Here is a 57377-nt window from a genome sequence, read left to right as displayed (position 1 = left end):
GGCCATGCCAAAGCGCATAAAAGGCCGCCGAATGTGGCCACGCCCTTGCCGCCCTTGAAGCCCAGATAAACGGGATAGAGATGGCCAAGAAAGGCCGCGGCCCCCGCCAGCGGGGCAACATCGGGGGCCAATTTCAAAGCGATCAGATAAGCCAAGGCTCCTTTGCCACCATCCAGAAGCAATGTGGCCAATGCAATGGGCTTGTTTCCGGTGCGCAAAACATTGGTGGCGCCGATATTGCCCGATCCGATTTTGCGCACATCGCCCAATCCGGCCGCTTTGGAAAGCACCAGACCAAAAGGGATAGATCCCAGCAAATAGCCCAGAACAAGGGCCAATAGGCTGTGGACTGTCGGATCGCTCATGGCTTGCCTCCCATAAAAACGGTTTCGCCGGCGATCACCGTGCGTGAAAGCGTGCCTTGAACCGGTTGGCCCTCAAACGGGGTATTTTGGGTTTCCGATAAAAAGTCTTCGGGATTGATGCGCCAAGGACGGTTGAGATCGAACAGGATGAAATCGGCACGGGCACCGGGGGCCAATGTTCCTGCATCCAGCCCTAAAATACGTGCGGGATTGGTGCTCAACATGGCCAGAATCTGCATCAGGTCCACATCATAGCCATGATAAAGCGACAGGCTCAAGGCCAGCAGGGTTTGGTATCCCACCGCCCCATGCGCTGCTTCGGCAAAGGGCAGGCGCTTGTTTTCCTGATCCTGCGGATCATGGGCCGAGCAGATCACATCGATCAGCCCTTCGCGGATTGCTTCAACGATGGCCGCACGGTCTGCTTCCGAGCGTAAGGGCGGCGACAGCTTGGCAAAGGTGCGGTAATCGGCAACGGCGGTTTCATTGAGAATGAAATGCTGTGGCGACACTCCGCAACTCATGGGCAATTCCCGCGCTTTATTCCGCCGGATCGCATCCAGACTTGCGGCGGTGGAAATCTGCGCATGGTGCAGTCGCCCGCCAGTCAGCTCCACAAGGCGTGCATCGCGTTCGATCATCATCACTTCGGCGACGGCAGGAATGCCCGCAAGTCCCAAACGGGTGGCGGTTTCGCCTTCGGTCATCACGCCGTTTTTCGCCAAAGACGGATCTTGTGCATGCTGTATGATGGGGCGGTTGAACAGGCGGGCATATTCCAAAAGGCGGCGCATCATTTGCGAATCGGCAATGGCCCGTCGCCCGTCCCCGAATCCGACAGCGCCGGCCTCGCTCATCAGGCCCAGTTCCGCCATGGAGCTTCCTTGCAAGCCTTTCGTTGCCGCGCCCAGCGGATGTACCATGACACCATTGCTGCCACTGTGCGCCACTTGGGCGATTTTTGCGGCATCATCAAGCGGGACCGATTGGTCGGGTATCAAGACAAGGCGGGTGATCCCTCCGGCAGCGGCGGCGTTAAAATCCGGCTGGAAGCTGTGCATATCCACAAGGCCCGGTGCCAGAATTTGGCCTTTGCAATCGATGATCTCGGTTTCGGGCGGGATAGGAAGATCGGCACCAATGGCGTCGATATAACCATCCACCACCAAAAGCGATCCGGTTTCGTCGCGGCCACAGGACGGGTCCATCAGGCGGGCATTCACATAGGCGGTGCGACTCATCGGGCGTCCCCTTCATCGCAACCACCGCGCAGATGGCGGGTGAGCACATCCATGCACCCCATGCGCACCGCCACGCCCATTTCCACCTGTTCCTCGATGGCGGAATGTTGGAGATCGTCAGCGACCGATGTGGCGATTTCCACGCCCCGGTTCATGGGGCCGGGATGCATCACCAAAACATCGGGCTTGGCGACTTTCAGCTTGGTTTTTGTCAGGCCGTAGAAATGGAAAAACTCTCGCTCGCTGGGAACGAAGGCCCCTTGCATACGCTCTTTTTGCAAGCGCAGCATCATCACCACATCGCAATCGTGCAGGCCTTCGCTCATTTGATTATGCACTTCGACACCCAAGCGTTCGCAGGCTTGCGGGATCAGCGTTGGCGGGGCCACCACGCGCACCCGCGCCCCCATGGCATTAAGCAGATGGATATTGGAACGGGCCACGCGGGAATGGGTGATATCGCCACAAATGGCAATGGTCAGCCCGTGTATGCGGCCTTTGCGGCGGCGAATGGTGAGCGCATCCAAAAGCGCTTGCGTAGGGTGTTCGTGGCGGCCGTCTCCGGCATTGATGACCGCACAATTGACCTTTTGCGACAATAGCGACACCGCTCCGGACTGAGCATGGCGGACCACCAGAACATCGGGCCGCATGGCGTTCAGTGTTTGGGCCGTATCCAGCAGGGTTTCCCCTTTTTTGATGGAAGACGCGCCCACTGAAAAAGACACGGTGTCCATCCCCAATCGCTTTCCGGCGATTTCAAAAGACATCAAAGTGCGGGTGGACGATTCGAAAAACAGATTGATCTGCGTTAATCCGCGTAAAGGCGTATGCTGATGCTGGCGCTTTCTTTGGGCGTCGGCATAACCTTGGGCAATATCCAGAAGATATTGAATCTGTTCCGGGGCCAGCCCTTCAATTCCAAGAAGATGGCGGTGGGGGAACGGGTCGCCGCCGGGCGGATCGATCATCGCCCGAAGATATGGCTCGCGCTCAGGCTTTGGTTCATGTGTCATTTTGCGTCCTGATCCTCGCCGGAGGCTTATAAAAGCGCATGCGTTCAAGAGCAAGAGCCGTTGAAGATGAACATCAGATAACGCGCAGCTTCAGAACCGGTTCAGCGCCGGTCCGCCATTGTGTGTCTCATGGAGATCGCCGAGAACAACAGGAGACGGGCAATGACACATTCAGCAAGCATCCGGGGTGTTTTCAAAAAAAGCGTTTTTGTGGCCGGGCTTTTCGCTTTTCCGGCTTTGGTAGGGCTGCAAGCAAGCACAGCATATGCGGGGCCAAGCCAAAGCCATAGCGAACGGGTAAGCATAAAGGGCGGACAAGCCGGTTATCACCGCACGGCTTATAAAGAGCGCTCTTCCGCCTATTCTTATAGCAAGGCGCAGCACAAGGCGGAAAAGCGGGCTTATAAAGCGAAGAAAAAGGCCCATAAGAAAGCCAGGAAATATAGCAAGAACCGGCGCAACCACCCTGTGCATGCGGGGCGGGGGCATAAAGATCCGCATGGGGCAAAATATGACCAACGGCGTTCGTCTGCCCGTGGGTATTATGTCTCGGCTCCTCATCACGGGCGGCATGTGGCGCATGCCCATGGCCACAAGCAACGGATCTATGATGCTTATCGAGGCGCGTGGTTTTATCGCACCGTACCGTGCAACCATTATCGTTGAGCGATGAAATGCGATGCCGTTGCAGGTGTAAAGGCCCGCAACGGTTTTCTTGTTTGGGTGTAAATTTCCCTCAGTTAAGGTCTTGACGCAGGCCCCAGGACTTCACTATATGAGCGCGCCTGTTCGGTAACGCCCTCAAGGGGGCGCGTTGGCTGTGCCATCATGTGCAAGCCGATGCAGATCGGGGCGGAGTAGCTCAGCTGGTTAGAGCACCGGAATCATAATCCGGGTGTCGGGGGTTCAAGTCCCTCCTCCGCTACCAACAATCACTGTTTGACCCGGGCCGGCCATTTCACGTCATTAATGCTGGTTTGAAGTAAGCTTGGGTTGAAGCTGCGCTAGCTTCTGCGGTTAATTCTTTGTCTGCTTTTCTTTTTGCTGCTTGCGGATGTGCATGGGGTGGCGCGTTGGGGCTGCCGGATGGGCTTTTTCCAAATTTTATCAACGGTTGAAAATCGTATTTTTATGCCGGATGATACGCGCTTCCTCGCTCTGGCGTGAATTTTGGAAAAAGGCCTGGCTGATGAAAGCATCCGATCTTCATGTGAAATGTCTGGAGCGGGAAGGGATCGAACTGATTTTCGGTGTCCCCGGCGAGGAAAATGCCGATTTTATGATGAGCCTGCGCAATAGCTCGATCCGCTTTGTGCTCACCCGCCATGAACAGGGCGCGGCATTCATGGCAGAGGTTTATGGGCGGCTGACAGGCAATCCTGCTGGCTGCTTGGGGACATTGGGCCCGGGTGCCACCAATCTGATCACGGGCGTTGCAGATGGCAATATGGACCGTGCGCCTATGCTGGTGCTGACAGGGCAGGCCGCCACCACCCGCCAGCATAAGGAAAGCCATCAGGTGATGGATGTGGTGGATATGTATGAACCGGTGACCAAATGGGCCGTGTCGGTGCAGCATCCCGATAATATTCCCGAAATGGTGCGTAAGGCGGTGCGCATGGCGCGCGGCGAAAAGCCCGGTGCGGTGCTTATCGAACTGGCCGAGGATATGGCCAAGCGTGAGGCGGGCGAGGGTTGCAAGCCCATGGAGCCGCGCCGGTTCCGCCGTCCGGCCCCCGATGACAAGATCATGGACAATGCGTGGAGACTGATCCGCGCCGCCAAGCACCCCATCATCATTGCGGGGAATGGTACCATCCGCAAACGCGCCTCCAAGCAGTTGCGTCAGTTTTGCGAGGCCACCGGCATTGGCGTGCTCTCTACGTTTATGGCCAAGGGCGCGGTGGATCGGGATGCAGAGCACTGCCTGTTCACCATTGGCTTGCAGCAAAAGGATTATCCTTCCTTTGCCATTGAAGAGGCGGATCTGGTGATTACGCTGGGTTATGATCTGGTGGAATATCCGCCGCGCTTATGGAACCCCGATGGGGACAAATGTATTGTCCATCTGGATTTCCTGCCTGCCGAGATCGATATCCATTATCATCCGCGTGTGGAATGTGTGGGCGATCTGGCCCATGCCTTGTGGATGCTCAATGAGCGGGTTGCCCGCGATGGTCCCGGCGATCATGATTTCAGCTTGCAGCGCCATATGCGGGCCAAAATGCTCGATGATTTCGCCGTTCATAAAGATGATGATACCGAAGGCTGTATTCGCCCGCAAAAAGCCCTGTGGGATGTGCGGGAAGCCTTGGGCCCCAATGATCTTTTGCTATCGGGTGTGGGGGCGCACAAAATGTGGATCGGCCGTTACTACCAGTGCAATGAACCCAATAGCTGCATTATTCCCAATGGCTTTTGTTCTATGGGTCTGCCTTTGCCCGGGGCCATTGCCGCCTCCCTGATCCAAAAAGACCGCAAGGTGCTCGGCATCGCAGGGGACGGTGATTTCATGATGAATGTGCAGGAAATGGAAACCGCGCGGCGGCTGGATTGCGATCTGACCATGCTGGTGTGGGAAGATGGTGGCTATGGGCTGATTTCATGGAAACAGGAAAACGAATTTGGCACGCATACGGACCTTTCCTTCAACAATCCGGATTGGATGACCTTGGCCAATGCTTTTGGCTGGCAAGGGCAATATGTGAAAAATGCGCGCGATCTGCGTCCGGCGCTGGATAAAGCCTTGGCGCATAAGGGGCCGTCTTTGGTGGTGATGCCGGTGGATTACCGCGAAAACAGGCTTTTGACAAAACGGCTGGGCGAGATTGAAATCACCATATAGGAGCGTGTCATGTTGAAAGACAGCTACCCCCTTTATCTCGCCAATGAGCCCGTAATGACGGATGAGTCTCTGGAGGTTCTGGATAAATACTCCGGCAAGATGGCAACGAAAGTGGCGCTGGCTGGCCCCAGAGAAATCGAGGCGGCGATCCAGGCCGCCCATGATGCCGCCCCCGCCATGGCTGCCCTTAAAAGCTATCAGCGCCGTGCTGTTCTGGAGCATTGTGTGGCGCGCTTTCGGGAGCGGGCGGAAGAACTGGCCGAGGCATTGTGTATCGAGGCGGGGAAACCCATCAAGGATTCCAGAGGCGAAGTGGTGCGCCTTATTGAAACCTTCCGGGTGGCCGCAGCCGAAGCCGAACGCATTGAAGGGCGGGTTTTGTCCCTTGATAATCACGAGCGGGCGGCGGCCTATTTCGGTATGACCAAACGGGTGCCTATCGGTCCTGTTTCCCTGATTACGCCATTCAATTTCCCTCTCAATCTCACCGCCCATAAAGTGGCTCCAGCCATTGCGGCGGGCTGTCCCTTCGTGTTGAAACCGGCTGAGAAAACCCCCATCGGTGCGCTGATTATCGGTGAAATTCTGGCCGAAACGGATCTTCCGAAGGGGGCGTTTTCGGTGCTCACCTGTATGGTGGAAAATGCCGGCCCGTTCACGAAGGATGATCGCTTGAAGCTGTTGAGCTTTACAGGGTCCGACAAGGTGGGGTGGATGCTGAAAGGGCAGGCGGGCAAGAAGAAAGTGGTGCTGGAACTGGGTGGCAATGCCGCCTGTATCGTTGATGAAACGGCGGATATTGCCGATGCCGCCGAGCGCATTGTTTTTGGTGCTTATTATCAATCGGGGCAAAGCTGTATCAGCGTGCAGCGTATCCTTGCCCACAAAGATATCTATGCGGATTTGCGCCAGGCACTGGTTTCCAAGGTGAAGAATCTGGTGGCGGGCGATCCGCGGGATGAAAAAACCTTTATCGGTCCGGTGATTTCCAAAGGAGATGGCGAGCGGCTGAAATCATGGATTGATGCGGCGGTAAAAGGCGGGGCTAAAATATTGGCGGGCGGTAAGCGCGACGGTGTGATGGTAGATGCGACCTTGCTGGAAAGCCTGCCCAAAGACTGTGATCTATATCGCAAGGAAGCCTTTGGTCCGGTGGCGGCTATGGAAGAATTTGCGGATTTTGACGAGGCTTTGACCCGCGCCAATGACAGCCCTTATGGCCTGCAGGCGGGTGTGTTTACCCGCGATATTTTGCGCGCCCATCGGGCTTGGGACCGTCTGGAAGTGGGGGGTGTGATCATCAATGATGTGCCGTCATGGCGGGTGGACCATATGCCCTATGGCGGGGTGAAGGACAGCGGCATTGGCCGTGAAGGGTTGACTTGGGCCATCGAGGATATGACGGAAGTGCGCTTGATGGTGCTGCGCCGCACCGACGAGGATTAAGGCGTGTCCCTTAACAACACGGTGCGAAGCTGTTTGCATCGGCCATCGACCACCAACGGGCATAAGGTGTGTCCTTTGGTGCATGGAGAAGGCTGTTGGGCGCGATAAAATCGTAAATCTTATCGGCGGAATTCACGAGATTTTCACTGACCCGTACCCGCAAATGATGCGGGCGAAGCTGGGACGGATGATCCAGCCCGGCGGAGGCTACATAATGGGCAAGGGCATGGATGGTGTTCTTGTGGAATTGATAGCAACGCGGGCCTTTGTCGGCGACCACAAGTCCGGCCTGTCGCCAGTGATTTTGTGTTGCAATGCCGGTGGGGCAGCGGTCGGTGTGGCATTTTCGGGTTTGGACACAACCCAAAGAGAACATGAAGCCTCTGGCGGCATTGCACCAATCGGCCCCAAGGGCGAGATTGGCCGCCATCATATGCCCATTGGTGATTTTTCCGGCAACGCCGATGCGGATTTTATCGCGCAAGCCAGTGCCGATCAGGGTATTGACCACGAAAACCAGCCCCTCGCGCAAGGGGGTGCCCACATGGTCCGATAATTCTATGGGGGCGGCGCCGGTTCCGCCTTCTGCCCCATCCACAACGATAAAATCCGGGGCGATGCCGGTTTCCAACATGGCTTTGGTGAGCGCCAGAAACTCCCAGCGATGTCCCAGACACAGCTTGAATCCCACCGGCTTCCCACCCGATAAATCCCGCAATTGGGCCAGCCAGTGCATCATGCTTTTGGGGGTATCGAATGCTGTGTGGCTGGGCGGCGAAATCACTTCTTTCCAAGGCTCCACCCCGCGTGTCTGGGCGATTTCCGGCGTGACCTTGGGGCCGGGCAGCACGCCGCCATGGCCGGGCTTGGCCCCTTGGTTCAGCTTTACCTCGATCATCTTTACCTGATCGTTTTGCGCCTTTTCTGCAAAGGCATGCGGATCGAAATGACCGTCTTTGGTGCGGCAACCAAAATAGCCGGTGCCGATTTCCCACACCAGATCGCCCCCGTGCTTCTGGTGATAAGGGGAGAGCCCGCCTTCGCCGGTATCGTGGTAAAACTCGCCCATTTTCGCGCCAAGATTAAGCGCTTCGATTGCATGGGCCCCCAAAGATCCGAAGCTCATGGCCGAGATATTGAGAAGTGAGGCGCTATAGGGTTTTTTACAAGCCTCTCCGCCGATATTCACGCGGAAACAGTCCGGATCGGGATGCTTTGCATTGATGGCGTGATTGATCCATTCATAGCTCGGTGAATAGAGGTCCATCTTGGTGCCAAAAGCCTGCAGCGCTTCGATATTTTTTGAGCGTTGATAAACCAGCGCCCGTTCGTCATGGCTGAAAGGGCGGCCTTCATCATCGGCGATGAACAGATATTCCCGCAGATAAGGCGCAGCCATTCAAAGAACCAACGGATATGGGCGCTGACAGGATAAAGCCGCAAAAGGGAATGATCCTTTGCAGCAGATCCCAAAGCCCCAAAAGCATCAAAGGCCCCAATGCGACCAACGGCCATAGCCAATGGGGCGAGAGCAGCCATCCCAAAACAGCGCAGGCTATAGCGCCCAGAAAAATCAGCGCCAAGGGAAGATACCGCATGATGTTCAGCCTTTCCGATCCATTGCCCCTTTGTGTAGGGAACAATCAGGACACCGGAAAGGCAAGCCCTTCTTGGGGCGGGGTTTTTATTCCGCGTCGAAATCGGTGAATGTTTTGCCTTCTTGCGCCAGTTTTTGAAGCAAGGGGGCGGGCGTCCACCAGCGTGTGCCCACCGTTTCTCCAAACTGTTTGATCCTGTCGCAAATCTTGTCAAGGCCGCGCTGGCTGGCATAAAACATCGGGCCGCCACGCCAACGGGGAAAGCCATAGCCATAAAGATAGGTCACATCGATATCCGATGCGCGCATGGCGATGCGGTCTTCCAAGAGACGCGCCCCTTCATTCACCAAAGACAAGATGCAGCGATCAACGATTTCCTCATCGGATATGGTCCGCCGTGTGATGCCTGCCTTTTGTGCCTCTTCTTCAGTAATCTTATCGATAGCCGGATCGGGGAGAGGGGTGCGATTGCCTGCTTCATAACGATAGATTCCGGCACCGGTTTTCTGGCCCTTCCGGTCCATTTCCACCAGCCGGTTCATCACCCGGTAAGCATTGGGATCAAAGCGGCTTGCGGGGAATTGTTTGCGCAGCATATAGCCAATATCCATCCCCGCCATGTCGATCATCTGTAATGGCCCCATGGGATAGCCGAAATCGCGAATGGCTTTATCAATCTGCTGTGGGGTCGCGCCTTCCAGCATCAACAGCCCCGCTTCACGCAAATAACCTTCCAGCATCCGGTTGCCGATAAAGCCGTGGCACACACGGGCGATCACCGCGATCTTGCGGATTTTCTTGGCCAGAACCATGGCCGTTGCCAGCACGTCCGGAGCGGTTTTTTTGGCCTCCACCACTTCCAGAAGTTTCATGATATTGGCCGGTGAAAAGAAATGCAGGCCTAAAATATCGGCCGGACGACCGGTGACGGAAGCGATGTCATCCACATTCAGATAGCTGGTATTGGTGGTCAGTATCGCGCCCTTTTTCGCCACCTTGTCAAGGTCGCGGAAAATGGATTTTTTCACCTCCATCTTTTCAAACACCGCTTCGATGATGATGTCGGCTTCTGAAAGGGCGGCCATATCCGTTGTGATGGAAAACAGCGCCCCTTGTGTGGTGTGGGCGGCCTTATCAATGCGTCCGCGCGCCAGATTTTCATCAAGGCTTTTATGGATGCTGTTCTGGGCGCGTTTCAACGCATCTGCATCCCGCTCGATCATGGTGACATAAAGGCCTGCGCCAAGACATGCCAAAGCAATACCGCAACCCATGGTGCCGCCGCCGATAATGCCAATCTGGTTGAAAGGGCGCGGCGTGGCGTTTTGGGCGTGCTTTGGCAAGCGGGCGGCCTTGCGTTCGGCGAAAAAGGCATGTTGCAGGGCCTTGGATTGTGGGCTTGCCATACAGGCACCAAGGATTGCCCGTTCTTTGGCCGCGCCATCTTCAAAGGGCAGGGTCAGTGCCGCTTCCAACGCATCAATGGCCTTTTGCGGCGCTAGCACGCCGCGCATTTTCCTGGTGGCGTCTGCCCGCGCCTTGGCCAACAGATCCGCTTCCGATCCGTTTTGGGGCACCTCCATCTGCGACAGGCGGCGCGGCGCTGTGCCGTCTGTTATGATCTTGTCCGCATAAGCGATGGCGGCCCGGGGCAAGGCATCGGCGTCGCCTTTCACCAGATCGTCCACAAGGCCCGCCTGATGGGCTTTTGGGGCCGTGATGGGCTTGCCAGAAACAATCATTTCCAAGGCCAATGGCAAGCCCACAAGGCGGGGCAGGCGTTGGGTGCCTTGGGCGCCGGGAATGATGCCCAAGGTTACTTCTGGCAGCCCGAGTTTTGCACCTTCATGGGCAATGCGGAAATGACAGGCCAGAGCCAGTTCCAGCCCGCCGCCCAATGCGGTGCCGTGAATGGCGGCAATCACGGGCTTATGGCTTTGCTCCAAGGCGTTGATGACCTGAGGAAAGCCGGGGGATTTTGGGGCTTTCCCGAATTCGGTGATGTCGGCACCGGCCATGAAGGTGCGGCCTTTGGCGATCAGAACAATGGCGGCGATATGACCATCGGCATTGGCAGCGTTTATCTGTGTGATAATGCCTTCACGCACCGCTTGGGAGATGGCATTGACCGGCGGATGATCCACTGCGATGACGCCGATACGGCCTTGTTTATGCAGTGATACGGTTGACATGACAGTCTCCAATCTTTCAGGCAAGCAAAGAACGATTGTCCTTGAGCGCCGACATCAAAGCGTCGAAATCCGCATGGGAATTATAAAAATGTGGCGACACCCGCAGATTGCCGTCCCGGCACGAGGTGATCACATTGCGTTCGGCCAATGCCGCCACCAGCTTATGGTCGTTGGTGGATTTTACGGCGATCATCGCTCCGTGTCGATCGGGGCTTTCCGGGGTCATCAGCGTGCCGCCCATGGCTTTGATCTCGTCGATGAATCGTGATGTCAATTCCCGCACATGGCTTTGGATATTGCCGACACCTGCTTCAAGGATCATGTGCAACCCCGCTTGGGCCGCATAAAGCGCCGGAATGGGCGGGGTGCCGCTTTCAAAGCGCCGGGCATTATGGGCGGGGATATGATGATGCATGTCCATGGCGTGCACATCTTCCTGCGCAAACCAGCCGGTGGCATAGGGGTTGAGCGTTTTTAGATGATCTTTGCGCACATATAAAAAGCCGACACCTGCGCTGGATAGCAGATATTTTAACACGCCCGAGATCAGGATATCCACATTCAGCGCCCGCACATCGATGGGGATGGCCCCTGCAGCCTGAGAGGAATCGAGGATGACCATGGCGCCCCGTTCATGGGCAAGGCGGATGATCCGTTCCACTTCGTTCATGGCCCCGTTGCGGTAACAGATATGGGCGATGGAAACGATCTGGGTGCGGTCGTCGATCAAGCGTTCATATTCGGAAAACGGCACGGTTGTGCCCTGTTGGCGGGCATGAACCACTTCATAGCCACGCCCTTCCTGCGCCAGCCAGATCTGGCCAACGGTGGGAAATTCAAAGTCGCTCAGCACCACCTTGTTGCGTGTGGATGTCGGCTGCATGGCGCTGATCACTGCATTCAGCCCCGCCGAGGCCGAGGTGGTGACGGCGATTTCATCGGGTTCGGCATGGATCAGCTGTGCACAAAGATCGCGTACGGCTTCGTTCTTGCCAACGAATTCCTCCCAATCCGCCCCTTTGCTGAAGCGGCTATCGAGATAAGCCTGATAGGACGCCGCCACTTCAAGCGACAAGGCGCCATAAGAGCAGCTATTGATATAGGCTTTGTGCTCAAAAATCGGGAAATGGCTGCGGATGTCATCAAACATGGCTTATCCCAAAATCAAAATGGCAAGAATGGCGATGGGTGCAATGATGCGCAAAAAGAACCGCCACAGGGTGATCAGATGTTTGGAGCGGGCCAGATCGGCACCGATCAGGCTGCGCGGCAAGGCCCAACCCACAAAAAGCGCGATCAACAGGCCGTTGATGGGCAATAACAGATTGGAAATGCTGTAATCCAATATGCTGAAAATCGTGCGCGTTTCCCAGCCGGGAAGGAAAGATAGCAGATACACACCTGCCCAATCATTGAAGGACAACGCCGCCGCCGCCCCCACAAGCCACGCGGCAAAGCCTGCAAGAACGGCGCCTTTCCGGCGGGTCAGGCCGCGGCCTTCAAGCCATGAAACGACAGGCTCCAAAGTGGCGATGCCGGTGGTAAAGGCGGCGAAGAACAGCAAGATGAAAAACGCACTTCCCACAAAATACCCGCCGGTCATTTGATCGAATGCGGTGGGTAGGGCCACAAAGACCAGGCCCTCACCGCCCGCGGTTTCCAGCCCGAAGCTGAACACGATGGGGAAGATGGCCAATCCCGCCAAAATGGCCACGGCGGTATCGGCGATGCAGATTTGCGCCGCCGCCAAGGGCAGATTGGCTTTTTCGTCCAGATAGGCTCCGAAGGTCATTAATGCGCCAATCCCTACCGCCAGCGAGAAAAAGGCCTGCCCAACGGCAGCCAGCACGCTTTCCCCTGTCAGTTTTGAAAAATCGGGAGCCAGCAAAAACTGTGCGCCTTTTTGAAAGTCGCCCTCCAAAAAGCCATAAAGCACCAGCCCGATCAGCAGGATAAACAAAGCAGGCATCATGATTTTGGCTACCCGTTCGATACCGGAGCGGATGTTGAACGACACCACATGGGTCACAGCCAGCATGAACAGGAAATGCAGCCCCAAAAGTCGCGCCGGAGAGGCTATCAGATCATCAAAGCGCTGCTGATATTGGGCGGGATTATCATAGCCGAAACCGCCGCTTGCGATAAAAGACAGCAGATAATCCACCACCCATCCCGCCACCACGGAATAATAGCCGATGCCGATAAAGGGGATGAAAATGCTCAAGGCCCCGATGATACGCCACGCCTTGTTTGCCCCAGCTTCGCCAATGACGCGGGCAATGGACAATTCGGCATTGGACCGTCCGTGCCGTCCAATGGCCAGTTCTGCCAGCATGATGGGAAAACCGATCCCCGCCACGGCCAAAAGATAGATCACCACAAAGGCACCGCCGCCATTGTCTGCGGCAACAAAGGGAAACCGCCATAAATTTCCCAACCCCACAGCCGCGCCGGCGGCGGCCAGAACAAATGTCAGGCGCGAAGACCAGCGCTGCGCGGCGACGGCATTGATGGGCGCACCCTTAGACATGCGCGCGCTCTTGTTTGCGGTTAAGCGTTATCATCGTTTTGCCCCCATAAATAAAGCTGTTCAGTAATTGATAGCCGGGCTGCCTGCGGGATAAAAGGCTCCCATCAGCCGCATACCGCTTTCGCTGGTGCATTCCAGCGAATGAAGTTGTTTTTTGGGTAGGAAAATCACATCGCCGGGCTTTACAGCGGCGCGGGCATTTTCTGTCCACATAAAGCCCTCGCCACTGAGAATCGTGATGGCTTCTTCATAAAGATGCCGGTGGGCTGCCGCCCGTGACCGGGGGATCTCGCCGATAAACTGCGTCACCTGCTTTGATCCCATATCTTCGCCCACAAGCACTTGGTAAAACCGGTCGGCCATGGTCTGTCTTTTGGCCGGGTCCATGGCCATCATGCGCTGGGGAATGCGGTCATCAAATATGTCCGGCATGGTATCAAGCGGCGTTGGTTCGGGGCCGGTGGGGCAAATCACACAGGAAAGTTCGATGGGGGTATCGGATAAGGAGCGGGCATGAAAACCTTCGCCGGGGCGCACATAAAACCCGGTTTGCGGTCCTGCCTTGAATATTTTCCCACCGATGGTGATGTGGGCCGATCCCTGGTTCAAAAACAGGACCATTTCACTGCCTTCGACCGTCAAGGCCTGGGCATCGGGGCCGGGTTGAAGCAAAAACTGCGATAAAAATCTGGCCCCGTCACGGCCTGCTATCACTGGCCGTATCTGCCAGCCCCCCACATGATGGGCTGTGGTCTTTGTTGGCGTTACCACATAGCAGCCGCCATCAAGCACCGCCTTGCCCTTTTCATCGGGCGGTATGATGGGCAGGGACGCGCTGGCGGCAATGTCTTCTGGGCTGGCTTCTTCATAGCTATCGTCCAGAGCATTGTGCGAGCCATCGCAAAACGGTGGGTTTTTGGTTTGCTTACAGGCGCAAAACAGCACCTCTTCGCCATCTTTTTGCGCTTTATAGATCAAGGGTTCAAAGCCGGTGCCATTATGGGAGCCATCACAAAAGGGCTGGGATTTGCTGAGGCCGCATTGGCACCAGAAATAGGCTTTTCCCTTCCGTTTCAAGGTAACGAGACAGGGTTTCTTGGCGGCGATATGGGGCGTACTCATCGGATTGCCTTTATTACAGGAAGGCACCGCCGGTTGGCGAGACATGCCTGCGGGCGGTGCCAGATATCATGGGGGCTGTGGTCAGAAACGGTAGGCCACATGACCTCCGAATGTGAAGGGGCGAACGGTGATAAAAGAAAAGGGATCTTGCGCCGAATTGATGGCATCCACCTGCGCCCGTTTATCGAACAGGTTTTTCGCAAAGACCGAGAGATCCCAATGGTCGTTGGTTATCCCCGCTTTCAGATTGACTATGGTGTAGCTGTCAAGCGGCACATTAAAGGGGCTGGTTTCGCGGAATTGCGTATCAACACTGCCGCGATAGCTGATATCGATCCGGACGAGCCCATCAAGATCGCTGGTGAGAGGGCGTTCATATTGTGCCGCGGCAAAGCTTGGAAATCCGGCACATTGGGCAATTGGTCGCCCTTCAGCCCGGCATTGGGATCAAAGCTGGGGGATAAAGGGTCCGACAAGGGCTGGCTTTCGGTGATGCGGGCATCTTGCCACGAGCCACCAAAGCTGAGATCCAGCCCTGCAATGGGGCGGATGGTGACATCGAATTCGATGCCGTCGATTTCCGCTTCACCGGCATTGGTGATGATGGGGAAGGCTCCGGATGGATCAAGGCCTTCCACCTGAATATTATCCCACAAGATCACGAAGGCGGCAGCATTCACCACAAGACGATTATCAAAAAATCCGCCTTTCCAGCCGATTTCATAATTCCACAGGCTGTCGGGATCGAAGCCCTCCGGCACCGGCACACCGGTGGGGTTGATGGCGGCATCATTGGTGCCACCGACGCGAAAGCCTTCCGCTGCGGTGAAATAGAACAGATGGTCATCACTCACTTTATAAGAGGCATTGCCCTTGATCTGGAAGGTGTCGGAGCCGGAGGAAATATCAACGGCGCGGGTTTCGTTGTTGAAGCCGACAAAAGGCTTTGTTTCCAAACCGCTAGAGACAATATCGAAATTGAAGTATCGCCCGCCAAAGGTCAGCGACAGCTTGTCTGTGGCCTCCAAGGTTACTTCGCCAAACAGGGCTTCTTGATCCAGTTCATCGGATTTGGTGCGCCCGAAAATGGCGGCATTGGGCGGGCCATCAAGGAAGAAATCCTTGGTGATGTCGAACGGCCCAAGGGGAAGTCCCAATTCATTGGTGGCCACCACTTCCACATCGAAATCCTTGTCTTCGCGGGATAAAAATCCGCCGATGACGAAATTGACGGGACCGTCAAGGCTGGAGGCGAAGCGCAGTTCATGGCTCCATAATTCGCGCTTTTGCGGCTGCCTTGTAAGAGCCGCTGCGGGGGCGCCGAAAAACAGCAAGACAGGCGTTGAATCGAAGCGGAAGGTGACATCGCGTTCGAAATAATTGGAAGTGGCGAAAAAGCTGCCAAAGCCCGCATCATATTGGCTTTTACGCTATAAAGCTCGATGCTTTCATCCCAATCATTGACGGTGAAATCCTGATTGGTGAGATCCCCCAAAGCGGGCGCATCAAAGCCAAAAGCTTGCAGATTTTCCAGATAGGCGGGTTGATAGCTGGTGGAAAAACGCGAACTGCCGCCCACATCGCGTTCTTGTATCAAGGCAGAGGCACTAAGCTGTAACCGATCGGTGGGCAGCCAGCGCACAGACACTCTGCCGCCTTCCACATTATTGGAATTGATGTCTTTCAGGCCTAGGCGCACATTGTCGATATAGCCCGCTTCATCACTGATCCAGCCGACAGCACGCACCGCCAGCTTGTCTTTGATGATGGGCAGGTTCAGCATGCCATTGGTGCGGTAATTGGTGCCGCCTTTATCAGTGGTGGAAATTTCACCTTCCACATTGAAATCAACAGCCGAAGGGTCGGCTTCATTGGGGATGAAGCGGATGGTGCCGCTCATGGAACTGGCCCCATAAAGGGTGCCTTGCGGGCCTTTCAGCACTTCGATGCGGGCCAGATCATGCAGTTCGATATCTGCTTGCCGGCCGCCGCCATCCTGTTTGTTACGCGCGGTGATGACCGCTTCATCATAATAAACGCCAACGGTTGCGGTGCCCGAACTGTTGACGCCGCGGATGATATATTCCTTGTCGCCGGGGCCGAGATCCTGAAATTGCAGGCTGGGGATCATCCCCGCCAGATCAGAGAATTCCGTGGCCAACATATCGTCGATGGTATTGCCGCCAATGGCTTGAATGGCGGCTGGCACATCACGCACCCGTTGCGGGCCGCGCTTTTGGCCGGTGACGGTAATTTCTTCGATGGTATCGCGCCCGCCAGAGGGATTTTGTGCGGGATCGGTTTGCGCGAGAGTGCCGGGGGCAGGTGCAGTGGTTAAAACTACGGCCATGGCAAATGCGCTGGCGCAGGTTGCTTTATGGCCAACAGGCTTCGCTCGGTAACAAATAAGCCGTGACATCGTGTCCTCCCATTTTTCCAGTCCCTTGCCGAGACCCTGAGAGGATATTTTATGCATGAAACGTATGTGGATAAAACAAATATTTTAAAAATAAAGCATTAATCTTGAAGGCGGCATCAATAAGCGCTTCAGGCTCAAAGAAAAGCCCCGGATTTTAAAGCTTTTCAATCGGGCACAATGGCCGTGCTTTCGATTTCCAAAAGGGCATCAGGCTCCACCAGCCTGCCACTTGCACCGCTGTCATGGTGGGATAATGGGTGCCGATCAGGGTGCGGTAAATGGCGCCGATATCCGCCAAAGACGACCGGTAGCCATCTATGTCCACAATATACCATGTCATGCGGACAATATGATGGGGGGCTGCATCGCCTGCTTTCAAAACCGCCAAGGTATTTTCAAGAATTTGGCGGAATTGCCCGGCGAAATCGGGCGGGAAGCGCCCTTGGGTATCCCATCCCACTTGGCCCGCAACGAAAATCTGTCGGCCACGGGTGGAAAGGCCATTGGAATAGCCTTTGGGGCGCGGCCAGCCATCCGGCAATAAAATATCCATATTTTCTTTCCTTCGAGGCGTTGGAGCGTTCAAATGGCTCTATTCATTTTATATTTAAACTAATGGCGTTCTAGCGTACTCTACGCCCATGTACAAGCCACGACAAAGAATTGCTTATCCGTCGAGCGCCGGATTTTGGCCCGATGAAGCACAAGCGAAAGCCGCCCGGTTGTTCTCTCCGCTTGAAGCGGGGCCGTTGTTTCTCAAGGAGCGAAGCTGGGTTCCGGCCATGGTGCCGTGGCGTGCCAGCGCTGATGGATTTGTCACCGACGAGGTGTTGGATTGGTATGGGCGATTTGCGCAAAGCCGCCCCGGCGCTATCGTTGTGGAGGCGACGGGTATCCGTGATATTCCCAGCGGTCCCTTATTGCGTATCGGGGATGATCGCTTTTTACTCGGCCTTCAAAAACTGGTGAAACGGGTGCACGAAGAAAGTGGCGGGCAGACGCGGCTGTTGATTCAGTTGATCGATTTTTTGGCCATTCGCCGTCGTCCAAAGCCCGAAACATATTTCGACCGCTATCTGGAGCTGACCGACCGGCACCGTGATGTGCTGAACATGGCCGATGCCTCAGACGCCGATATACGCGCATATCTGAAAACACTGGATGATGAAGCGCTGAAAAAGGTTTTAAGCCCCCGCGAATGGGAAACGCTTGAAATGGGCTATCGGGAGCGGGTGACAGATACCCATCTGCCCCATATCCGCGATCTGCCGCAGACTTTGCCCGGCCTTTTTGCCGATGCGGCCCGCAGAGCCAAAGAAGCCGGTTTTGACGGGGTAGAGCTGCATTATGCCCATGCCTATACAATGGCATCGTTCCTATCCGCGCTGAATACCAGAACCGATGGCTATGGAGGTGTGCCGGAGCATCGGCTTCGCTTGCCTTTGGACGTGTATTTTGCTGTGCGTGATGCGGTAGGGAAGGGCTATGCGGTGGGCTGCCGTTTTCTGACAGAAGATTGTATCAAGGGCGGCACCGGATTGTCTGAATCCACCCGGTTCGGGGTGGCCTTTGCCCGGGCCGGAATGGATTTCCTTTCCACCTCGCGCGGGGGGAAATTTGAAGATGCGATGCAGCCAAAGCCCGGTGCTGCGGCCTATCCCTATACCGGGCCAAGCGGTTATGAATGTATGCCGCAATTCTTGTCCGACGAACGGGGGCCTTATGGGCGCAATATCGGCCCCACAGCCCAAATCCGTACGGCCATCAGGGAGGCCGGCTTTGAAACGCCGGTGGTGGTGACCGGCGGTATCCATAATTTCCAGCAGGCGGAAGGGGTTTTGGCCGCGGGCCAAGCGGATATCATCGGCGCGGCGCGGCAATCGCTGGCGGACCCTGATTGGTGGAGTAAAATGCGCATGGGGCGGGGCGATGCCGTGCGCCTGTGCGAATATACCAATTATTGCGAAGGGCTGGATCAAAAGCACAAGCAAGTGACATGCAAGCTGTGGGATCGTCTGGATCTGGATGACCCGACTGTGCGTTTGAGTCAGGATGGGCGGCGTCGTCTCACGGCGCCCCGATGGCGCGATGGGGATAAAACCTGAAAATACGCTTTATTGTTCCAGAACCTGTCGGGCGATGATCAGCTTTTGCACTTCCGATGCGCCTTCATAAATGCGCAGGGCACGGATTTCGCGGTAGAGCTTTTCCACCGGATGGCCAGAGCGCACACCAAGGCCGCCAAAAATCTGCACGGCCTTGTCGATGCTGTTTTGGGCATGGTCGGTGGCATAAAGTTTGGCCATGGCCGCTTCCCGCGTTACCCGCGTTTTCTTGACATCTTTTGTCCATGCGGCGCGGTAGATCAAAAGCGCGCTGGCATCAATATCCAAAGCCATGTCGGCGATTTGCGCCTGCACCAGTTGCAACGCGGCCATGGGGGCACCGAACAGATGCCGGTTGGTGACGCGGTGGCTGGATTCTTCCAAAGCACGGCGGGCAAATCCAAGGGCGGCAGCCCCCACGGTGGAGCGGAAAATATCCAGCGTTGCCATGGCCGCCTTGAAGCCCGATCCGGCCTCATGCAGACGGTTTTCCTGTGGCACCATCATATCTTTAAAGGACAAACGCGCCAAAGGATGCGGGGCGATCACCGGGATACGTTCGGCAATGGATAGCCCCGGCGTTTGGGCATCCACCACAAAGGCGGAAATGCCGCGCGCCCCCGGCGCTTCCCCCGTGCGGGCAAATAGGGTGTAGAAATCCGCGATCCCGCCATTGGAGATCCATGTTTTCTCGCCATTGACCAGATAACCGCCCGATATGGGGGTGGCGGTGGTGCGCATGGCTGCCACATCCGATCCTGCATCCGGCTCCGATAGTGCAAAGGCCGCCACCTTTTTTCCCTCGGCCACTTCGGGAGGTAACGGGCTTGTAGGTCGGGGCTGCCAAACAGGCTGATGGTGCCGCTTCCCAGCCCTTGCATGGCAAATACGAAATCCGCCAATCCCGAATGGCGGGCCAGCGTTTCGCGGATCAGGCACAAGGACCGCACATCCAGCGTGTCAAACATCCCGCCATGGGCTTTCGGCACCACATAACGCAGCCATCCGGCCGCGGCGAGGCGGCCCAGAATGGTGCCGCATAGTGCGTCCACCGCCGCTTGATCTTCATGGGCGGCTTCTTCTAAAGGCGCGATCTCCTGTTTCGCCCAGACATCCAGATCATGGGCGAGGCTGCGGTGGTGATCGTCAAAAAACGGCCAATCGAGAAAACTTTTATCTGACATCAATCGCCCTCGAAAATCGGGGTTTCCTTTTTGACGAACGCCTCATAAGCGCGCACGAAATCTTTGGTTTGCATGCAGATGGCCTGAGCCTGTGCTTCGGCCTCGATGGCGGCATCCAGGCTCATATCCCATTCCATATTCAGCTGGTTCTTGGTGACGCCATGGGCAAATGTGGGGCCATGGGCCAGCATATGAGCGGTTTTTTGTGCTTCGGCCAAAAGATAGGCTGCAGGCACGAGGCGATTGTAAAAGCCCCAGCGTTCGCCTTCCTCTGCACGCATTATCCGGCCGGAAAACAACAGGTCCGAGGCGCGCCCTTGTCCGATGATGCGCGGCAGAATGGCGCAGGCTCCCATATCGCAGCCCGCAAGACCCACGCGGGTAAACAGAAACGCCGTTTTGCAATCCGGCGTGCCATAACGCAGATCGGACGCCATGGCGATGATGGCCCCGGCGCCCACACAAATACCGTCCACCGCGGCGATCACGGGCTGCGGGCAGGCGCGAATGGCCTTTACCAGATCTCCGGTCATGCGGGTGAATTCAAGCAAATGCGGCATGTCCATCTTTGTCAAAGGACCGATGATTTCATGCACATCGCCGCCGGAAGAAAAATTTCCGCCCGCGCCGGTTATAACCACCGCCTTGATCTGGTCGTCATAGGCCAGCGCCCGGAAGCGGTCGCGCAGATCGGCATAAATCCCGAAGGTAAGTGGGTTTTTACGGTCGGGACGGTTCAGGGTAACGGTGACCACCCGGTCTTTGATGTCCCACAGGATTTGGCCCGGCTCTGCTTTTTGCGATGTCATGATGGGTTTTTCTCCGGATTGCTGCGGATGACGGAATTTTGCACCTGCCGCAGATCGTCCATCAAACGGTTTTCTTCTTCCACCGATATGCTGGCGAACATTTCATCGATCCAGTTTTCGTGCACATGAGCCATGGCCTTGAATTGTTCCATGCCTTTATCGGTCAGCTTCACATAATGGGTGCGGCGGTCTTTGGGGGCGCGGCTGCGGACCACGAAACCGTCCGCTTCAAGCCGGGATACAAGGCCGGTGACATTGCCATTGGAAACCATCAGGAAACGCGACAATTCTCCCATGGTCAGTCCATCGGGGTGGCGCTCCAAGGCGGACAGCACATCAAAGCGCGGCAAGGTGGTGCTGAATTGCTCTGCCAGCCGGTTGCGAATGGTGTTTTCGATCAGGATGGTGCAACTCAGCATCCGCAACCACAGCCGCAAAGACTGCTTGCTATGGGGCGCCCCCCCCAGCTTTTCAGGAAAAGTCTTTGGTTGATGGGTCATTCACATTACCTCACCTCCGGCAATCGCAAGGGCTTGCCCCGTTATCGAACCTGCGTCAGACGAACAGAGCCACAGTGCTTGTGCGGCGATTTCGTCCGGTGTGATCAACCGCTTTTGCGGATTGTCCTTTGCGAGTTCGGCAAGGGCCTCGGTTTCCGTGCGGCCGGTTTTCTTCATTATGATGTCAACAGAGCGCCTTACGATATCCGTATCGGTAAAGCCGGGGCAAATAGAATTCACCGTGATGGATGTGCGGGCAAGTTCCAGCGCCATGGCTCGTGTCAGCCCGATGACCCCGTGTTTGGCAGCCACATAGGCGCTGACATAAGGATAACCCTTTAATCCGGCGGTGCTGGCAATATTGATGATGCGCCCAAAACCGTGCTCTTTCATGCCGGCAAGGGCAGCCATGCTGCACAAGAACACGCCGTCCAGATTGACCGCCATCACCTTGCGCCACATCTCGAAGCTGGTTTTGGATAAGGGTGCACTGGGGGCAATGCCCGCATTGTTCACCAAAATGGTCACCGGTCCAAAGCGTTTGGCCGCCTGCTCGAATGCAGTGGCGACAGCGGCTTCATCGCAAATGTCCACCGCGATTGCCTGAGCCTTCGGAAGCTCTGACGCCAAGGCCTGAAGCCGCTCTTCATCGCGGGCCATCAAGGTGATGGCCGCCCCCGCATCGGCCAAGCGCTTTGCGATCGCTTTCCCGATGCCGGTCCCGCCGCCGGTGACGACCGCATGCTGTCTGGCAAGATCGGTCATGCCTTTATCTCGAGCATATCGGCGGCCATTTCCGCGGCCCGCGCGAGATTGCGTTCAAGCTGGCTAAATCCCGAAAGATAGGGTTTGGGGGTAGCAACGCCGTGATAGCCTTGTTCCGCTGCGGCGCGGAGGGTCCAATTCGGGTCCAGCAGATGCGGTCGCCCAAGGGCGCAGAGATCGGCCCGGCCAGAGGCCAGAATCGAATTGACATGATCGATCTCGTAAATATTGCCCACGGCCATGGTGGCCACATGCGCTTCATTGCGGATCTGATCGGAAAAAGGCGTCTGGAACATGCGGCCATAAACCGGCTTGGCTTCGGGGGAGGTTTGCCCCGCCGATACATCGATCAGATCGGCCCCCGCCTCGGCAAATGCGCGGCTGATTGCCAGAATATCTTCCGGACTGATGCCATCGTCTTCGACCCAATCACAGGCGGAAATACGCACGGCCATGGGTTTGTGGTCGGGCCACACGGCACGTATGGCGCGGAAGACTTCCAGCGGATAACGCAGGCGATTTTCCACCGGTCCACCATAGCTATCGGTGCGGGTGTTCATCAGCGGGGTGAGAAAGCTGGACATCAAATAGCCGTGGGCGGCATGCAGCTCGATCATATCGAATCCGGCTTCATCGGCCATTTTGGCGGCCCGCACATGGTCGTCGCGGACCCGGTCCATATCGGCACGATCCATGGGCTTTGGTGTTTGGTTCTGAGGGCTCCATGGCACGTCTGACGCGGCGATGATCGGCCAGGCTCCTTCGTCCAGCGGCACATCATAACCGTCCCAACCGACTTTCGTTGCACCCTTGGGGCCTGCATGGCCAAGCTGCATGCAGATGCGCGCCTCGCTATGGCTATGGACAAAATCCACCACCCGCTTCCATGCGGCGAGATGGTCCGGCTTATACATGCCTGCACAGCCCGGCGAAATGCGTCCGTCACGGGAAACATCGGTCATTTCCGTATAAACAAGGCCCGCGCCGCCCATGGCCCGCGCCCCATAATGGACCAGGTGAAAATCATTGATGGTGCCATCATCGGCGCTATACATGGACATGGGCGAGACGACGATACGGTTTTTCAGTTCCATGGACCGCAGTTTGAACGGCGTGAACATGGGGGGAATGGCCTTGTTCTTATCGGTGCCAGCGGCCTTGCAGGCATACCAGCGCTCGACATTTTCCAGCCAATCCCGGTCACGCAAACGCAGATTTTCATGGCTCACCCGCTGGGACCGGGTCAGCAAGGAATAGGCGAATTGCATGGGATCAAAATCCGTATAGCGCTCCACATGCTCAAACCATTCGGTGGAATTGCGTGCCGCACTTTGCAGCTTCAAAACCTCCACTTCGCGTTCTTCTTGATACTGGGCCAAAGCATCCGGCACGGACAGATCGTTGCTGTTCAAAACATTGGCCAGACTTATGGCATCTTCGAAAGCCAGCTTGGTGCCCGATCCGATGGAAAAATGCGCCGTATGGGCGGCATCCCCCAGTAAAACCACTTTGTCATGGTACCATTTCTTGCACAGAATACGGGGGAAGTTGATCCATGCCGAGCCGCGAATATGCCGGGCATTGCTCATCAGTGCATGGCCATCCAGATGGTCGGCAAACAGCGCTTCCAGGGCCCGGCAGTTTTCATCCTGGCTCATCCGGTCAAAACCGAAGGCTTCATAGGTTTTATTGGAACATTCAACAATGAAGGTGGAGGTGTCTTTATCGAAGCGATAAGCGTGGACCCAGATCCAGCCATGCTCGGTTTTCTTGAAGATAAAGGTAAAGGCATCGAACAGCTTATGGGTGCCCAGCCAAACGAATTTATTGGCCCGCATATCCACATCGGGTTTGAAATATTGCGCATAAGCGGTGCGGACTTTTGAATTCAATCCGTCAGAGGCAATGATAAGATCCGCATCCTTGAACTGCTCCAGATCCGGCGACATATCCCGCTCGAATACCAGCTCCACACCCACTTCGCGGCAACGGTCTTGCAAAATATTGAGTAGACGCTTGCGGCCAATACCACAAAAGCCATGACCGCCCGATGTGATGCACTGGTCTTTGAAATGAACGTCGATATCGTCCCAATGGGCCAATTCATCAAGGATGGTCTGTGCGGACTGGGGGTCATTGTCGCGCAGATTTTGCATGGTCTGGTCTGAAAACACCACGCCCCAGCCAAAGGTATCGCCGGGCTTGTTGCGCTCATAAACCGTGATCTGGTGATCCGGGTTGTGGATTTTCATGGACAAGGCAAAGTAAAGGCCCGCAGGCCCGCCCCCCAGGCAGATGATATTCATCCCATCCCTCCGATTTGCATTAGGCCCTGATGGTATGGGGGCGGGCGCATCGGGTCAAATAAAAAACTTTATGTTTAAAATAAAATCGACAAAGGGAGTATTCCCGCAAAGAACGCAAGATAATTGCGTGAAACGGGGCTTTTGCTGCGCTGCAGCTATATATTTTACATATAAATTTTGACAGATAAATAATTTTGAACTTAAAATAAATTTCGATGGGGCCCATAAGCACAGAAAATGTGCGGCACCAAAAGATGAGGCCGGTGACGCGGCCCGGATCAACGACTCTTTGGGTGAGGAAGGGGAAAATGCAGATGATAAATATAGAGCAGAAGTGCCAGAATCGCAGGGGCAGGGGGAAGGGCCGCTTTTTATGCAAGGCTTCGGCTGTGGCCGTTCTGGCGGCGACGATTGCACCCTTGAATATGAGTTGGGCCCAAGCTGTTTCATCCGATGACCAGCAATCTGCAGCGCCTGAAGAACAACAACAAAAACGCGGCGGATTGTTGGAAGAAATTGTTATCACTGCCCAGAAACGCGAACAAAGCCTGCAATCGGTGGGCATTGCCGTTACAGCCATTTCGGGCGAGCAGATGCGCGAATATGGCGTTGAAAAAAGCTATGATATCGCCGCCATGACGCCGGGGGTTCATATTTCGGGGAATCTGGCGGGGCAGAATACCCAATTCACCATTCGTGGTGTGACCCAGAATGATTTCAACGATATCGTTGAAGCTCCCAATGCCGCCTATTTGGATGAGGGTTATATTGCTATTTCCCAAGCCCAGACCTTCGCGGTATTCGATATTGATCGGGTGGAAATCCTGAAAGGCCCGCAAGGCACATTATTTGGCCGCAATGCCACCGGTGGTCTTGTGCATTATCTCAGCAACCAGCCGACATTCGATTCCGTTGAAGGCTATGTGGATGCGGAATACGGCTTTTTCGATTCGCCCGCCCATGCCAATGGCGGACGCATCGAAGCCGCCCTTGGCGGGCCTTTGGGCGAGCATTTGGCCGCGCGCGGTGCTGTGATGTTTTCAAAGCATGGGGGGTATTTGAAAAACAATTATCCCGATGGCGCCGTTGGCGGCTCGCCGGGGCCGGGGGCTGGCGTCAATCTGGGGGATGATGACACGCTGGCCGGGCGATTCACGGTCGTATATCAGCCCACAGACAGTTTTTATTGGCGGGTTTCAGCCAATGTGGAGCGTAGCCGACTGAGCACCGGACCGTTCCAATCCAAGCCCACCATTGCGGTGTTTGAAGATGTGAATGGCACCAATGAATTGGTCAATGTGATTGATGTGCCCCCCGGGGAAAGCCGTGCCACCATCGGGCCGGGTGGGGTGGATCTTGGCACCGATCTGGATAATAACGGGCTGTTTGGTGGCGATGATGCGCCGGGCGCGGAATTTTTCGGACGGTTTGCGCCCGGTGGTGATTTCTTTGGCTATCTTGATCCCGATGGCAAAGGCTTCAGCTTTTCAGGCGATTTCGCTTTCGATGATGCCAATTCCACAGATACATGGGGGGTGAATAACAATATCCAGTGGGACATCAGCGACAGCATCACCCTTACATCCATCAGCGATTACAAAGACTATGAAAAGCTGTTGTTCATTGATGTGGATTCAGCGCCGGTCAATCAATCTGCAAATTTCGCGGGTGTTGATGCCACCAGTTTCACGCAGGAATTGCGCCTGAACGGCACCACCGAAAAAGCCAATTGGGTGCTTGGGGCATTTTATCTCAATATCGACAATCACTCCGATAACGGGTTGAAATTCCCCGTCAATAGTGTGGTTCCCGGGGCACCTTTCGATCTGAGTTCCCTTGCTGATCTGGACACCGACAGCTATTCCGCCTTTGCCCATATGGACTATCAGATTTCCGAGAAATTTGCGTTTATTCTGGGCGGACGGATCATTCAGGAAGAAAAGGATTACCGCTTTCAGCAGGCCATTTTTCCGACACAGGATTCACGCAAGATCAATCAAGCACCCCGATCCCCATTGGCCCGGTATTCGGGCCAAACGGGCCGGAAGCCTTCACGGATGATACCAGCGATACCTTATGGGCGGGGACAGTCCGCGGTGAATATACCCCGAATGAGGATCTGTTGATTTATGCCGCGGTGAAACGCGGGGTGAAAGCAGGCAGCTTCAATGCCCAATTGGCCGGCGGTATTCCCGTTCCCACCAGCGCCATTCCCTATGATGAAGAGGTGTTGTGGAGCTATGAAGCCGGTTTCAAAGCCCAGCTTCTGGATAACACCGCCCGGCTGAACGCCAATCTGTTCTATTATGATTATAACGACTATCAGGCGTTCTTGTTTACCGGCGTGTCCGGTGTGGTGATCAATGCCGATGCCGAATATTATGGGGCTGATGTGGAGTTCGTGGCCTCGCCCTTTGAAGGTTTTGATTTCCGTCTTGCAGGCTCGTGGCTCGATGCCACGGTGAAAGATGTGCCTTTGCGGGTGGATGGTCCGATCTCCATTAATGCCAAGCCCAATTATGCGCCGGAATTCCAGTTTTCCAGCATGGCCCGTTATGAATGGGCGGCCTTTGGCGGCATGTTGTCGGTGATGGGCGATCTTAGCTGGTCGGACAGCTATTTCTATAATTTGCGCAATTTCGATGCCGATAAGTTCGACAGCTTTTTCTTCGCCAATGCCCGGCTTGCCTGGGCCAGTGATGATGGCCATTGGGAAGCGGCTTTGAAGGTGGAAAATCTCACCAATGCCAAGGCGGGGATTCAGGCTTCGATCTGGCCACCTTGTGCGGTTGTAATGAAATTTCCTTCCGGCCCCCGCGCTGGATCGGATTGAGCGTGCGCTATGCGCTGTGACCGGTAAGGGGGGAGCATGACACAGGCAATCAACCGTTTGCTCTTGAACGATCATTTCAAGCTGGGCACGTTTTCGGCCAATTGTTCTTCGGGTATGGCGATAACGAAAGTGCCCGAACGCTGGGACAATTCATGGGAGAATAACCGCAAACTGGTCGAGATGTGCGATGCGGCGGGTCTTGATTTCATGCTGCCCATCGCGCGCTGGATCGGTTATGGCGGCGAAACGAACTTTCATTTCAATGTGTTGGAAACCATGACATGGGCGGCAGGGCTTTTGGCCTTGTCCAAACGAATTTCCGTGATTGCCACCTTGCACACGGCTTTCAATCATCCGGTGGTGGCGGCAAAGCAAATCGCCACCATCGACCATATCGGCAAGGGGCGTGCGGGGTTGAATATCGTCGCCGGGTGGAACGAACCGGAATATAAAGCCATGGGGTTAAGCCTGCCAGATGACCATGAAACCCGTTATGGCTATGGGCAGGAATGGTATGACATCGTGCATAAATTGTGGAGCGAAGCCGGGGCTTTCGACTGGGACGGACGCTATTTTCACTTGAAGGGCGTTCATTCCGATCCGAAACCCTGGGCCGGTATTCCTCCCATTATCAATGCCGCAGGGTCCGAACAAGGCCGGGCCTTTGCCATCCGCAATGCCAATTTCCTTTTCACTCCGGCCATTGATCTTGATCGGTCGAAAAAGGAAATCGCCGAATTAAAGGACATGGCGCAGCAAAAAGGCAGGGATGTGGATGTGCTGACCTTTTCCTATGTGGTGTGCCGCCCAACGGAAAAGGCCGCGCGGGATTATCATGAGTATTATGCCAAAACCCATGCAGACTGGGCGGCGGTAGACAATCTGATCCGCTTGCAATTCGCCCATGCGCAAAGCTTTCCCCATGATCTGTTGAAGTTGATCCGTGACCGGATGGCGGCAGGGCATGGGGGCTATCCACTTGTGGGGACGCCCGAACAGGTGGCGGACAAGATATGTATGCTTCATGAAACGGGCTTTGGCGGCACCACATTGGCCTTTGTGAATTATACGGAAGAGTTTCCGTATTTCCGCGATACTGTGTTGCCCATCCTGGAAGAGCGCGGCTTGCGCCTTCCAAATGTTTCGCCATAAGGCCATATCAGAAAAATAGTTTAACTTTAAAATTGCGGCATTGGCGATGATGCCGTTAATCTGTTTATGTGGATGGGGTGGGTGATGTGCGCCAATCCTTTCGTCCATAAAGGACCATAAAAGGGAGATGCCTTGTGTCGCAACAAACGCTTATGGATCTGGCAAAAGCACTTTCAGACAGCCGTATCACCGTGGTCGATTTGACGCAGCCTTTGGAACCGCAAACGCCGACCCTGCAATTGCCTCCTCAATTTGCCGCATCGCCCGGCTTCAGCATTGATGTGATCAGCGAATATGATGATCGTGGACCGGCGTGGTATTGGAATAAATTCGCATGCGGTGAACATACCGGCACCCATTTCGACGCCCCGATCCATTGGGTGACGGGGAAGGATTATGAAAACAATGCCACCGATACCATTCCGGTGGAGCGGTTTATCGGTCCGGCCTTTGTGATTGATGTGGTGGCGGAGGTAGAGCGGGATGAGGATTTTCTGCTGACACCGGATTTTGTGAAAGAGTGGGAGAAAACCCATGGCCGGATCAGCAAGGATTCCTGGGTTCTGGTGCGATCCGGCTGGTCGAAAAGGCGCGATCCGAAAGCCTTTTTGAACACGCATGAAGACGGCCCCCATACGCCGGGCTTTCATCCCGAAACGCCGAAATTTCTGGCTCAAGAACGCGATATTCTAGCGTGGGCGTGGAAACGGTGGGAACCGATGCGGGGCAAGCGGCCAATTTTGACCCCATGTTTCCGTGCCATAGCCTGATGCACGGGGCGAATAAATTTGGATTGGCCAGCCTTACCAATCTGGACAAACTTCCGCCCACGGGCGCTGTGGTGATTGCCCCGCCTTTGAAGATTGTGCGTGGCTCTGGCTCGCCGGTGCGGGTGCTGGCTTTGGTCCCCAAAAGCTGAAACCATAAGGCCGGAAAGGCAAATCATGGCGGAACGGTCATTTGCAAAAGAGGTAGAAACCCTTCGGATCGGGGACGGCGAGATCTTCCATGGTGAAGGTATTCTGGCTGTTACCAAGGCGCTGTTGCAATCCGGCGTGTCTTATGTGGGAGGCTATCAGGGGGCTCCCATATCGCATCTGATGGATGTGCTGGCCGATGCCGAACCCTTGATGCAGGAACTGGGCATCCATTTTGAAGCCAGCGCTTCTGAAGCGTCCGCTGCGGCGATGCTTGCGGCATCGGTGAATTATCCCTTGCGCGGCGCGGTAACGTGGAAATCCACCGTTGGCACCAATGTGGCATCCGATGCTTTGGCCAATGTGTCATCGGGTGGGGTCACCGGCGGTGCATTGGTAATTATCGGCGAGGATTATGGCGAAGGCTCGTCGATCATGCAGGAGCGCAGCCATGCCTTTGCCATGAAATCGCAGATGTGGCTATTGGACCCGCGCCCCAATCTTGCCAGCATTGTGGATATGGTGGAATTGGGCTTCCAGTTGTCCGAGGCCTCCAATACGCCGGTGATGCTGGAGCTGCGTATCCGCACCTGCCATGTTTATGGATCATTCACTGCCAAGGATAACCGCGCCGCCACCTTTAGCTTGCGCGATGCCATGGAAAATCCGGTGCGCGATACGGGCCGTATCGTATTGCCGCCCGCCAATTTTGCCCATGAACAGGAAAAAGTGGCCAAGCGCTGGCCTGCGGCGATCGACTTTATCAAATCCCGACGGATGAACGAATTTTTGGGCGCCGCCACCGGTGATGTGGGCATCATCGTTCAGGGAGGGCTTTATAATAATCTGATCCGCGCTTTGGAGGTGGAAGGCCTGTCCGATGTTTTTGGCAAGGCGCGGCTGCCAATTTATGTGCTCAATGTCACTTATCCCTTGATTACGGAAGAAATTGTCGGCTTTTGCGCCGATAAGAAAGCGGTGCTTTTGATCGAGGAAGGCCAGCCGGATTATATCGAGCAGGCGGTCAATAGCATTTTACGCAAGCAAGATCTGGAAACGCGGATCGTGGGCAAGGACGTGCTGCCCATGGCCGGGGAATATACCGGCGCGGTTCTGCACGCAGGCATTGCGGCCTTCATGAAGACGCATGGAGAAAGCCTCGGGGCTGCCGGTTCTCTGGGCCATAATCGTCCCAAACATCCAGACAGTCCGGCGTTGGACGATTTGAATGCGCTTTTGCCGCCCCGTCCGGCGGGATTTTGCACCGGATGCCCGGAACGGCCGGTTTTTTCCGCCATGAAGCTTTTGGAGCGGGAGATGGGCCCGTTCCATGTATCATGCGATATTGGCTGTCATTTGTTTTCAATCCTGCCGCCGTTCAATATCGGCAATACCACCATGGGCTATGGCCTTGGCTGGGCGGGGGCCTCCGCCTTCAACACCCAATCGGACAAGCGCACCATTTCAGTGATGGGGGACGGCGGATTCTGGCATAATGGCCTGTCTAGCGGTGTGGGCAATGCGGTGTTCAACAAGAACGACAATGTGTTGCTGATTGTTGACAATAACTATGCAGCCGCCACCGGCGGGCAGGATATTTTATCAAGCCGTGGCAAGCGTGAAAGCAAATCCACCGGCCACAGCATCCAAAGTGCCGTGCGCGGCGTGGGGGTGACATGGCTGAAAACCGTGGGCAGCTATGATGTGGCAAAAATGCGCGATACCTTGCGCGATGCCCTTACGACACCGGAAAAAGGCCCCAAGGTGATCGTGGCGGAAGGCGAATGTATGCTGAACCGCCAGCGCCGTGAAAAACCACTGCTGGCGAAAAAGCTGAAAAGCGGCGAGCGCCTTGTGCGCACCCGTTTTGGCATCGATCCCGATAGCTGCACCGGCGATCATAGCTGCATCCGTTTGTCCGGCTGCCCCTCGCTGACCATCCGCGAAAATCCCGATCCTTTGCGGGAAGATCCGATCGCCGCCGTGGACAATAGCTGTGTGGGTTGCGGCTTGTGTGGCGAGGTGGCCCATGCCGCCGTGTTGTGCCCCAGTTTCTACCGCGCCGATGTGATCCAGAATCCCGGCCGTTGGGATCGTTTTATGGCGAAAATGCGGGCGCGGATCATCCAGTGGGTGGAACGCCGTTCTGAAAAGGGGCGAAGCCGTCATGCCTTTTGATCCTATGAAAAACGGGCCGCGCCCCATCACTTTGGCCATTTCCGCCCTTGGCGGCCAAGGCGGCGGCGTGCTGTCTGGCTGGATCGTTAAAATGGCCGAACGCTGCGGGTATCTGGCGCAATATACCTCTGTTCCCGGCGTGGCGCAGCGCACGGGTGCAACCATTTATTATCTTGAGCTGTTTCCGCACGAAGAAGCCAAAAAAGCAGGGCGTCCGCCGGTTCTGGCTTTGATGCCCATGCCCGGTGATGTGGATATTGTGATTGCATCGGAGTTGATGGAAGCGGGCCGGGCCGTAAGCCGGGGCTTCGTGACCGCGGACCGCACCACGCTCATTGCATCGACCCATCGGGATTATGCCATCAGCGAAAAAGCGGCCATGGGAGACGGGACCGCCGATGCGCAAACGGTGCTGGAAGCCATACGCGCCCATGCCAAACATCTGGTGGCCTTTGATATGAAGGCAAGCGCCGAAGCGGTGGGAAGCGTGATCAGTTCGTCGCTGTTCGGGGCCTTGGCGGGGGCCGGCGCATTGCCTTTCCCCCGCGAGGCGTATGAAGACACCCTCCGTGAAGGGGGACGGATGCTGGAAGCCAATCTGGCTGCCTTTGACGCAGCCTATGATCTGGCCCGAAAGAATGTGGCTGGCGGCGCACATGGGGCAGAGCCTTCACCATCATCGCCCTTGCCGCATCAATCACAGCTTCAATCGGCGTCTTTGGCCTTGGCGGAAGGAAAGCCCGCAGCCGTGCGCGATATGTTGAACCGTATTCCCGCTGAATTGCCGCCTGCTGTGCATGATCTGGCGGTGGAAGCGCGCGCCGTTGCGTTGATTATCAAGATCTTGCGTATGCGGGGCTTTATCTGGACCGATTGGCTTTAGTGGCGCGATCGGATGACGGGGCACGCGGCTTTCAACTGAGTGGGGTGGTGGCCCGGCAATTGGCCCTGTGGATGAGCTATGAAGACACCATCCGTGTTGCCGATCTGAAAACCCGGAGCAGTCGCTTTGACCGCGCCCGCAAGGAAGTTCGCGCCAAGCCGGACCAGATTGTTTATCTGACGGAATTTATGCACCCAAGGGTGCGCGAAATAGCCGATAGCTTGCCAGCCCCTTTGGGTCATATGGTTCTCGATACACCATGGATAAACAAGTTTGTGGGGCGGTTCTGTCGGAAGGGCCGGTATATCCACAGCACCAAGCTGGGCGGCTTTTTTCTTTTGAAAAGCCTGTCTGCCTTGCGCCGTATCCGCCGGTCCACCCTGCGGTATCAAGAGGAACAGGCCCGCATCGAACGCTGGCTGGCGCGCATCGAAGATTTGGCCGGATCGCATTATGATCTGGCACTGGAAATTGGCCGCTGCCAAAATCTGGTGAAGGGCTATGGCGATACTCATGCGCGCGGATTGGGAAATTTCAATCGCCTGATGGGGGCTGTGGACATGCTCAAATCCCGCGCTGATGGGGCGGCTCTTTTGGCCGAATTGCGCGCCGCCGCTTTGGCTGACGATCAGGGGCAGGCTTTGACGGAAAAACTGGCCGGCCTTTCCCGTTCGCCGGAAAAAGGGCGCAAGACATGACCTATCCCCGCCGCGCCTTACTGAAAGCGACGGCGAGCGGGGCTATGCTGTTTGCCGTCGCCGGACGCACACACTTGCTGACACCAAGACAAGCGCGGGCCAAAGAGGCTGCGTTCCGGTTGCTCAAGGATGCGGAAATCCGGTGTCTGGATGCGATGGGAGAGGCTCTGGTGCCGGGGTCCGCCAGTGCGGGCCTTGCCCATTTCGTGGATGCGCAGCTGAGCTGTTCTTTTGCGGAAAGTCTCTTGACTGTGCGCTATCTGGATATAGCGCCGCCTTGGGAGCCCTTCTATCGTTCCGCGCTGGCGGCCACCAACAAAGCCGCTCAGGCACGCTATGGCGGGGCCTTTCACACATTATCGTCTGAACAGGCGTCAAAACTGGTGGAGGCAATGGCGAATAATGCCATTCCCGATTGGGTCGGACCACCATCGGCGTTGGTGCTGTTTGTCCTGCGCGCCGATGCGGTGGATGTCCGCTATGGCACCATGGCAGGGTTTGACGGGCTGGATATCCCTTATCTTGCCCATATCGAGCCGGAGGACCGCTGGTGAGTGCGGCACAAAAACATGAGGCGGTAGACGCGCTGATTGTTGGCGCGGGTGCGGCGGGATCGTTTTATGCGCGGCTGTTGGCGCAGGCGGGAAAATCGGTGGTGGTTCTGGATGCCGGCCCCGGATGGGAAATGGCGGACCTGATCAGCAGCCAGATCTGGTCGCGGCGCTTGCGCTGGGGTGGCGAACCTGTTGCGTCTACCGGCACGCATCCCTTTGGCTATGGCTTTAATGCAGGCTGGGGTTTGGGCGGCGCAGCGCTTCATCATTATGGCACTTGGCCGCGTTTTGACGAGAGCGATTTCAAGGTCAAAAGCCTTTATGGCCGGGCAGTGGACTGGCCGCTGGATTATGCGGAGCTGCGCCCCTTTTATGATCGTATTCAAGAAGATGTGGGCCTTTCAGGTGATGCGGAAGCGGAAATCTGGCGGCCTGAAGGGGATCCTTATCCCATGCCGCCCTTGGCCCGCTTTGGGCAGGCGGATGTGTTGGAACGCGGGTTCAAAGCCTTGGGGATGCACACCGCTCCCATGCCCATGGCGATCAATTCCACATGGTATAAGGGGCGCGCGCCCTGCATCTATGATGGCTGGTGTGATGCGGGCTGCCCCATTGGTGCGCTTTATAATCCGCTTGTGCGTGATATTCCCGAAGCGAAAAGGGCAGGTGCGGACTTTCGCAGCCAATCGGATGTGATCCGGGTGTTGGCCCATAAGGGCAGGGCGACCGGCGTGGTCTATGCCGATGCTTCAGGACATCTGCACGAGCAACGGGCCGATCTGGTGATATTGGCGGCTTCGGCGGTGCATAATCCGGCGATTCTTCTCAATTCCGCTTCTGCCGATTGGCCTTTGGGCCTTGGCAATTCCAACGGGCTGGTGGGGCAGGGATTCATGACCCATTCTTTGGGAGGGATATACGGCCTGTTTGATGAGGAAACAGACCCGTATCTGGGGGTATCGGGCGCGCAGCTTTCTTGCCGCGATGGCTATGAAAAAGACAGCCGGGAAAAAGGCTTTGGCAGCTATCAATGGCTGATTGCCCCGGCCATGAAGCCCAATGATCTGGCGGGTATTGCCACCAGCCGCGCCGATCTTTTCGGCCAGGATCTGTCACATTTCATGGAACGGGCCAGCAAACATATGGCCAATATGCTGGCCATGGGCGAAGACCTGCCGCGCCCTGAAAACCGCATCATGCTTTCCGATGACCGTGATCGCCATAACCGGCGGCGGGTGCGCATTATCCACAGCTTTGACGGGGATGCTTTGGCGGTGCGCGATCATGCGCGGCGAGAAGGGCTGGCGGTTATGGAAGCTGCCGGTGCGCGCGATTATTGGGCGGGGCCTTTGGCAACAGCGCATATGATGGGCGGCACCCCCCTGGGAGACGATCCGCAGCGCTCGGTGGTTGATCGTTATGGCCGCAGCCACGACGTGCCTAATCTGGTGCTGGCGGGAACCGGGCTTTATCCCACGGCCGGGGCGGTGAATCCCACCTTTACGCTTTATGCGCTGTCTTTGCGCAATGGAGAGCATTTATTGGCCCACTGGTCGGATTATGTGGCGGGCTGACGGCAGGACGGCAAGGCGCATCGTCCTTATCCGATTTGATCTACATCAAGGTTTTGTTGTAGCTTTTCTATAGAACAGATTGGGAATTCAGAAAGGGTCGGACAATGCAGAAGCGGGTTTTATCGGGCTTGTTGAGTGCTTTTTTGGTGGCGGGTTCCGCGCAGGCTGCCGACGATCTGATGGCCGTGGCCCAGGATTTTTTCAAACCGATCCCGGCCAAGCCGCCCGCCTTGGAGGGTAATCCGGCAAGTGCTGCGAAGATTGAATTGGGCAAGATGCTCTATTTCGATACGCGTCTGTCCGAGTCCCATAATATCAGTTGTAATTCCTGCCATGTGGTGGGCATGGGCGGTGTTGATTTGCAAGAAACCTCTTTGGGGCAGAGCTGGCAAACCGGGGCGCGCAATTCTCCCACCGTGTTTAATGCGGTGTTCAATCTCGCGCAATTCTGGGATGGCCGGGCGGCGGATTTGGAAGAACAGGCTGGTGGGCCGTTGGTCAATCCCGTTGAAATGGCCACCACAGAGGGGCACGTGGTCGAGCAATTGGACGGTATCCCCGGCTATCACGAACCTTCAGGGCTGCTTTCCCCGATGATACAGATCCCATCCGGATCGAGAATGTGCAAAAAGCCATCGCCGTGTTCGAGGCGACGCTGATTACCCCCAATGCGCCGTTTGACCAGTATCTGAATGGGGACGAGACGGCGCTTAATGCTCAGCAAAAAGCCGGGCTTCAGGCGTTCATGGATAATGGCTGTGTGGCTTGCCATAGCGGCATCAATCTGGGGGGCGAGCAGTTCCAGCCCTTCGGTGTGGTTGAAAATCCGGGGGAAGATCTGTTGCCACCCGGCGACAAGGGCCGGTTCGATGTGTCCCAATTGCCGGAAGATGAATTCGTCTTCAAGGTGCCGGGATTGCGCAATATCGCGCTCACCCCGCCGTATTTCCATACGGGGAAAGTGTGGGATCTAAAGCAGGCCGTGCGGGTGATGGGTACGGCTCAGCTGGGGATCGACCTGAGCGAGGATGATGTGGAGAATATTACCGCGTTTCTGCATAGCCTGACCGGCGATCAGCCCCGGATTGTCTATCCTGTTTTGCCGCCAAGCACAGCCGAAACGCCGCGTCCCAATCCATAAACTGCGGCCTTGAAACCGGAGATGGTGTTACTCAAGGTGAGGAAAGGCTTGTTATGCCCAAGAGTGATCTGAAGGAATATCGTGTTTGGGACAAGCCGACACGGTGGTTTCACTGGATTAATGCCATCTCTGTTTTGGGGCTTATCGGTCTTGGGTTGATTATCTTATATGCCAAGGAATTCCAGATTGGACCTGCGGGAAAGATCCTTTTGAAAGAGGTTCATATATGGTTTGGCTATGTGTTCGCTATCAATCTGTTCATTCGCCTGATTTGGGCATTTTTCGGTAATCGCTATAGCAGCTGGCGGGGAATTCTTCCGGGCGGAAAAGGCTATGTGCGGGCGGTACAAGATTATATCGGCGGGGCTTCCCACGGGCAGCCCAAGCATTATCTGGGCCATAATCCCCTTGGCCGTTTAAGTGTCACTCTTTTATTCGCGTTGCTTTTTGCACAGGCCGTCACCGGTTTGGTGCTGGCCGGAACGGATATTTTCTTTGCGCCTTTTGGCCATTGGATCGCGCAATGGATTGCCGCGGATGGCGTTGATCCGTCCAGCCTGTTACCCGGCGCAAAAGAGATGTACGACCCCGTTGCCTATGACGAGATGCGGGCCTTCAGAAAACCTTTCATCACCACCCATTATTATGCGTTTTACGCTATTTCAGCGATGGTCGTTTTGCATATTCTGGCCGTGGTGGTTACCGAGATCCGAAGCGGTGGCGCGCTGGTGTCTGCCATGTTTACCGGCCGTAAGATCCTTTCGGGGCCGGTTGAAGATGGTGATGTCTCTGATGGCGAAGGATAAGACCGGCCTCGATATCCGCCTCAAGAGGGCTTATGACGATCCGGCAGATGGGGATGGTTGCCGTATTCTGGTGGACCGGATCTGGCCGCGCGGTGTGTCAAAGGATGATCTGGCGCTGGATCATTGGTTGAAGGATCTGGCTCCGAGTACCGGTTTGCGTAAATGGTTCGGCCATGATCCGCAAAAATGGGACGGGTTCAAGGAGCGGTATTTCAAGGAACTGGATGGGTGTTCCGATGCCATTGACCAGCTTCTGGAATGGGGCCGCGAAGGCCGCATCACCTTGATTTATGGGGCAAAGGACACCGAGCATAATAATGCGGTGGCATTAAAAGCATATCTGGAGAAAAAGCTCGCCGGGAAGCTTTAGCGGACCAATGAAGCGATGTCCTTATCAGCGATAGCGTCCGAACAGGACGATCCGTTGTTGAATTTCCTCATCGGTCAATTTCATCGCTGCTTTTACCCTTCAATATGCTTGAGGTGATTTAAAAGGGTGCTTTTTATTTTGCTCCTTTCTCACGATAGCTCATAGGGGTATGATGGTTTGAATATTGTACCGTGGATCGGGCGTTATGGGTAAGAAGAACCGCGTGTCTGTTTTGTTGGCTGTGGTTATGGCGCTGGTGCTGGTGCCTGTCTGGTGCCCCGGCCCGATGGTCATGTCTGGTGTTCCGGGCAATGGGGCTAACCCAATCGCCCATAGCGATATATCGGGGCAGGGTGCGGCCTGCCATGACGCCTCGCAAAAGCCGTGTTCTGTGCATTTTGACAAAGTAGACGTACTGGCTGCACCGCCGACAAAAGCGTCCGACACTCTGTTTTTGACTCTTGATGCGGTATTTTTGCGAACAGTCAGTCATGTATTGGCTTTGGATCACCCGGTGCACCATCCTTTGGTCGCGCCTGTCCGACAAAGTCCTTATCTCCCCCAAACACTGGTTTCTCTCTTTATTCTTCTTCTGAATTGAAGCCTTCAAGCCGCTGTCGCTGACCGACGAATGTGCCGGATCCATCGGTGCATGGCGGTCGTGTTTTTTATTGCTTGAAGGACGTTCCATGATCACGAGGCGCAATTTGATCCGGTCCGCCACCATGCTGGGTGGTGGGTTGTTGATGCAGGGTTTCATTCCCGTATGGGCGAAAGGCGGTTCCGGCTATGTGCCTGGAGCCACCCCCCGCACAGATTCGCGGTCCGGCACCCACGACGTCGATCTGTTCATTGCCGAAACGCCGGTGCAGATCGATGGCCAGCACGGCACGGCGGTGACCTTGAATGGCGGCGTTCCCGGTCCCTTGCTGCGCTTTACGGAGGGCGAAACGGTGACCATCCGGGTGCATAATCGCTTGCGGGAAACGACCTCGATTCATTGGCATGGCATCTTGTTGCCATTTGAAATGGACGGCGTGCCCGGCGTTGCTTTTCCCGGGATCAAGGCGGGGGAGACCTTCACCTACCGTTATTTGGTTCGGCAAAGCGGAACCTATTGGTATCATAGTCATTCCGGGCTTCAAGAGCAGCTTGGCCATTATGGTCCACTGGTGATCGATCCCAAAGAACCCGATATCATGGACCATGATCGCGAGCATATTCTGATATTGTCGGACTGGATGTTCGATAATCCCTACAAAGTGATGGCGAAGCTCAAAAAGCGCAGCGATTATCTCAATTTCCAGCAACGCACGATGGGCGACTTTTTCAAGGACGCAAGCGAGACTGGGTTGGGCGCTGCGATCAGCGACCGTATGGCGTGGGGGCGGATGCGTATGTCGCCCGCCGATATCGCCGATGTGACCGGACATATCTATTCCTATCTGATCAATGGGGCAGGGCCGGATGATAATTGGACTGGCTTGTTCCAGCCCGGTGAACGGCTGCGCCTGCGCATCATCAATGCCGCCTCCATGAGCTATTTCAATCTGCGCATTCCCGGTTTGGCGATGACCGTGGTTGCCGCCGATGGCCAACCGGTCCAGCCGGTGGAGGTCGATGAATTCCAGATCGCGCCCGCCGAAACCTATGATGTGATCGTAACTCCAAAAGACGATCGCGCCTATACGGTGATGGCGGAGGCCATGGATCGTAGCGGTTATGCGCGTGGCACTCTCGCCCCGAGATCTGGAATGTCTGCGGCCATACCGGCATTGCGCGATCAGCCTCTTCGCACCATGGCCGATATGGGCATGGATATGGACGCGATGCCGGCCGGTCATGGGCATGGGAAAAATCATGGCAGCATGGCTATGGGCGGTCCGATTGTCGCCCGACATGGACCGTCTGGACACGGACCGGGCAGTGCGGGTGTCGCCGCCGTGCAGCGCAGCCGCCTTGGCGAGCCGGGCACAGGGCTGGAGACTATAGACCATCGGGTGCTTGTCTATACCGATCTGAAGGCGCGCACGGTTTATAATGACCGTCCGCCTGAGCGAGAACTGGAACTGCATCTCACCGGTAATATGGAGCGCTATATGTGGTCCTTTGACGGGGAGAAATTCAGCGAGGTGGATGGCCCGATCCCTTTTGCATTGGGCGAGCGTCTGCGGCTGATTTTGGTGAATGACACTATGATGGAACATCCAATCCATCTGCACGGCATGTGGATGGAACTGGAAAACGGCCATGGCGATCTTATCCCGCGCAAGCATACCATTAGCGTTAAGCCCGGTGAACGGCTGTCGGCTTTGATCCATGTGGATGCGCCTGGGCGCTGGGCGTTTCATTGTCATCTTCTTTATCATATGGAGGCGGGTATGTTCCGCGTTGTAGAGGTGACACCCTATGATGGAGAAGACGCATGAGAGCGCTTTATTCTGTCGTTTTCATATGCCTTTCAACCTTTCCCGCCAGCGCACAGGACGCGCGCCAGACCGGTGCCCCGGCCGATTGGCCGCTTCCCATTCACGATACGCCGGCGACGTTGTTTTTGCAGGCCGACCGGGTGGAATATCGGGTGATGGACGGCGATGACGCTTTTCTTTGGGATATGCAGGGCTGGTTCGGTAGTGACCGCCATAAATTCTGGACCAAGATGGAAGGGGAAGGCACCATCGAAGATGGCGTGGATGACGCGGAGTTTCAAGCGTTATACAGCCGCATGATCACACCGTTTTTCGACCTTCAAATGGGTGTGCGTCAAGATGTGGGGCCGGGGCCTTCACGCAGCTATGCGGTGCTGGGGCTTCAGGGACTGATGCCTTATTGGTTCGAGCTGGATGGAGCCTTGTTTCTCAGCGATAAGGGCGACCTTACGGCGCGGGTGGAGACGGAATACGAGCTGATGCTTACCCAAAGGCTTGTGGCGCAACCCCGGATCGAGCTTAATTTCGCGGCGCAGGATATCGAGGAATCGGGCATCGGTGCCGGTCTTTCCAGTGCTGAAGTGGGGCTGCGCCTGCGCTATGAGGTGCGGCGCCAATTTGCCCCCTATATCGGGATCTCATGGGAACGCCTTGTGGGCGACAGTGCCGATTTCGCCCGCGCCCGGGGGAGCGATCCGGGAGAGACGTCGGTGGTGTTCGGGCTGCGATTCTGGTTTTGAAAAAAAACAGGACACAATGGGTTGTTTAGAATGCTTTTCGGATGCCTTTGTTCATAAAAGCATCGTCCACTAGAAATATCCTGTCGGATATGGAACAGGGCTTTGAATTTTGGGAAAATTAGATTATGTTGTGGCCGAATGTCGCAATCAATGATTCGGCATTCTCTAACTGCGGAATGTCGTCCGGCGTGTTTCGATATTCCACATAGCAGGAAATAGGCGGTCGGGATGTCCCGAACGTACACGTCGAATAACCTGCGACTGATCTGATTTTGGTTTCGCGCGATTACGACGCTACCGACTTCTGAGACATCGCGTGAAAGGATACGAGCATGGCTAAAGGTACAGTTAAGTGGTTCAATTCCACCAAAGGTTTCGGCTTCATTCAGCCTGAGACAGGCGGCAAAGATGTGTTCGTTCACATTTCTGCCGTTGAACGCGCCGGTCTTTCCGGTCTGGATGATAATCAGCAGGTCACCTATGACCTCGAAGAAGACCGTCGCGGCCGCACATCTGCCGTGAATCTTCAACTCGCCTGATTGGGCCGATTGATTTTTGAATCACTTAAGGGGAGGCCGCGGCCTCCCTTTTGCGTTTTAAGAGCACTGCTTTTCAAAGCTTGGACATCTCCATCAATGATGGAGCGGGTGATGCCTGATGATAAGGTGCGGTTTCCGGATCCCGCATCCCCTGATCCTTTGCCCCATGCCCCGCGGGTTCAATGGCTGAAGCCTTTGATCAGCCGTGCCAATATTCATGTGGGCGACTATAGCTATTATGATGATCCGATAGCACCTGAGCGGTTTGAAACAGACAATGTTTTGTATCATTTCGACCATGTGGGCGATCTGTTACGCATTGGTCGTTTTTGCGCCCTTGCCACTGGCACCACCTTCATCATGAACGGGGCCAATCACAAAACAAATGGTATCTCGACCTTCCCGTTTCCCATCTTTGGCGCGGATTGGGAACGGCATATGGCTTTGTTGCATGACAATCCCTCACGCGGGGATACGGTTTTGGGCCATGATGTGTGGTGCGGTTATCAAAGCCTGATCATGCCCGGTGTGACCATCGGTCATGGGGCGGTGGTTGCCAGCCGGTCTGTGGTAACGGCAGATGTGCCGCCCTTCGCCATTGTGGCTGGCAATCCGGCACGTATCGTGAAAATGCGCTTCTCGCCGGAAGAGAGCGCCCGTCTTTTGGCGCTGGCCTGGTGGGATTGGCCCATCGAGCAGATTAGCCGCTTTATTCCCCTGATCATGGAGGGGAGCATCACGGCCTTGGAAGACGCAGCCGCACAAATGGAGGCGCGCACGTCTTGATTGAAAAGATATGAAGAATAAGAGTATTAAAGGAAAGGTAAGTTTTTATACGCAGTGTTGATGAGCCGTGATCGAGGTGCGCGCTGGTGCCCGGATTGCAAGAGCAGATTGCCGGGGGAAAAATGTCGAAATTATTAGATTTTATGACAAAGCTGGGGGAAGATTCAGAATATCGGGCACAATATATCGCCGATCCTGATGGGACTATGAAAGCCTTTGGGCTGACGGACGCAGAGTGCAAAATGATTCGCACCTGCGATATGGAAGGCATCAAGAAGGCATCGGGTGTAAAGAATATTTATTTGAATATTTATGTTCCGCCCTACGATGACAATAATAGCAAGTAACTAACGTGCCCAAGCAGAACAGGGGCAGATTAGGGATGTTGGCGGCGGGTTTTGCCGTAACCATCTGGCTTGCCCTGATGCCTGTGGCGATGGCTGCGGATTCCGCTGAGATCGACGCAATGTTGGTCAGAGCCAATGAACTGGTGAGCACCGATCCCGCTGAGGGTGGCGTGCTGTTAGACCAGATTGCCGCGCTTTCCGACAGCCTTTCAAATCAGCAGCGCTATCGGCTTCAAATCGTTCAGGCAAAACTACTGGCGATTCGCGGGCAATATTCCAAGGCACTGAAAATTCTTGAGAGTTTGTCGAGAGAGGACTTGTCAGTTAATTCGCTTGCCCTTTCAAATTCCATAGAATCGTCGATCTATAATGCTTTGGGTGATTATGATCAGATGTTCGCCATAATTCAGAAAAATTTGGCGCTTGTGGATGAGATTACGGATATTAGCTTGAAAGCAGGTTTTATGCACCCGGCAATGGTCGCTTTCCGCGATGCCGGTGCTTATGAACAATCCGTGTCTCAGGGCCTGCAGATGCTGCAATTGGCCCGGGAAAGCGAATTTCCCCGATCGGAATGCTTTGCCCTTGTGGAGCTTGGTATTACCGAGCGTATGGCAGGTAATTGGAATGCGGCCCTGGACTGGCTGAAAGATGCCGAGGTCTTTTGTTCGGACATTGGCAATAAGCTGATCGTTAATTCCGCCCGCGCCAATCTGGCGGCTTTGGCCCTTGATGGCGGAGATACAGAGCAAGCCATTGCCATTGCCTCACGCACTTTGCCCGATGCGGAAGAGGTGGGCTATGCCTATCATATTGCTGAATTGAAATCGGTCTTGGCAACGGCTTATCTGGCTTCGGGGGATCTGGATGCGAGCCTTCATCTGGGGGAAGAGGCTTTAAGCCTTGCCAGGCAAAGCGGGCTCAAATTGTTTGTGCGTCATGCCAGCAAAACATTGGCGGATATCCATGAACGCCGTGGCGACCTGCCCGCGGCGCTGACTATGTTCAAGATCTATCTGGAAGCCAGCCAATTTTTGACCGATGATCGCAGCGCCATGGCCTTGGCCTATTATCAGAATCTCTATGCAACGCAGGATAAAGAGCGACAAATACAAATTCTGAACCAGCAAAACGAATTGCTCACTTTGTCTCGGGCATTGAGCGAAAAGCAGCGGCAGAATTTGCAACTTTCATTGATCATTGGCCTGCTTTTGATCGTGGCGCTGATTGGCTGGTTGGTGTCTGTCAATATGCAACGCCACCGTTTTCGCAATCTGGCTCAGCGAGATGGCCTGACCGGCATTGCCAATCGCAGTCATTTCAACCAAGCAGTTGATAAAATGGTGAAAGATGCCTTTGCCAATGGCGATGATCTGGGCCTGATTTTAATGGATCTGGATAATTTCAAAGCCATCAACGATAGCTATGGCCATGGGGCGGGGGATTGGGTTTTGAAAAATGTTGCGGAAATCTGCCGCCATAAAATTCGCAAGAACGATCTGTTCGGGCGGATCGGGGGGGAGGAATTTGCCCTTTGCCTTCCCGGTGCCGGGCTTGAAGAAAGCCTGCGCGTGGCTGAAATTTGCCGGAAGGCCATCAAGGCGATGGATACAAGCGCCCTGGGTCACAGCTTTGAAGTTTCGGGCAGCTTTGGCGTTGCCATACGCCATCCCCATGAAGCGAAGCTGGAACCGATTTTCACCCGGGCCGATAATTGCCTTTATGATGCCAAGCACGCTGGCCGCGATCAGGTGCGTTATGAAGGCGATCACCTTTAAAAGGATGTCCTATGCCTGACGAGTGTGGACGGCTGGTGGTCGTTGGCACCGGCATGGTTCTGGGAGGACAGATTACGGCGATCGCAAAAAGCGAGATTGTGAACGCGGATCATGTTTTCTGCCTGGTGGATGGCTTATGTGAACAATGGCTGTCGGGGCTCAATTCTTCCTTGACCAGCTTACAAAAGCATTATGCGCCGGGCAAATATCGCCCGCAAAGCTATCGCGATATGGTGGATGCTGTAATAAAGGCGGTACGCGCCGGACAATCGGTGTGCCTGGTGGCTTATGGCCATCCCGGTATTTTCGCCTGCGTTCCCCATTGGGCGATCAAGGCGGCGCGTGATGAAGGGTTTGAGGCGCGTATGGAGCCGGGCATTTCTGCACAGGATTGTCTTTATGCTGATCTTGGGCTGGACCCCGGCACCCATGGCAGCCAAAGCATGGAAGCGACACAATATCTGATCTACTGCAACCGCATCGATCCGGCAAAACTCCTGATATTGTGGCAGGTGGGCTTGGCCGGGGAAATCAGCCTTACGCACTTTGAAACTGATCGAGCGCGTCTGTCTTTGTTGATGGAAAAGCTGATGGCCGATGGCTATGGCATGGATCACGAGGTGATCATTTATGAAGCGGCCATGTTGGCCATGATGCCGGTACGAATGGAGCGAATTGCACTATCCCGATTGCCCGAAGCCCGGCTAAGCGGCATTTCCACGCTGGTAATCCCGCCCGCCTTTGATCTGAAACCGGATCAGGCGATGCGGGCGCGGCTTCGTGCTTTGGGGCCTTTAAAGGCCGATGATATGGATGCCGCCGGGGCTTGAGCGGGGGTGATTATTGCCGACGGGATGCCTGGCCCTTTACTGGTGCCATTGGCTCGTTTGTTTTCAAATATTCTCGGCGCACCTGAATGGCTTTTGTGGCCAGAAAAATTTCTACCAAAAACAGCACAAGTCCTCCGATCAAAAGGCTCATGGCCAGAATGAACAGGGGCGCAACCGTATTTGCGAAATCAAGGGTCAGGAGATTGGAAATGAACAAAACCATCACTACCACACAGACAAAAAGCGCCGAGGTGGTGCACAGGCTGATGGCCCCCTGAACCACGCGCATACGCCGGTCCAATGTTCGCAATTCTCTGCGGCTGCGGGTTTTTTCCTCATCATCAAGGGTGGGAAAGGCAGCTTCTAAAACCCGGGCGCGATCAATCACGCGGGCAAGGCGCAAAGCCAGAACATTGAGTATGGCCCCGATCCCTGCGAGCAAAAATACAGGGGCCACCGCCAGTTGAATGATACTGGCAATTCCGAGAATATCTTGTGGGTGGTCCATTCTGGTCCCTAGTCGTAATGCCTGTTGATCCGGCACCCTTTAAGAGAATGAATATTAGTCATTCAAGGTCTTGGGAAGGTCGGGCACGCCGCTTCCCAAGTCAATCGGCGTGACGATCATCTGTTCCATTTCAATATTGGATTCATGGACAGTCGCGGAATAGCCTTCAAGTGCGGTTGCCCGATGATAGGCCAAAAGAAAACGAAGGGTGCCGTCTTTATCTGCAAGCGGCAGATATAAAGAGGACATGTTCCGTTTCAACCCCGTCGGATACCGCGCGACATAGTGGCAATGGGCCGCGCAGGGAAGATGAAAAATGGCTTCAAGCCAGTCGCTGATAAATGTTGCGCTATTTGGGTCAAGACGATCGAAAAGATTGATCCCGGATGAAAGTGTTGTGAATCTTTGTAAAATATCCGAGCCGATGAGCCGGTATGTATAGTTCTCTTTTCCTGTGCGTTCCAAAATGGAAACATCGGGCAAAACAGCTTTGAATTTCACCGGATTAAGGTGGCTCTTTTGTGGAATCTGACCATCTGCCCCCCGCAAGGACATCCAGTAATTGAAAAGAATATCAAGGGGGGATTGTAGCCAAGGAGCCATGATCAGTACTTAAAAAAGAGAGGGCGCATTATTATCGGTTAAGTTTTTGTCCAGAAAGTGCAGTATTACGGTTCGCGGCTAATATTAGCATCATTTTGGAACTATGTCAGAAGGCTATGTTGTTGTCTAGAGAGCGTTTCTTGCCAGTTTGGTCAAGAAGCCTTTATGTTTGATTACCGTCAATTTTATAGGGGGTTGGAATGATTAAAAAATGGGCTGTGGCCGGGCTTTTGCTTTGTCTGGTAACGCAGACAGGCTGGGCGCAAAAACGCACATCGGATGAGTCTGACAAGGCCAATATGGCTGCACCAAAGCAGTTCGTGACCGAACATAATGGCCGGTTCAACGGCAAGAGCATCAGCTATCAGGTGGTGGCCGGGGAAACCTATATCCGCGATGATGACGGCCAGCCGACGGCCTCTTTTTTCAATGTGGCCTATCTGGCAAAAGGGGGCGCTGCCTCTAAAAAACGGCCCGTAACCTTTTTGTTCAATGGCGGGCCCGGCTCTGCTTCTTTATGGCTGCATATGGGGGCTTTTGGTCCCAAGCGGGTGGTGGTGCCAAGCGATGCACAAGATGATGGTGCGCCGCCTTATCCGGTTGTCGATAATCCCGATACCATTCTCGATGTGTCGGATATGGTGTTTATCGATCCGGTGGGCACCGGCTATAGCCGTGCTTTGGGTAAGAAAGACAACGCGGATTTTTACGGCGTTCGCCAAGATGCAGACTCCATCGCCGCCTTTATCCATCAATGGATTTCCGATAATGGCCGTTGGAATTCACCAATTTATATCGCGGGCGAAAGCTATGGCACCTTGCGCATGGGGCCGCTTCTGGATGCTTTGGGCGGGCGCCGGCACCAGATTGGCGTGAATGGCGTGATGCTGATTTCCGCTGTTCTGCATTATCAGAACAGCCGGTTCAATCAGGGCAATATCATGTCTTATGTAAGCTTCTTGCCCACCTATGCCGCCACCGCTTGGTATCATGATAAATTGCCGCAAAAGCCAGAAAATCTTGAAGAATTTCTGGATGAGGTGCGTGATTTCGCCCGCAATGATTATGCAACGGCATTGATCGCCGGCACGCGGCTGGACCCGCAAGAGCGCCAGCGGATTATTTCGAAGCTTCATGCTTATACCGGGCTGAAAACCGATTGGCTGGATAAGGCGAATATGCGGATTCAGGTGTTCCGGTTCTTCAAAGAACTGATGCGCGATGACCGTCAGGTGGTGGGTCGCCTTGATAGCCGCTATCTGGGGGAAGAGCCCGATGCTGTGGGGGAATTTTATGAAACGGACCCTGCAGCGGCCAGTATTGGCAATGCTTATGTTGCGGCTATCAGCGATTATTTCCAGACGGATCTTGGGGTGCGCATGGACCGGCCCTACTTCGCCTCTAGCCCCGATGCCTTCCGCAAATGGGATTGGAAATTGGGGGATCGCGCTCCCAATGGCGGGCGGTTCATCAATGTGGTGCCGCAGATCGGCCAAGCCATGCGCTATAACAAGGATATGCGTGTGCTGGTAAGTGCGGGATATTTCGATTTCGCCACGCCGTTCTTCGGCGCGGAGAATGCCTTATCGGAAGTCGGGCTGGTGCCTGAACGTATACACTATGACTATTATCGCGCGGGCCATATGATGTATCTTCACGATGAATCCCGCGATCAGTTTCTCAAGGATATCCGGGCCTTTATTGAAGAAGGCGCACATTAAAACCGGATCGTGAAAGAGACCGGTCATCCTCTGCCTGCCTTTTCCATCAGTGATGTGAAGGGGCAGGCGGGGGCGACATATGGAAAGAGACGTTTATGCGCCACACCCTTTTAAAGTTGTTTCGGCGCCTTGTGACTGTGGCTGTTGCTCTTAACATTATTTTCGGGTCGCTTTATCCGGTCACCTCTTCCCTTGAGCTCGATATTTCCGACAAGCTTCAGCATTTTATTGCTTATTTCATTCTGGCTTTTGTTCTGGGGCTTTCTTCACGGCCGCTTACATGGCGTCTTTTTTATCTGGCGTGTGCGGCGGGCCTTGGCGCTTTGATTGAAATCATCCAACCCTTTGTGGGCCGCCAGATGGCCCTTGACGATTTCCTGGTCGATCTTCTGGGCGTGGCTGTGGGCGGCGTTTTGGGTGTTTTGGCCCGGCCCGTTTTGGTGCGTTGGCTGGAACCGGATGCTGTATAAACGCAGGATTGGTTGTGCGTGGCGCGTATCACAACAGATGGCGGCAAATGCACAGGGTATGGTCGCTTCATTCATTTGATTGCGAGGAGAGAATTTATGAACAAGACCTATAAAGGGTTAATCTTGGGTGGCATCGGGCTGGTTTTTGCCAGCGGTGTTTCCTTGGCTGCCCATCATGGCGACAAGGGTCACGGCATGAAAAAAGACATGGCTGCGGCGATGTTGAAAAAACTGGATGCCGATAAAAATGGCAGCGTTGAATGGGCCGAAATAGAGGCCTTTCACAAGAAACGTTTTGAAGCGAGTGATAAAGACGGCAATGGCAGCCTGACCTTGGAAGAAATGAAGGCGGGCCATAAAGCCATGCGCGAACAACAGCGCAAGGATCGTCAAGACCGCATGTTCGATAAGCTGGATGCCGATGGTGACGGGGTGTTGAGCCGGGAAGAAATGCGCGCATTCCAAAAACGCGGCGATATGGACCGCGATCATAAGAATATGCGCAAGCGCCATAAGGATGATGACGGGCGTGACAAGCGCTAAGCCTTGTCCTTATCCACAAGGTAATGCGGCGTAAAATCCTGACACATATTCGGGCGGTCGGGATGTTCTACGGTCTGGCGTTCAAACATGGATGCCCGACAGGAAAGTCAACCGCCGGGCATGGTGGGGGCGGTTTCGTTGGAAACCGGCATGATGAAGGGCAATTCGGGCAAAGGCTTGGGCCGGGGCATATATCCATCCGGTCCGGCCTTTCGTCCACGCTGGAGAAAAGATGTCAGCGTGATTGTTTCGTCCCCACCATCGCTCCCGGCCACACTATCGCCCAAGCGCAGGGCATAAACCGGCGCAGCTTCCAAAACCCGCTGAACATAATTGCGGGTTTCGCTATAGGGGATCATTTCAATCCAATCGATGGGGTCGGTCGCCTGAATGCGGGGATCGCCATAATCATTCAGCCAGCGTGATACCGATCCCGCTCCGGCATTATAGGCGGCCAAGGCCAGCATGGGGGCGCCATCATAGCGCTTTAAAAGCTGCGCAAAATAGGTGCTGCCCAATTCCAGATTATAAGCAGGATCGCTGAGCAGCCTTTCCCGGGAATAAGGCTTTTGGAGTTGGCGCGACATGCGGTTGGCTGTGGCCGGCATCAATTGCATCAGCCCCAGCGCCCCCACATGGCTGATGGCTTTGGGATTGAATTGGCTTTCTTGGCGGGCAATGGAAAGAATAAGGCTGTGGCTGTCTGCCGGAGCATCCGCAAGGGCAATCACCGGATATCCGTTTTCCATCATGATCGCCCCGTCTTGCACGGCGGCTTTGGCGGCAATCACCCCCATTTGCGGTCGTTCCAGATCTTGGCCAAGGCTGGCTGCCAGAATGCTTTGTTCGGGGGTATCGGCCTGTTGTGCCAAATGGCGCACAAACAAACCCAATGGATAATCTTGTCCCATTTTGGCCAAAATGCGGGCGGCTTTCACCAAAGGATTTTGTTCAAACAGGGTGCGGGCCTGTGGGCTTGGCTCAAGGGGGCGGGTCTTGAGTGCATTCAAAGCATCGCCCAAACGGTCCACCGCCAATTGGCCGTAAAACACGGTGGGATAAAGGGCCGCCGTTTCATACCAACGCCGCGCCAAAGCCGGATCGTTCATCGCTTCGGCGGCGCGGGCCGACCAATAGGCACCACGTGCCAAGCTGACAGGAAGGGTCACAACGGAATTCAGGGTCTGGAAATGTTCCAAAGCCTGTGCCGGACGGTCTTTGAAGCGCAGGGCAATCCATCCTGCCAGCATTCTGCCTCGGCAATCTGGGCGCGGGTCCGGCGGGGCAGTTCGTCGGATAGGTCGGTTTCCTGTTGCCCGTCTGCCTGTCTGTCGTAGCCATCCAATAGGCCATGCTCTGCAGCCAGACGATAAGCGGCATCATACCGCCCTTCCTTCATGGCACGGCGGGCCTGAAAATGCCGCTCCCGCCACCAGCGATCCGAGCGTCCGATGTTTCGGCCATCCACTTCGGTTTCCAGCAAAAGCTGCTCGGCCCCTTCATTCTTACCCTTGATGCGCCGCCAATATGCGCGATCATAAACCAGCCCCGCATTGGATTTCAGATGGTCGGGCACCGCCGCCACCGCACGGTCCACATTATAGGCAAAGGCCATCAAGCATTGCGGGCCTTTGCCAATGCCTGATAGTCGGACGGCAACAGCTTCACCAGCCGCATGGCTTGTTGGCGGGCGCGTTGCCAGAGCAGATGATCCACTCGGGCAATATGGTCTTCGGTGCTTAGAAGGGCTCCGTGGCGGGACAGAATCTGGCGCTCTTCCGGGCTGGAAAGATTGGCTGTGCGCCAACCGGTTTTCAGATGGTGTACGCCTTCCTTTTGCCGTCCGGCCCGCAAAAGGGCCGTGGCATAATGAATATGGGCCTTTCCCGATTGGGGCGGATGGGCGTTGAACCATGTCAGAATGTCTTTGTCTGCTGTGGTGGAGCGGATGGTATCCTCAACAGCGCGGCTCAACGTGTCTGGCAAAGGCCAATCGCTATGGGTTTGGTAAAAGTGCCGCATCTGCGCAAAATCGCCCCGACCACCTTTGATGATGGCAGTCCATAAAATCAAATCGCGCTCAAGATCGTCGGCACTTTTTGGCAAGGCAGCCAAGGCTTTATCAATCCGGCCTTTTGACGCCTGATCAAAGGCCGTGATATAGGCTTGGCCTGTGGCGCCGCGAAGGAAATGGGCGGGCGGCTCGGGCTTGTCTCTGGGAATGATGGTGGCGGCAACGGCACCGGAATGGGGCGCGTTGGATAGGGGCAGGATAAAGGCCGAAACCAGCAGGATCACCCCAATGGGATGTAAGCTGGAAGAAAGAATTTGAAAAAACTGCCTTGTCATTGGGCTCATGTCTGTTGAATTTACTCGCTGTTCCTTAACAGAGCTTTTAAAGAGAAGCGGAATGAAGCACTGCCCTTGAGAAACACCCAAGCATGGATGATGTCATGCTGACTTTGGTCAATTGCAACAGCATGGTCCAGTTTTAACCATAACAGGTCAAGAGGCGGCTGTGGATCACAAGATGAAAAAGCCCCTACAGTTTCGGGAGACTGCACGGATGTTCACCGGTTCAATGACAGCGCTGATCACGCCTTTTTGCGAGGACCGTGTGGATTATAAAGCCTTTGAAGCCTTTTGTGACTGGCAGATCGCCCAAGGGACGTCCGGGCTTGTTCCTTGCGGCACAACAGGCGAAGCGCCCACCTTGTCGGCATCGGAACATTATGATGTCATTGCTGCCTGTGTGTCGGTGGCCAAAGGGCGGGTTCCGGTGATTGCCGGTGTGGGCACAAACGCCACGGCGCTGACCATTGAACGGGCCAAAGCCGCACAAAAAGCCGGAGCCGATGGGTTGCTTGTGGTGGTGCCTTATTATAATAAGCCTAGCCAGGAAGGGATGGTCTTGCATATCACGGCCATCCATGATGCCTGCGATCTTCCATTGATTATTTATAATATTCCGGGCCGGTCGGCGGCGGATATGCAGGTGGAAACGCTGGCGACCCTATCAAAGCTCGACCGGGTTGTGGGGCTAAAGGATGCCACGGGCGATCTGGCGCGGGTGGCTCGTCAAAGGCTTTTGTGCAAAAAGGGCTTTGCTCAGCTTTCCGGTGAAGACGCAACGGCGGTGGGCTTTAATGCCATGGGCGGTGTGGGCTGCATTTCGGTAACATCGAATATCGCCCCCGCTTTATGCGCGCAACTGCAAGCGGCCTGTGCCGCCAATGATTATGAAACGGCGCTTTTGTTACAAGATCGGCTGAGCGAACTGCATCAAGCGATGTTTTGTGAAACCAGCCCGGCACCGGTGAAATATGCGGCGCATCGTTTAGGCATCTGTCAGCCCGGCCTGCGTTTGCCTCTTGCTCCTTTGTCCGAGGAAGGAAAGCGGGCGGTAGAGCAGGCAATGGACAATCTGGGGCTTTCACTGGAGGGACATTCGTCCTAAATAGGTTTGATGGTAAAGCAAGATCTTAATGGGCGTCCCGTGGCGGAAAACCGCAAGGCGCGCTATAATTATGCGGTGGAAGACACCTTTGAAGCGGGCATTGTCCTCACGGGGACGGAGGTGAAGGCACTGCGCAAAGGGACGGCCAATATTGCCGAATCTTATGCTGAAGAGAAAAATGGCGAGATATGGCTGATCAATGCCCATATCGACGAATTTTCCCACGGCAATATCCATAATCACGAGCCGCGCCGCCCGCGCAAACTGCTTTTACACCGCAAAGAGATCAACAAAATTACCGGCGCACTGCAACGGGCAGGCATGACTCTTGTGCCCTTGAAAGTCTATTTCGATAATAATGGACGCGCCAAAATCCTTGTGGGGCTGGCCAAAGGGAAAAAGGCCCATGACAAGCGCGAAGATATCAAACAGCGCGATTGGGATCGGCAAAAGCAGCGGTTGTTGAAGGACTTTGGATAGATTTGCGGGCGGCATAGTGGTGGACATGCGCTTTAGCCGCGCTCATCCCTGTCGCCGGTATCCAGCAACTGCTCCGATAAATCCTGTGCGGTTTCCAGCAAACGCAGGCTGGCTTTATAGCTGGCTTCCGCCGATTTCATCTCTACAATTTCACCGATCAACGACACATTGGGCGTTTCCACCAACCCGGCTTCATCGGCGTTGGGGCTGTCGGGCTGAAATGCAGGGAATGAAGCCGGAGAGACAGGGCTTGTAAGGGCAACCACACCGGATCCATTGGGGGCTGGCGATAAAACCGTACGCTGGGGCTGGAACACCGTGTCCCGATTTCCGGTGCTGTTGGCATTGACGATATTTTGTGCCGATGTTTCAAGGCGTTGTTGGTTTGCCATCAGGCCGCTTAGGGCTGTTGTAACGATTTTCATCCCCGGATCCTTTCTGCCAGAATCCGCATTATAATGCTTTGAGATCAACAGCATCTAAAGAAAGATGGTTAAATATGTGGCGATGCTTGTGCCAATGCGCAGAGGGGGCTAGATTCGACACATTACGTTTAGGATAATTGGATGCGCATGGCGGATACAGAACGGCCACTTTCGCAGATCGATTGTCTTCTGATCACAGGGCGAGATGTTGATCAGTGGATGGGATTGCTCGCCTCTTCGCAAGTTGATGTGCAGCATGTAAGCATGGCGGCCGCGTCCCGGATGGTTGATCGACAAGCGCCGCAAGTGGTGTTCATCGACATTGAGACATTTACCGCCCACCGGTCAGCTTGTAGCCAATTATTGTTCAAATGGGGCCATCCGCGTCCGCTGGTGATCGCTTTGATCCTCAGTCAAAACCACCAAGTATCGCCTGAGTTTTTGAAGGTGGCCTGTGATCCTTTGGTGGATGATATTATTCTGAGCGAAAGCAATCCGAAATTATTGTCGGCGCGGGTTTTCTATTTGCTGATGCGGCACCATGACCGCATGGTGGCTCCCCTTCATCTGGAATGGGCGGCTGCTGATGTGATGCCGGTGGAGCAGGCGGTTGAACAGAAAAATGATTTGGAGAAAAACCTGTTAGGCAGCTCTGTTTTGGGCCAACGGGCCTTCCGGAACAGAATCCGGGCTGCGGTTGAAATGGCTGAAGCCGATCATCCCTTATGTCTGGTTATTATCAATGTGGACCGCTTCAAGCGCGTGCTGAGCCAATATGGGCGTGATAATGGCGATTTGGTATTGCGTGCCAGCCTGAATCGCATCCGTGCCGCCGCGGCGGCGTTGACACATTATGTAAAGGCCCGTGCGGGGGAGCAAGAAGCCCGCCGTTTACATCATATGCCCCTTGTGGGCCAGCTTAGTGGTGAAGAATTTGCAATCCTGCTTCCGGGATTGCGGGGGAAGGCCAATATCACCCAGGCGGTGCAAAGCCTTTTGCAGCGCGTATCGGCTCCGCTTCGCGTTGATGAGCGGTCGGTCTATCTATCGGCCAGTGCCGGAATTGCTGTTGCCCCCACCGATGCGCTTACCGCGGACGATTTGTTGAAAGCGGCACATTCTGCCGTCACCTCCGCCAAGCAAAGGCCGGGCAATTCCGTTGCGTTTTATTCGCAGCATCTGGCTGCCAGCGAAGCCCAGAAGATGGAGGTGGAAGGGCGCTTGCGCGATGCCATGGCCTTGGGTGAACTGGAAATGTATTTCCAACCGCAGGCCAGCGTGCGCAGTGGCGATGTGGTGGGGGTCGAGGCACTGGTGCGGTGGAACCATCCCGATCTGGGTCTTGTTAGTCCGGAAAGTTTCATCCCCATCGCCGAAGAGGCCGGGATCACCGTGGATCTGGGGTGCTGGGTGATTGAATCCGCCCTAGCGGGCCTTGGCCGGCTGGAAGCGGCCGGGCTGCCGGCTTTGCAGCTTTCCATCAATGTATCGGCGGATATGTTTACGGACTATGTGGGGTCCCGTTTGGTGCAAGTGGTGCGCGACAGCTTGAAAAAATCGGGTATTCCGCCGCGCCGTTTGACGTTGGAAATCACTGAACGCACCATTATTGATGAAAGCGGCAATGCCCCCCAAGTGATTGACGATCTGAAAGCCTTGGGTGTGCGTTTGGCGCTGGATGATTTCGGCACGGGCTATTCCTCTTTGGGCTATTTAAAAGCCTTGCCCATTGATGAACTGAAGATCGACCGCACCTTTATCATGGGCCAGGACAAGGAAGACCGGGCCTTTTTGCGGGCCATTATTTCAATGGCGAAAACACTGAACATGGTTGTGGTGGCTGAAGGCGTTGAAACGCAAGAGCAATTGGTACGCCTTTATGAAGAAGGCTGCGACATGTATCAGGGGTATTTGTGCTCGCCGCCGGTGTCGGAAAGTGCGTTGCCAGCCCTTGTAAAAACCACATTCCCTGCCACATCTCCTGCCAAATCCGGTTAAAGGGAGCCGTGGCTATGGCGGACAGCATTAAAATCGACATCATATCCGATACGGTTTGTCCTTGGTGCCTGATTGGAAAACGGCGACTGGAACAGGCTTTGGCCCAGCGTCCGGATCTGGTGGCGAATATTCACTGGCGGCCTTATCAACTGCATCCGGAATTGCCATTGGGCGGGGCGGATAAAGCGGAACTTTTGGCATCGAAATTCGGCTCGGCAGAGCGGGCGCGGGAAATCTTCGATCATATTGCTGCGGAAGGGGCCAAAGAAGGCATTGCCTTTGCTTTTGATCGCATCACGCGCGCCCCCAATACCCTTGATAGTCACCGTTTGATCCATTGGTCGGCTTCGGCGGGGGGTCAAAATGATGTGGTTGAAGCCCTGTTCCGCGCTTATTTCATGGACGGCGAGGACATTTCCAATCGGGATCTTTTGACCTCCATTGCCGAAAAGTGCGGAATGGAAGGGGGCGTGGTTCGTGACCTTCTGGACACGGACCGGGATCGTCAGGTTGTGATGAGCCAGATCGACAGCGTGCGGAAAATGGGCATCACTGGCGTTCCAACATTCATCTTTGATGGACGATTGGCTGTGAATGGCGCCCATCCCGCCAGCGCTTTGCTTGAAGTGATCGACAAGGTAAAACAGGCTGCTTGACGCTTAGGCCCCGTTCATCATGGTTGTGCGTTATCTGTGGCCGGTTTTGTAAGTTTTCTTCTGGACCTGAGCGACAAGCAGATATAGCAACCAAGAGGAAGGCTTTTGTCCAGTGGATGGTTCTGCGGCAAACGCGCCTGTGCCTGATGCCATCCCGCTTTGAAAGCCGCTGCCATGTCCGAAACACGTCAATATCGCTATTATGATTTCGCCATGGCGGCGTTTGTGGCGGTTCTTATCTGCTCCAATTTGATCGGTGCGGCGAAGGTGGCCGACCTTGGCGGCTTTGAATTTGGCGCTGGCGTTTTGTTTTTCCCCATTTCCTATGTTTTGGGCGATGTGCTGACCGAAGTATATGGCTATGCACGCACCCGACGGGTGGTCTGGGCCGGATTTGCGGCGATTTTGTTCATGGCCTTTATGAGCTTTGTGGTGGTGGCTTTGCCACCGGCTTCCGGTTGGTTGGGACAAGGCGCTTATGAACAGGTGTTCGGGCAAACACCGCGCATTGTTTTTGCATCGATCACCGCGTTCTGGTTGGGGGAATTCGCCAATGCCTTTGTGATGGCGCGAATGAAAATCTGGACCAAAGGCAAATATCTATGGACCCGGACCATTGGATCAACAGTGGTGGGGCAGGGCATCGATAGCATGGTTTTCTATCCGGTGGCCTTTTTGGGTATTTGGCCTACCGATTTGGTGCTGCTGATCATGGCTTCAAATTTTGCGCTGAAGGTGGGTTGGGAAGCGGTGTTGACGCCGATCACCTATAAGGTTGTGGGATGGCTCAAACGGGTCGAACATGAAGATTATTTCGACAAAGACACTGATTTCACGCCCTTTTCCATCAAGCGCTAAGAGTCGCCCTGTTATAAGGGCGCATTTCATCAGGCCACATCACCCGCCTATGGCGAATGATGTGGCCTGTGCATATCAATCAGACAATGTAACCCACACGGGCACATGATCGCTGGCTTTTTCCTTGCCACGCTGGGCGCGGTCGATACCGGCATCTTGCAACCGGTCGGCGGCTTGGGGCGACAACAGAAAATGGTCGATACGGATGCCATTATCTTTTTCCCATGAACCGCGCTGATAATCCCAAAAGGTGAAGCAATCGCCTTGCGGGTGGATCTGCCTTATGGCATCGGTCCAGCCTTGATATAGAAGGGTTTGAAAGGCGGCGCGGGTTTGCGGCAAGAACAGCGCATCATTGAGCCAAGCCGCTGGATCATAGCAGTCTTTTTCCGTGGGGATGACATTGAAATCCCCTGTGATCACCGTTGGTTGCTCGCTGTTAAATAGCTCGGTGGCGCGTTTTCTCAGGCGCTCCATCCAAGCCAGTTTATAGTCGTATTTCGGTCCCGGTGCCGGATTGCCATTGGGCAGATAAAGACATGCAATGCGCACGCCTTTATGGGTGCCTTCAATATAACGCGCTTGTTCATCACTGTCGTTGCCGGGCAGTCCGCGCCTTACATCTTGAAGCGGCTCGCGGCTAAACAGCGCCACGCCGTT

The 57377-nt window shown here is 55.1% G+C and carries 50 protein-coding genes, 1 tRNA gene and 6 pseudogenes (2 of these 57 cut by a window edge); 32 read left to right on the top strand and 25 right to left on the bottom strand.

The window, feature by feature from the left end; genetic code table 11:
- The 3 genes in view from plsY to JCM17844_RS08975 are tightly spaced (each overlapping or abutting the next) and all read right to left on the bottom strand, a layout consistent with a single transcriptional unit that may run on beyond the window.
- On the bottom strand, positions 1–365 hold the 5' portion of the coding sequence (gene plsY / locus JCM17844_RS08985) for a glycerol-3-phosphate 1-O-acyltransferase PlsY (protein WP_150000639.1). 253 nt of this gene lie to the left of the window's left edge; 365 of the gene's 618 nt are visible here — the first part of the coding sequence; its start codon is at positions 363–365; its stop codon lies off the left edge, out of view.
- Positions 362–1606, bottom strand: coding sequence for a dihydroorotase (pyrC, locus tag JCM17844_RS08980; protein ID WP_150000638.1), 1245 nt, complete (start codon positions 1604–1606; stop codon positions 362–364). Before pyrC ends, plsY begins: the two co-directional genes overlap by 4 nt.
- Positions 1603–2622 carry an aspartate carbamoyltransferase catalytic subunit gene (locus JCM17844_RS08975; protein WP_150000637.1) on the bottom strand — a complete coding sequence of 340 codons (1020 nt, stop codon included), beginning with the start codon at positions 2620–2622 and terminating at the stop codon, positions 1603–1605. The genes pyrC and JCM17844_RS08975 overlap by 4 nt, the downstream gene beginning before the upstream one ends.
- A 162-nt stretch (positions 2623–2784) precedes the next feature.
- Between JCM17844_RS08975 and JCM17844_RS08970 the strand changes: the two genes are divergently transcribed.
- From JCM17844_RS08970 to JCM17844_RS08955, 4 genes are all read left to right on the top strand, one after another.
- Positions 2785–3288 carry a hypothetical protein gene (locus JCM17844_RS08970; RefSeq protein ID WP_150000636.1) on the top strand — a complete coding sequence of 168 codons (504 nt, stop codon included), beginning with the start codon at positions 2785–2787 and terminating at the stop codon, positions 3286–3288.
- 185 nt (positions 3289–3473) lie between these two features.
- Positions 3474–3550: transfer RNA gene (locus tag JCM17844_RS08965), tRNA-Met, on the top strand.
- A 261-nt stretch (positions 3551–3811) separates the two neighbouring features.
- The gene (locus JCM17844_RS08960) at positions 3812–5467 is read left to right on the top strand and encodes an acetolactate synthase large subunit (RefSeq protein WP_210431684.1); all 1656 of its coding nucleotides are present in this window, start codon (positions 3812–3814) and stop codon (positions 5465–5467) included.
- Positions 5468–5476: 9 nt separating this feature from the next.
- Entirely contained in the window at positions 5477–6913 is a 1437-nt protein-coding gene (locus JCM17844_RS08955) for an aldehyde dehydrogenase family protein (RefSeq protein WP_150000635.1), read from the top strand.
- 10 nt (positions 6914–6923) lie between these two features.
- Here the strand turns inward: JCM17844_RS08955 and JCM17844_RS08950 are convergent, their stop codons facing one another.
- The 10 genes and pseudogenes from JCM17844_RS08950 to JCM17844_RS08910 form a co-directional block, all read right to left on the bottom strand.
- Positions 6924–8312, bottom strand: coding sequence for an FMN-binding glutamate synthase family protein (locus tag JCM17844_RS08950; RefSeq protein WP_210431682.1), 1389 nt, complete (start codon positions 8310–8312; stop codon positions 6924–6926).
- Positions 8269–8511, bottom strand: coding sequence for a hypothetical protein (locus JCM17844_RS14925; protein WP_210431681.1), 243 nt, complete (start codon positions 8509–8511; stop codon positions 8269–8271). The genes JCM17844_RS08950 and JCM17844_RS14925 overlap by 44 nt, the downstream gene beginning before the upstream one ends.
- A gap of 86 nt (positions 8512–8597) precedes the next feature.
- Positions 8598–10703 carry a 3-hydroxyacyl-CoA dehydrogenase NAD-binding domain-containing protein gene (locus JCM17844_RS08945; protein WP_150000634.1) on the bottom strand — a complete coding sequence of 702 codons (2106 nt, stop codon included), beginning with the start codon at positions 10701–10703 and terminating at the stop codon, positions 8598–8600.
- Positions 10704–10719: 16 nt separating this feature from the next.
- The gene (locus tag JCM17844_RS08940) at positions 10720–11853 is read right to left on the bottom strand and encodes an aminotransferase class V-fold PLP-dependent enzyme (protein ID WP_150000633.1); all 1134 of its coding nucleotides are present in this window, start codon (positions 11851–11853) and stop codon (positions 10720–10722) included.
- A 3-nt stretch (positions 11854–11856) separates the two neighbouring features.
- Positions 11857–13233 carry a sodium-dependent transporter gene (locus tag JCM17844_RS08935; RefSeq protein ID WP_150000632.1) on the bottom strand — a complete coding sequence of 459 codons (1377 nt, stop codon included), beginning with the start codon at positions 13231–13233 and terminating at the stop codon, positions 11857–11859.
- Between the two features lie 60 nt (positions 13234–13293).
- Positions 13294–14355 carry a CDGSH iron-sulfur domain-containing protein gene (locus JCM17844_RS08930; protein WP_150000631.1) on the bottom strand — a complete coding sequence of 354 codons (1062 nt, stop codon included), beginning with the start codon at positions 14353–14355 and terminating at the stop codon, positions 13294–13296.
- A gap of 81 nt (positions 14356–14436) precedes the next feature.
- The gene (locus tag JCM17844_RS16625; protein WP_268885112.1) at positions 14437–14631 is read right to left on the bottom strand and encodes a TonB-dependent receptor; all 195 of its coding nucleotides are present in this window, start codon (positions 14629–14631) and stop codon (positions 14437–14439) included.
- Positions 14607–15689 (bottom strand): TonB-dependent receptor, encoded by a 1083-nt coding sequence (locus JCM17844_RS16020; RefSeq protein WP_150000628.1) that lies wholly within the window; start codon positions 15687–15689, stop codon positions 14607–14609. The genes JCM17844_RS16625 and JCM17844_RS16020 overlap by 25 nt, the downstream gene beginning before the upstream one ends.
- Before the next feature lie 566 nt (positions 15690–16255).
- Positions 16256–16705 (bottom strand): annotated as a pseudogene (locus JCM17844_RS16620) (TonB-dependent receptor plug domain-containing protein); the annotation flags it as partial.
- Positions 16706–16938: 233 nt separating this feature from the next.
- Positions 16939–17327, bottom strand: a pseudogene (locus JCM17844_RS08910) (RidA family protein).
- Positions 17328–17415: 88 nt separating this feature from the next.
- On the opposite strand from JCM17844_RS08910, the gene JCM17844_RS16890 reads away from it, so the two are divergent.
- Complete coding sequence (locus tag JCM17844_RS16890) at positions 17416–18879, top strand: oxidoreductase (protein WP_150000626.1); 1464 nt, start codon at positions 17416–17418, stop codon at positions 18877–18879.
- A 9-nt stretch (positions 18880–18888) separates the two neighbouring features.
- Here the strand turns inward: JCM17844_RS16890 and JCM17844_RS17275 are convergent.
- The 5 genes and pseudogenes from JCM17844_RS17275 to JCM17844_RS08880 form a co-directional block, all read right to left on the bottom strand.
- Positions 18889–20063, bottom strand: a pseudogene (locus JCM17844_RS17275) (acyl-CoA dehydrogenase family protein).
- Complete coding sequence (locus tag JCM17844_RS08895; RefSeq protein ID WP_150000625.1) at positions 20063–20872, bottom strand: enoyl-CoA hydratase family protein; 810 nt, start codon at positions 20870–20872, stop codon at positions 20063–20065. The pseudogene JCM17844_RS17275 and the gene JCM17844_RS08895 overlap by 1 nt, the downstream one beginning before the upstream one ends.
- Positions 20869–21372, bottom strand: a complete 504-nt coding sequence (locus tag JCM17844_RS08890) for a MarR family winged helix-turn-helix transcriptional regulator (protein ID WP_150000624.1) — start codon at positions 21370–21372, stop codon at positions 20869–20871. Before JCM17844_RS08890 ends, JCM17844_RS08895 begins: the two co-directional genes overlap by 4 nt.
- Complete coding sequence (locus tag JCM17844_RS08885) at positions 21373–22137, bottom strand: SDR family NAD(P)-dependent oxidoreductase (RefSeq protein WP_150000623.1); 765 nt, start codon at positions 22135–22137, stop codon at positions 21373–21375.
- Positions 22134–24443, bottom strand: a complete 2310-nt coding sequence (locus JCM17844_RS08880) for a bifunctional salicylyl-CoA 5-hydroxylase/oxidoreductase (protein WP_150000622.1) — start codon at positions 24441–24443, stop codon at positions 22134–22136. Before JCM17844_RS08880 ends, JCM17844_RS08885 begins: the two co-directional genes overlap by 4 nt.
- Positions 24444–24868: 425 nt before the next feature.
- Here JCM17844_RS08880 and JCM17844_RS08875 point away from each other — a divergent pair, with 425 nt between their 5' ends.
- From JCM17844_RS08875 to JCM17844_RS08780, 19 genes and pseudogenes are all read left to right on the top strand, one after another.
- Positions 24869–26569: a TonB-dependent receptor plug domain-containing protein gene (locus JCM17844_RS08875; RefSeq protein WP_210431677.1), complete on the top strand. Its 1701-nt coding sequence runs from the start codon at positions 24869–24871 to the stop codon at positions 26567–26569.
- Entirely contained in the window at positions 26452–27276 is an 825-nt protein-coding gene (locus JCM17844_RS08870; RefSeq protein WP_307725800.1) for a TonB-dependent receptor domain-containing protein, read from the top strand. Before JCM17844_RS08875 ends, JCM17844_RS08870 begins: the two co-directional genes overlap by 118 nt.
- Positions 27277–27312: 36 nt before the next feature.
- A complete protein-coding gene (locus JCM17844_RS08865) occupies positions 27313–28428 on the top strand; it encodes an LLM class flavin-dependent oxidoreductase (protein WP_150000619.1) in 1116 nt (371 codons plus the stop codon).
- A 152-nt stretch (positions 28429–28580) separates the two neighbouring features.
- A pseudogene (locus JCM17844_RS08860) lies at positions 28581–29347 on the top strand (cyclase family protein).
- Positions 29348–29372: 25 nt separating this feature from the next.
- A complete protein-coding gene (locus JCM17844_RS08855) occupies positions 29373–31523 on the top strand; it encodes a ferredoxin family protein (RefSeq protein ID WP_150000618.1) in 2151 nt (716 codons plus the stop codon).
- Between the two features lie 4 nt (positions 31524–31527).
- Positions 31528–33104, top strand: a pseudogene (locus JCM17844_RS17470) (indolepyruvate oxidoreductase subunit beta family protein).
- On the top strand, positions 33101–33658 hold the full coding sequence (locus tag JCM17844_RS08840; protein ID WP_150000616.1) for a gluconate 2-dehydrogenase subunit 3 family protein: 558 nt from the start codon (positions 33101–33103) through the stop codon (positions 33656–33658). Before JCM17844_RS17470 ends, JCM17844_RS08840 begins: the two are co-directional and overlap by 4 nt.
- On the top strand, positions 33655–35232 hold the full coding sequence (locus JCM17844_RS08835; RefSeq protein ID WP_150000615.1) for a GMC oxidoreductase: 1578 nt from the start codon (positions 33655–33657) through the stop codon (positions 35230–35232). The genes JCM17844_RS08840 and JCM17844_RS08835 overlap by 4 nt, the downstream gene beginning before the upstream one ends.
- A 104-nt stretch (positions 35233–35336) precedes the next feature.
- Positions 35337–36373 (top strand): annotated as a pseudogene (locus JCM17844_RS17270) (cytochrome-c peroxidase).
- A 53-nt stretch (positions 36374–36426) separates the two neighbouring features.
- On the top strand, positions 36427–37179 hold the full coding sequence (locus JCM17844_RS08825; protein WP_150000614.1) for a cytochrome b/b6 domain-containing protein: 753 nt from the start codon (positions 36427–36429) through the stop codon (positions 37177–37179).
- Complete coding sequence (locus tag JCM17844_RS08820) at positions 37166–37549, top strand: DUF488 domain-containing protein (RefSeq protein WP_210431671.1); 384 nt, start codon at positions 37166–37168, stop codon at positions 37547–37549. The genes JCM17844_RS08825 and JCM17844_RS08820 overlap by 14 nt, the downstream gene beginning before the upstream one ends.
- Before the next feature lie 247 nt (positions 37550–37796).
- Positions 37797–38150, top strand: coding sequence for a hypothetical protein (locus JCM17844_RS08815; protein ID WP_150000613.1), 354 nt, complete (start codon positions 37797–37799; stop codon positions 38148–38150).
- A gap of 88 nt (positions 38151–38238) precedes the next feature.
- Positions 38239–39978, top strand: coding sequence for a copper resistance system multicopper oxidase (locus JCM17844_RS08810; RefSeq protein WP_150000612.1), 1740 nt, complete (start codon positions 38239–38241; stop codon positions 39976–39978).
- Positions 39975–40718, top strand: coding sequence for a copper resistance protein B (locus tag JCM17844_RS08805; RefSeq protein ID WP_150000611.1), 744 nt, complete (start codon positions 39975–39977; stop codon positions 40716–40718). The genes JCM17844_RS08810 and JCM17844_RS08805 overlap by 4 nt, the downstream gene beginning before the upstream one ends.
- Positions 40719–41050: 332 nt before the next feature.
- Complete coding sequence (locus JCM17844_RS08800; protein WP_042086396.1) at positions 41051–41257, top strand: cold-shock protein; 207 nt, start codon at positions 41051–41053, stop codon at positions 41255–41257.
- A gap of 111 nt (positions 41258–41368) precedes the next feature.
- Complete coding sequence (locus JCM17844_RS08795; RefSeq protein ID WP_150000610.1) at positions 41369–42043, top strand: CatB-related O-acetyltransferase; 675 nt, start codon at positions 41369–41371, stop codon at positions 42041–42043.
- 86 nt (positions 42044–42129) lie between these two features.
- Positions 42130–42390 carry a hypothetical protein gene (locus JCM17844_RS08790; RefSeq protein WP_150000609.1) on the top strand — a complete coding sequence of 87 codons (261 nt, stop codon included), beginning with the start codon at positions 42130–42132 and terminating at the stop codon, positions 42388–42390.
- Between the two features lie 35 nt (positions 42391–42425).
- Positions 42426–44168, top strand: a complete 1743-nt coding sequence (locus JCM17844_RS08785) for a GGDEF domain-containing protein (protein ID WP_150000608.1) — start codon at positions 42426–42428, stop codon at positions 44166–44168.
- Between the two features lie 11 nt (positions 44169–44179).
- Positions 44180–44998: an SAM-dependent methyltransferase gene (locus JCM17844_RS08780; protein WP_150000607.1), complete on the top strand. Its 819-nt coding sequence runs from the start codon at positions 44180–44182 to the stop codon at positions 44996–44998.
- 10 nt (positions 44999–45008) lie between these two features.
- On the opposite strand, the gene JCM17844_RS08775 is transcribed toward JCM17844_RS08780, so the two are convergent.
- Positions 45009–45506, bottom strand: coding sequence for a DUF2721 domain-containing protein (locus JCM17844_RS08775; RefSeq protein WP_150000606.1), 498 nt, complete (start codon positions 45504–45506; stop codon positions 45009–45011).
- A 54-nt stretch (positions 45507–45560) separates the two neighbouring features.
- Positions 45561–46109: a PAS domain-containing protein gene (locus JCM17844_RS08770; protein ID WP_150000605.1), complete on the bottom strand. Its 549-nt coding sequence runs from the start codon at positions 46107–46109 to the stop codon at positions 45561–45563.
- A gap of 200 nt (positions 46110–46309) precedes the next feature.
- Here JCM17844_RS08770 and JCM17844_RS08765 point away from each other — a divergent pair, with 200 nt between their 5' ends.
- The 3 genes from JCM17844_RS08765 to JCM17844_RS08755 all read left to right on the top strand — a co-directional run bounded on the left by JCM17844_RS08765 (position 46310) and on the right by JCM17844_RS08755 (position 48843).
- Positions 46310–47830 (top strand): S10 family peptidase, encoded by a 1521-nt coding sequence (locus JCM17844_RS08765; protein WP_210431670.1) that lies wholly within the window; start codon positions 46310–46312, stop codon positions 47828–47830.
- A gap of 95 nt (positions 47831–47925) precedes the next feature.
- Positions 47926–48300, top strand: coding sequence for a VanZ family protein (locus JCM17844_RS08760; RefSeq protein ID WP_150000604.1), 375 nt, complete (start codon positions 47926–47928; stop codon positions 48298–48300).
- Positions 48301–48396: 96 nt separating this feature from the next.
- Entirely contained in the window at positions 48397–48843 is a 447-nt protein-coding gene (locus JCM17844_RS08755) for an EF-hand domain-containing protein (protein WP_150000603.1), read from the top strand.
- A gap of 107 nt (positions 48844–48950) precedes the next feature.
- Here the strand turns inward: JCM17844_RS08755 and JCM17844_RS08750 are convergent, their stop codons facing one another.
- Genes JCM17844_RS08750 through JCM17844_RS08740 form a run of 3 tightly spaced genes read right to left on the bottom strand, consistent with a single transcriptional unit; the run spans position 48951 to position 51192 of the window.
- Positions 48951–50093, bottom strand: coding sequence for a lytic transglycosylase domain-containing protein (locus JCM17844_RS08750; protein ID WP_150000602.1), 1143 nt, complete (start codon positions 50091–50093; stop codon positions 48951–48953).
- Entirely contained in the window at positions 50021–50458 is a 438-nt protein-coding gene (locus JCM17844_RS08745; protein ID WP_150000601.1) for a hypothetical protein, read from the bottom strand. Before JCM17844_RS08745 ends, JCM17844_RS08750 begins: the two co-directional genes overlap by 73 nt.
- Positions 50458–51192: a hypothetical protein gene (locus tag JCM17844_RS08740; protein WP_150000600.1), complete on the bottom strand. Its 735-nt coding sequence runs from the start codon at positions 51190–51192 to the stop codon at positions 50458–50460. Before JCM17844_RS08740 ends, JCM17844_RS08745 begins: the two co-directional genes overlap by 1 nt.
- Positions 51193–51373: 181 nt before the next feature.
- Between JCM17844_RS08740 and dapA the strand changes: the two genes are divergently transcribed.
- Both dapA and smpB read left to right on the top strand, forming a co-directional pair.
- Positions 51374–52300: a 4-hydroxy-tetrahydrodipicolinate synthase gene (gene dapA / locus JCM17844_RS08735; protein WP_235898958.1), complete on the top strand. Its 927-nt coding sequence runs from the start codon at positions 51374–51376 to the stop codon at positions 52298–52300.
- Between the two features lie 9 nt (positions 52301–52309).
- Positions 52310–52780 carry an SsrA-binding protein SmpB gene (smpB, locus tag JCM17844_RS08730; RefSeq protein WP_150000599.1) on the top strand — a complete coding sequence of 157 codons (471 nt, stop codon included), beginning with the start codon at positions 52310–52312 and terminating at the stop codon, positions 52778–52780.
- 32 nt (positions 52781–52812) lie between these two features.
- On the opposite strand, the gene JCM17844_RS08725 is transcribed toward smpB, so the two are convergent.
- Positions 52813–53205 carry a flagellar basal body rod protein FlgC gene (locus JCM17844_RS08725; RefSeq protein ID WP_210431669.1) on the bottom strand — a complete coding sequence of 131 codons (393 nt, stop codon included), beginning with the start codon at positions 53203–53205 and terminating at the stop codon, positions 52813–52815.
- 141 nt (positions 53206–53346) lie between these two features.
- On the opposite strand from JCM17844_RS08725, the gene JCM17844_RS08720 reads away from it, so the two are divergent.
- The 3 genes from JCM17844_RS08720 to JCM17844_RS08710 all read left to right on the top strand — a co-directional run bounded on the left by JCM17844_RS08720 (position 53347) and on the right by JCM17844_RS08710 (position 56717).
- Positions 53347–55203, top strand: a complete 1857-nt coding sequence (locus JCM17844_RS08720; RefSeq protein WP_150000597.1) for a putative bifunctional diguanylate cyclase/phosphodiesterase — start codon at positions 53347–53349, stop codon at positions 55201–55203.
- Between the two features lie 14 nt (positions 55204–55217).
- Entirely contained in the window at positions 55218–55859 is a 642-nt protein-coding gene (locus JCM17844_RS08715; protein ID WP_150000596.1) for a DsbA family oxidoreductase, read from the top strand.
- Between the two features lie 174 nt (positions 55860–56033).
- Positions 56034–56717: a queuosine precursor transporter gene (locus tag JCM17844_RS08710; RefSeq protein ID WP_150000595.1), complete on the top strand. Its 684-nt coding sequence runs from the start codon at positions 56034–56036 to the stop codon at positions 56715–56717.
- A gap of 75 nt (positions 56718–56792) precedes the next feature.
- On the opposite strand, the gene xth is transcribed toward JCM17844_RS08710, so the two are convergent.
- Positions 56793–57377, bottom strand: the 3' portion of a protein-coding gene (gene xth, locus JCM17844_RS08705; RefSeq protein WP_150000594.1) for an exodeoxyribonuclease III. 186 nt of this gene lie beyond the right edge of the window; only the last 585 of its 771 coding nucleotides appear in the window; its start codon lies off the right edge, out of view; its stop codon occupies positions 56793–56795.

The sequence above is a fragment of the Iodidimonas gelatinilytica genome, from assembly GCF_008579125.1.
GTDB classification, from domain to species: Bacteria; Pseudomonadota; Alphaproteobacteria; order Sphingomonadales; family Rhodothalassiaceae; genus Iodidimonas; species Iodidimonas muriae.
The sequence above is the reverse complement of the archived record's forward strand: the minus strand, read 5'-3'. Positions and strand labels throughout refer to the sequence as shown.

What these genes read in the sequence shown, in the direction of transcription:
- pyrC (WP_150000638.1), bottom strand. Translation starts at nt 1,606, where the DNA reads ATGAGTCGCACCGCCTATGTGAATGCCCGCCTGATGGACCCGTCCTGT.
- JCM17844_RS08975 (WP_150000637.1), bottom strand. Translation starts at nt 2,622, where the DNA reads ATGACACATGAACCAAAGCCTGAGCGCGAGCCATATCTTCGGGCGATG.
- JCM17844_RS08970 (WP_150000636.1), top strand. Translation starts at nt 2,785, where the DNA reads ATGACACATTCAGCAAGCATCCGGGGTGTTTTCAAAAAAAGCGTTTTT.
- JCM17844_RS08960 (WP_210431684.1), top strand. Translation starts at nt 3,812, where the DNA reads ATGAAAGCATCCGATCTTCATGTGAAATGTCTGGAGCGGGAAGGGATC.
- JCM17844_RS08955 (WP_150000635.1), top strand. Translation starts at nt 5,477, where the DNA reads ATGTTGAAAGACAGCTACCCCCTTTATCTCGCCAATGAGCCCGTAATG.
- JCM17844_RS08950 (WP_210431682.1), bottom strand. Translation starts at nt 8,312, where the DNA reads ATGGCTGCGCCTTATCTGCGGGAATATCTGTTCATCGCCGATGATGAA.
- JCM17844_RS14925 (WP_210431681.1), bottom strand. Translation starts at nt 8,511, where the DNA reads ATGCGGTATCTTCCCTTGGCGCTGATTTTTCTGGGCGCTATAGCCTGC.
- JCM17844_RS08945 (WP_150000634.1), bottom strand. Translation starts at nt 10,703, where the DNA reads ATGTCAACCGTATCACTGCATAAACAAGGCCGTATCGGCGTCATCGCA.
- JCM17844_RS08940 (WP_150000633.1), bottom strand. Translation starts at nt 11,853, where the DNA reads ATGTTTGATGACATCCGCAGCCATTTCCCGATTTTTGAGCACAAAGCC.
- JCM17844_RS08935 (WP_150000632.1), bottom strand. Translation starts at nt 13,233, where the DNA reads ATGTCTAAGGGTGCGCCCATCAATGCCGTCGCCGCGCAGCGCTGGTCT.
- JCM17844_RS08930 (WP_150000631.1), bottom strand. Translation starts at nt 14,355, where the DNA reads ATGAGTACGCCCCATATCGCCGCCAAGAAACCCTGTCTCGTTACCTTG.
- JCM17844_RS16890 (WP_150000626.1), top strand. Translation starts at nt 17,416, where the DNA reads ATGTACAAGCCACGACAAAGAATTGCTTATCCGTCGAGCGCCGGATTT.
- JCM17844_RS08895 (WP_150000625.1), bottom strand. Translation starts at nt 20,872, where the DNA reads ATGACATCGCAAAAAGCAGAGCCGGGCCAAATCCTGTGGGACATCAAA.
- JCM17844_RS08890 (WP_150000624.1), bottom strand. Translation starts at nt 21,372, where the DNA reads ATGACCCATCAACCAAAGACTTTTCCTGAAAAGCTGGGGGGGGCGCCC.
- JCM17844_RS08885 (WP_150000623.1), bottom strand. Translation starts at nt 22,137, where the DNA reads ATGACCGATCTTGCCAGACAGCATGCGGTCGTCACCGGCGGCGGGACC.
- JCM17844_RS08880 (WP_150000622.1), bottom strand. Translation starts at nt 24,443, where the DNA reads ATGAATATCATCTGCCTGGGGGGCGGGCCTGCGGGCCTTTACTTTGCC.
- JCM17844_RS08875 (WP_210431677.1), top strand. Translation starts at nt 24,869, where the DNA reads ATGAGTTGGGCCCAAGCTGTTTCATCCGATGACCAGCAATCTGCAGCG.
- JCM17844_RS08865 (WP_150000619.1), top strand. Translation starts at nt 27,313, where the DNA reads ATGACACAGGCAATCAACCGTTTGCTCTTGAACGATCATTTCAAGCTG.
- JCM17844_RS08855 (WP_150000618.1), top strand. Translation starts at nt 29,373, where the DNA reads ATGGCGGAACGGTCATTTGCAAAAGAGGTAGAAACCCTTCGGATCGGG.
- JCM17844_RS08840 (WP_150000616.1), top strand. Translation starts at nt 33,101, where the DNA reads ATGACCTATCCCCGCCGCGCCTTACTGAAAGCGACGGCGAGCGGGGCT.
- JCM17844_RS08825 (WP_150000614.1), top strand. Translation starts at nt 36,427, where the DNA reads ATGCCCAAGAGTGATCTGAAGGAATATCGTGTTTGGGACAAGCCGACA.
- JCM17844_RS08820 (WP_210431671.1), top strand. Translation starts at nt 37,166, where the DNA reads ATGGCGAAGGATAAGACCGGCCTCGATATCCGCCTCAAGAGGGCTTAT.
- JCM17844_RS08815 (WP_150000613.1), top strand. Translation starts at nt 37,797, where the DNA reads ATGGCGCTGGTGCTGGTGCCTGTCTGGTGCCCCGGCCCGATGGTCATG.
- JCM17844_RS08810 (WP_150000612.1), top strand. Translation starts at nt 38,239, where the DNA reads ATGATCACGAGGCGCAATTTGATCCGGTCCGCCACCATGCTGGGTGGT.
- JCM17844_RS08805 (WP_150000611.1), top strand. Translation starts at nt 39,975, where the DNA reads ATGAGAGCGCTTTATTCTGTCGTTTTCATATGCCTTTCAACCTTTCCC.
- JCM17844_RS08800 (WP_042086396.1), top strand. Translation starts at nt 41,051, where the DNA reads ATGGCTAAAGGTACAGTTAAGTGGTTCAATTCCACCAAAGGTTTCGGC.
- JCM17844_RS08795 (WP_150000610.1), top strand. Translation starts at nt 41,369, where the DNA reads ATGCCTGATGATAAGGTGCGGTTTCCGGATCCCGCATCCCCTGATCCT.
- JCM17844_RS08785 (WP_150000608.1), top strand. Translation starts at nt 42,426, where the DNA reads ATGTTGGCGGCGGGTTTTGCCGTAACCATCTGGCTTGCCCTGATGCCT.
- JCM17844_RS08780 (WP_150000607.1), top strand. Translation starts at nt 44,180, where the DNA reads ATGCCTGACGAGTGTGGACGGCTGGTGGTCGTTGGCACCGGCATGGTT.
- JCM17844_RS08775 (WP_150000606.1), bottom strand. Translation starts at nt 45,506, where the DNA reads ATGGACCACCCACAAGATATTCTCGGAATTGCCAGTATCATTCAACTG.
- JCM17844_RS08770 (WP_150000605.1), bottom strand. Translation starts at nt 46,109, where the DNA reads ATGGCTCCTTGGCTACAATCCCCCCTTGATATTCTTTTCAATTACTGG.
- JCM17844_RS08765 (WP_210431670.1), top strand. Translation starts at nt 46,310, where the DNA reads ATGATTAAAAAATGGGCTGTGGCCGGGCTTTTGCTTTGTCTGGTAACG.
- JCM17844_RS08760 (WP_150000604.1), top strand. Translation starts at nt 47,926, where the DNA reads ATGCGCCACACCCTTTTAAAGTTGTTTCGGCGCCTTGTGACTGTGGCT.
- JCM17844_RS08755 (WP_150000603.1), top strand. Translation starts at nt 48,397, where the DNA reads ATGAACAAGACCTATAAAGGGTTAATCTTGGGTGGCATCGGGCTGGTT.
- JCM17844_RS08750 (WP_150000602.1), bottom strand. Translation starts at nt 50,093, where the DNA reads ATGCTGGCAGGATGGATTGCCCTGCGCTTCAAAGACCGTCCGGCACAG.
- JCM17844_RS08745 (WP_150000601.1), bottom strand. Translation starts at nt 50,458, where the DNA reads ATGGCCTTTGCCTATAATGTGGACCGTGCGGTGGCGGCGGTGCCCGAC.
- JCM17844_RS08740 (WP_150000600.1), bottom strand. Translation starts at nt 51,192, where the DNA reads ATGACAAGGCAGTTTTTTCAAATTCTTTCTTCCAGCTTACATCCCATT.
- dapA (WP_235898958.1), top strand. Translation starts at nt 51,374, where the DNA reads ATGAAAAAGCCCCTACAGTTTCGGGAGACTGCACGGATGTTCACCGGT.
- smpB (WP_150000599.1), top strand. Translation starts at nt 52,310, where the DNA reads ATGGTAAAGCAAGATCTTAATGGGCGTCCCGTGGCGGAAAACCGCAAG.
- JCM17844_RS08725 (WP_210431669.1), bottom strand. Translation starts at nt 53,205, where the DNA reads ATGAAAATCGTTACAACAGCCCTAAGCGGCCTGATGGCAAACCAACAA.
- JCM17844_RS08720 (WP_150000597.1), top strand. Translation starts at nt 53,347, where the DNA reads ATGCGCATGGCGGATACAGAACGGCCACTTTCGCAGATCGATTGTCTT.
- JCM17844_RS08715 (WP_150000596.1), top strand. Translation starts at nt 55,218, where the DNA reads ATGGCGGACAGCATTAAAATCGACATCATATCCGATACGGTTTGTCCT.
- JCM17844_RS08710 (WP_150000595.1), top strand. Translation starts at nt 56,034, where the DNA reads ATGTCCGAAACACGTCAATATCGCTATTATGATTTCGCCATGGCGGCG.